This window comes from Gordonia sp. 852002-51296_SCH5728562-b, from assembly GCF_001665475.1.
Taxonomy (GTDB): Bacteria; Actinomycetota; Actinomycetes; order Mycobacteriales; family Mycobacteriaceae; genus Gordonia; species Gordonia sputi.
The window spans coordinates 1-46,389 of the sequence record NZ_LZMI01000075.1; the positions used below are offsets into that span (position 1 = coordinate 1).

Annotated in this window: 46 protein-coding genes, 2 tRNA genes and 1 other RNA gene; 32 read left to right on the forward strand and 17 right to left on the reverse strand. The window is 65.9% G+C overall.

Annotation, left to right across the window (positions count from 1 at the left end):
* Positions 1-204 precede the first annotated feature (204 nt).
* Positions 205-957, forward strand: coding sequence for a hypothetical protein (locus A5766_RS13455; protein WP_005208129.1), 753 nt, complete (start codon positions 205-207; stop codon positions 955-957).
* 151 nt (positions 958-1,108) lie between these two features.
* Positions 1,109-1,657, forward strand: a complete 549-nt coding sequence (locus A5766_RS13460; protein ID WP_005208128.1) for a putative glycolipid-binding domain-containing protein — start codon at positions 1,109-1,111, stop codon at positions 1,655-1,657.
* Positions 1,658-1,661: 4 nt separating this feature from the next.
* Here A5766_RS13460 and A5766_RS13465 read toward each other — a convergent pair whose 3' ends face one another.
* A complete protein-coding gene (locus A5766_RS13465; RefSeq protein ID WP_005208126.1) occupies positions 1,662-2,666 on the reverse strand; it encodes a prephenate dehydrogenase in 1,005 nt (334 codons plus the stop codon).
* 115 nt (positions 2,667-2,781) lie between these two features.
* On the opposite strand from A5766_RS13465, the gene A5766_RS13470 reads away from it, so the two are divergent.
* Together A5766_RS13470 and A5766_RS13475 are read left to right on the forward strand one after the other, a co-directional pair.
* Positions 2,782-3,324 carry a tRNA adenosine deaminase-associated protein gene (locus A5766_RS13470; RefSeq protein WP_005208124.1) on the forward strand — a complete coding sequence of 181 codons (543 nt, stop codon included), beginning with the start codon at positions 2,782-2,784 and terminating at the stop codon, positions 3,322-3,324.
* A 49-nt stretch (positions 3,325-3,373) separates the two neighbouring features.
* Positions 3,374-3,835 (forward strand): nucleoside deaminase, encoded by a 462-nt coding sequence (locus A5766_RS13475; RefSeq protein ID WP_039856708.1) that lies wholly within the window; start codon positions 3,374-3,376, stop codon positions 3,833-3,835.
* A gap of 72 nt (positions 3,836-3,907) precedes the next feature.
* Here A5766_RS13475 and A5766_RS13480 read toward each other — a convergent pair whose 3' ends face one another.
* Positions 3,908-4,855: an NAD-dependent epimerase/dehydratase family protein gene (locus tag A5766_RS13480; protein ID WP_005208120.1), complete on the reverse strand. Its 948-nt coding sequence runs from the start codon at positions 4,853-4,855 to the stop codon at positions 3,908-3,910.
* 70 nt (positions 4,856-4,925) lie between these two features.
* Here A5766_RS13480 and A5766_RS13485 point away from each other — a divergent pair, with 70 nt between their 5' ends.
* The 4 genes from A5766_RS13485 to A5766_RS13500 all read left to right on the forward strand — a co-directional run bounded on the left by A5766_RS13485 (position 4,926) and on the right by A5766_RS13500 (position 6,494).
* On the forward strand, positions 4,926-5,561 hold the full coding sequence (locus A5766_RS13485) for a TetR/AcrR family transcriptional regulator C-terminal domain-containing protein (RefSeq protein ID WP_005208118.1): 636 nt from the start codon (positions 4,926-4,928) through the stop codon (positions 5,559-5,561).
* Between the two features lie 121 nt (positions 5,562-5,682).
* Positions 5,683-5,949, forward strand: a complete 267-nt coding sequence (locus A5766_RS13490) for a hypothetical protein (protein WP_064905034.1) — start codon at positions 5,683-5,685, stop codon at positions 5,947-5,949.
* Positions 5,950-6,110: 161 nt separating this feature from the next.
* Complete coding sequence (locus tag A5766_RS13495; protein WP_005208107.1) at positions 6,111-6,320, forward strand: CsbD family protein; 210 nt, start codon at positions 6,111-6,113, stop codon at positions 6,318-6,320.
* 83 nt (positions 6,321-6,403) lie between these two features.
* Positions 6,404-6,494 (forward strand) — tRNA-Ser (locus tag A5766_RS13500).
* Between the two features lie 209 nt (positions 6,495-6,703).
* On the opposite strand, the gene A5766_RS13505 is transcribed toward A5766_RS13500, so the two are convergent.
* Complete coding sequence (locus tag A5766_RS13505) at positions 6,704-7,780, reverse strand: D-alanine--D-alanine ligase family protein (RefSeq protein ID WP_005208067.1); 1,077 nt, start codon at positions 7,778-7,780, stop codon at positions 6,704-6,706.
* 85 nt (positions 7,781-7,865) lie between these two features.
* Between A5766_RS13505 and A5766_RS13510 the strand changes: the two genes are divergently transcribed.
* Positions 7,866-9,176: a UDP-N-acetylmuramoyl-tripeptide--D-alanyl-D-alanine ligase gene (locus A5766_RS13510; RefSeq protein WP_039856685.1), complete on the forward strand. Its 1,311-nt coding sequence runs from the start codon at positions 7,866-7,868 to the stop codon at positions 9,174-9,176.
* Position 9,177: 1 nt separating this feature from the next.
* Here the strand turns inward: A5766_RS13510 and A5766_RS13515 are convergent, their stop codons facing one another.
* Positions 9,178-9,975, reverse strand: coding sequence for a MerR family transcriptional regulator (locus A5766_RS13515; RefSeq protein ID WP_005208064.1), 798 nt, complete (start codon positions 9,973-9,975; stop codon positions 9,178-9,180).
* A 51-nt stretch (positions 9,976-10,026) separates the two neighbouring features.
* Entirely contained in the window at positions 10,027-10,479 is a 453-nt protein-coding gene (locus A5766_RS13520) for a hypothetical protein (RefSeq protein ID WP_039856684.1), read from the reverse strand.
* A gap of 136 nt (positions 10,480-10,615) precedes the next feature.
* Here A5766_RS13520 and tgt point away from each other — a divergent pair, with 136 nt between their 5' ends.
* A complete protein-coding gene (gene tgt, locus A5766_RS13525) occupies positions 10,616-11,869 on the forward strand; it encodes a tRNA guanosine(34) transglycosylase Tgt (protein WP_039856704.1) in 1,254 nt (417 codons plus the stop codon).
* Between the two features lie 20 nt (positions 11,870-11,889).
* On the opposite strand, the gene A5766_RS13530 is transcribed toward tgt, so the two are convergent.
* Positions 11,890-12,762 (reverse strand): hypothetical protein, encoded by an 873-nt coding sequence (locus A5766_RS13530; RefSeq protein WP_064862152.1) that lies wholly within the window; start codon positions 12,760-12,762, stop codon positions 11,890-11,892.
* A gap of 67 nt (positions 12,763-12,829) precedes the next feature.
* Positions 12,830-13,033: a hypothetical protein gene (locus tag A5766_RS13535; RefSeq protein WP_005208060.1), complete on the reverse strand. Its 204-nt coding sequence runs from the start codon at positions 13,031-13,033 to the stop codon at positions 12,830-12,832.
* A gap of 417 nt (positions 13,034-13,450) precedes the next feature.
* Between A5766_RS13535 and A5766_RS13540 the strand changes: the two genes are divergently transcribed.
* Entirely contained in the window at positions 13,451-14,800 is a 1,350-nt protein-coding gene (locus A5766_RS13540) for a hemolysin family protein (RefSeq protein ID WP_005208059.1), read from the forward strand.
* Positions 14,793-15,818 carry a hemolysin family protein gene (locus tag A5766_RS13545; protein WP_005208057.1) on the forward strand — a complete coding sequence of 342 codons (1,026 nt, stop codon included), beginning with the start codon at positions 14,793-14,795 and terminating at the stop codon, positions 15,816-15,818. Before A5766_RS13540 ends, A5766_RS13545 begins: the two co-directional genes overlap by 8 nt.
* Positions 15,819-15,833: 15 nt before the next feature.
* Here A5766_RS13545 and gluQRS read toward each other — a convergent pair whose 3' ends face one another.
* On the reverse strand, positions 15,834-16,769 hold the full coding sequence (gluQRS, locus tag A5766_RS13550; protein WP_064905036.1) for a tRNA glutamyl-Q(34) synthetase GluQRS: 936 nt from the start codon (positions 16,767-16,769) through the stop codon (positions 15,834-15,836).
* Between the two features lie 376 nt (positions 16,770-17,145).
* On the opposite strand from gluQRS, the gene A5766_RS13555 reads away from it, so the two are divergent.
* Genes A5766_RS13555 through A5766_RS13565 form a run of 3 tightly spaced genes read left to right on the forward strand, consistent with a single transcriptional unit; the run spans position 17,146 to position 20,240 of the window.
* On the forward strand, positions 17,146-18,201 hold the full coding sequence (locus A5766_RS13555; RefSeq protein ID WP_039856682.1) for an ATP-dependent DNA ligase: 1,056 nt from the start codon (positions 17,146-17,148) through the stop codon (positions 18,199-18,201).
* Between the two features lies 1 nt (position 18,202).
* Positions 18,203-19,288 (forward strand): DNA polymerase domain-containing protein, encoded by a 1,086-nt coding sequence (locus A5766_RS13560; RefSeq protein ID WP_005208054.1) that lies wholly within the window; start codon positions 18,203-18,205, stop codon positions 19,286-19,288.
* Positions 19,289-19,346: 58 nt separating this feature from the next.
* The gene (locus tag A5766_RS13565) at positions 19,347-20,240 is read left to right on the forward strand and encodes a DUF5996 family protein (RefSeq protein WP_005208053.1); all 894 of its coding nucleotides are present in this window, start codon (positions 19,347-19,349) and stop codon (positions 20,238-20,240) included.
* A 76-nt stretch (positions 20,241-20,316) separates the two neighbouring features.
* Here the strand turns inward: A5766_RS13565 and A5766_RS13570 are convergent, their stop codons facing one another.
* On the reverse strand, positions 20,317-21,165 hold the full coding sequence (locus tag A5766_RS13570) for an NmrA family NAD(P)-binding protein (RefSeq protein ID WP_064905050.1): 849 nt from the start codon (positions 21,163-21,165) through the stop codon (positions 20,317-20,319).
* A gap of 112 nt (positions 21,166-21,277) precedes the next feature.
* Here A5766_RS13570 and A5766_RS13575 point away from each other — a divergent pair.
* The 8 genes from A5766_RS13575 to A5766_RS13610 all read left to right on the forward strand — a co-directional run bounded on the left by A5766_RS13575 (position 21,278) and on the right by A5766_RS13610 (position 29,921).
* A tRNA-Ser gene (locus A5766_RS13575) sits at positions 21,278-21,363 on the forward strand.
* A 187-nt stretch (positions 21,364-21,550) separates the two neighbouring features.
* Positions 21,551-22,273, forward strand: a complete 723-nt coding sequence (locus A5766_RS13580; RefSeq protein WP_231894643.1) for a hypothetical protein — start codon at positions 21,551-21,553, stop codon at positions 22,271-22,273.
* 66 nt (positions 22,274-22,339) lie between these two features.
* Positions 22,340-22,434, forward strand: an RNA gene (gene ffs / locus A5766_RS13585) — signal recognition particle sRNA small type.
* A gap of 70 nt (positions 22,435-22,504) precedes the next feature.
* The gene (locus A5766_RS13590) at positions 22,505-23,791 is read left to right on the forward strand and encodes an aminotransferase class I/II-fold pyridoxal phosphate-dependent enzyme (protein WP_039856680.1); all 1,287 of its coding nucleotides are present in this window, start codon (positions 22,505-22,507) and stop codon (positions 23,789-23,791) included.
* A gap of 29 nt (positions 23,792-23,820) precedes the next feature.
* The gene (locus A5766_RS13595) at positions 23,821-25,122 is read left to right on the forward strand and encodes a glycosyltransferase 87 family protein (RefSeq protein WP_174273072.1); all 1,302 of its coding nucleotides are present in this window, start codon (positions 23,821-23,823) and stop codon (positions 25,120-25,122) included.
* 85 nt (positions 25,123-25,207) lie between these two features.
* A complete protein-coding gene (locus tag A5766_RS13600) occupies positions 25,208-25,669 on the forward strand; it encodes a hypothetical protein (RefSeq protein ID WP_005208039.1) in 462 nt (153 codons plus the stop codon).
* Positions 25,670-25,780: 111 nt separating this feature from the next.
* A complete protein-coding gene (locus A5766_RS13605) occupies positions 25,781-27,349 on the forward strand; it encodes an acyl-CoA synthetase (protein ID WP_039856679.1) in 1,569 nt (522 codons plus the stop codon).
* Positions 27,350-27,425: 76 nt separating this feature from the next.
* Positions 27,426-29,921 carry a DNA polymerase III subunit gamma and tau gene (locus A5766_RS13610; RefSeq protein ID WP_005208037.1) on the forward strand — a complete coding sequence of 832 codons (2,496 nt, stop codon included), beginning with the start codon at positions 27,426-27,428 and terminating at the stop codon, positions 29,919-29,921.
* A gap of 39 nt (positions 29,922-29,960) precedes the next feature.
* Here the strand turns inward: A5766_RS13610 and A5766_RS13615 are convergent, their stop codons facing one another.
* A complete protein-coding gene (locus tag A5766_RS13615; RefSeq protein ID WP_005208036.1) occupies positions 29,961-31,286 on the reverse strand; it encodes a class I SAM-dependent methyltransferase in 1,326 nt (441 codons plus the stop codon).
* Entirely contained in the window at positions 31,283-32,674 is a 1,392-nt protein-coding gene (locus A5766_RS13620; protein ID WP_005208035.1) for an FAD-binding oxidoreductase, read from the reverse strand. Before A5766_RS13620 ends, A5766_RS13615 begins: the two co-directional genes overlap by 4 nt.
* Before the next feature lie 80 nt (positions 32,675-32,754).
* On the opposite strand from A5766_RS13620, the gene A5766_RS13625 reads away from it, so the two are divergent.
* The 6 genes from A5766_RS13625 (at position 32,755) to A5766_RS13650 (ending at position 36,243) form a co-directional block, all read left to right on the forward strand.
* The gene (locus A5766_RS13625; protein WP_064905052.1) at positions 32,755-33,195 is read left to right on the forward strand and encodes an SRPBCC family protein; all 441 of its coding nucleotides are present in this window, start codon (positions 32,755-32,757) and stop codon (positions 33,193-33,195) included.
* A 26-nt stretch (positions 33,196-33,221) separates the two neighbouring features.
* Positions 33,222-34,202 carry a pseudouridine synthase gene (locus A5766_RS13630; protein WP_085941963.1) on the forward strand — a complete coding sequence of 327 codons (981 nt, stop codon included), beginning with the start codon at positions 33,222-33,224 and terminating at the stop codon, positions 34,200-34,202.
* A 141-nt stretch (positions 34,203-34,343) separates the two neighbouring features.
* On the forward strand, positions 34,344-34,685 hold the full coding sequence (locus tag A5766_RS13635) for a hypothetical protein (RefSeq protein WP_039856678.1): 342 nt from the start codon (positions 34,344-34,346) through the stop codon (positions 34,683-34,685).
* Positions 34,686-34,708: 23 nt separating this feature from the next.
* Positions 34,709-35,077 (forward strand): YbaB/EbfC family nucleoid-associated protein, encoded by a 369-nt coding sequence (locus tag A5766_RS13640; RefSeq protein ID WP_039856699.1) that lies wholly within the window; start codon positions 34,709-34,711, stop codon positions 35,075-35,077.
* Positions 35,078-35,083: 6 nt separating this feature from the next.
* Positions 35,084-35,695 carry a recombination mediator RecR gene (recR, locus tag A5766_RS13645; RefSeq protein WP_005208030.1) on the forward strand — a complete coding sequence of 204 codons (612 nt, stop codon included), beginning with the start codon at positions 35,084-35,086 and terminating at the stop codon, positions 35,693-35,695.
* A 5-nt stretch (positions 35,696-35,700) separates the two neighbouring features.
* Positions 35,701-36,243, forward strand: a complete 543-nt coding sequence (locus A5766_RS13650) for a uridine kinase family protein (RefSeq protein WP_064905037.1) — start codon at positions 35,701-35,703, stop codon at positions 36,241-36,243.
* An 8-nt stretch (positions 36,244-36,251) separates the two neighbouring features.
* On the opposite strand, the gene A5766_RS13655 is transcribed toward A5766_RS13650, so the two are convergent.
* Together A5766_RS13655 and A5766_RS13660 are read right to left on the reverse strand one after the other, a co-directional pair.
* Positions 36,252-36,974 carry a hypothetical protein gene (locus tag A5766_RS13655; protein ID WP_064905039.1) on the reverse strand — a complete coding sequence of 241 codons (723 nt, stop codon included), beginning with the start codon at positions 36,972-36,974 and terminating at the stop codon, positions 36,252-36,254.
* A 26-nt stretch (positions 36,975-37,000) separates the two neighbouring features.
* Positions 37,001-37,774, reverse strand: a complete 774-nt coding sequence (locus tag A5766_RS13660; protein ID WP_156527459.1) for a hypothetical protein — start codon at positions 37,772-37,774, stop codon at positions 37,001-37,003.
* A 61-nt stretch (positions 37,775-37,835) separates the two neighbouring features.
* Between A5766_RS13660 and A5766_RS13665 the strand changes: the two genes are divergently transcribed.
* A complete protein-coding gene (locus A5766_RS13665; protein WP_064905044.1) occupies positions 37,836-38,561 on the forward strand; it encodes a uracil-DNA glycosylase in 726 nt (241 codons plus the stop codon).
* A gap of 459 nt (positions 38,562-39,020) precedes the next feature.
* Here the strand turns inward: A5766_RS13665 and A5766_RS13670 are convergent, their stop codons facing one another.
* Together A5766_RS13670 and A5766_RS13675 are read right to left on the reverse strand one after the other, a co-directional pair.
* Positions 39,021-39,743, reverse strand: coding sequence for a type 1 glutamine amidotransferase (locus tag A5766_RS13670; RefSeq protein ID WP_039856675.1), 723 nt, complete (start codon positions 39,741-39,743; stop codon positions 39,021-39,023).
* Positions 39,743-41,065 (reverse strand): MurT ligase domain-containing protein, encoded by a 1,323-nt coding sequence (locus A5766_RS13675; protein WP_064863319.1) that lies wholly within the window; start codon positions 41,063-41,065, stop codon positions 39,743-39,745. The genes A5766_RS13670 and A5766_RS13675 overlap by 1 nt, the downstream gene beginning before the upstream one ends.
* Positions 41,066-41,227: 162 nt before the next feature.
* On the opposite strand from A5766_RS13675, the gene A5766_RS13680 reads away from it, so the two are divergent.
* Both A5766_RS13680 and A5766_RS13685 read left to right on the forward strand, forming a co-directional pair.
* Positions 41,228-42,286 carry an alpha/beta hydrolase gene (locus A5766_RS13680; RefSeq protein ID WP_064905047.1) on the forward strand — a complete coding sequence of 353 codons (1,059 nt, stop codon included), beginning with the start codon at positions 41,228-41,230 and terminating at the stop codon, positions 42,284-42,286.
* 73 nt (positions 42,287-42,359) lie between these two features.
* A complete protein-coding gene (locus A5766_RS13685; protein ID WP_231894644.1) occupies positions 42,360-42,764 on the forward strand; it encodes a DUF732 domain-containing protein in 405 nt (134 codons plus the stop codon).
* 6 nt (positions 42,765-42,770) lie between these two features.
* On the opposite strand, the gene A5766_RS13690 is transcribed toward A5766_RS13685, so the two are convergent.
* Both A5766_RS13690 and A5766_RS13695 read right to left on the reverse strand, forming a co-directional pair.
* The gene (locus A5766_RS13690; RefSeq protein ID WP_231894645.1) at positions 42,771-44,633 is read right to left on the reverse strand and encodes a nucleotide-binding protein; all 1,863 of its coding nucleotides are present in this window, start codon (positions 44,631-44,633) and stop codon (positions 42,771-42,773) included.
* Between the two features lie 434 nt (positions 44,634-45,067).
* Positions 45,068-46,060: an EamA family transporter gene (locus tag A5766_RS13695; RefSeq protein WP_064863316.1), complete on the reverse strand. Its 993-nt coding sequence runs from the start codon at positions 46,058-46,060 to the stop codon at positions 45,068-45,070.
* Positions 46,061-46,389 lie beyond the last annotated feature (329 nt).

A 46,389-nucleotide genomic window follows, 5' to 3' on the forward strand; every position in this document is an offset into this window, starting at 1 on the left:
GCGCCCCCTCCAAAACCCCCTCTTGCGGGTTCCCCCCCCCACACCCCGGGCTCCCCCACCCCCCCCCCCCCCCCCGCCGGCCGGGCGGGGGGGGCCTGGCCGGGGGCGGGCCGTCGTGTTGTCGTAGCGGTCCGTATGGTCGGGATCAGGGATCGTCGGGATCAGGGATGGTCGGGATCACGATGTCGAGACGGGAGCGTCAGCATGGGACAGCAGGAGGCGGGGCCACGGCCCGAGGACCTCTATCGCGCGCCGTTGATGCCTGGCCTCTACCCGCCGCTCGGCTTCGCCCCCGACGGCACGCCGCGGTTCGTTCCCGGCCAGCAGCCCTCGCGTGCAGCCGCCGGACCCCAGGCTCCCGCAGGCGTCACACCGCAGTCGGGAGGCGCCGGAGCGCCCCCACCCGGCCCTACAGAACCCGGCCCATCAAGATTCGACGACGAGCGGCGTCAGCCGAAGTCGCCGGGCAGGTTCGGCACGGGGGTGGTGTTCGCGCTGGTCGCGGCCGTCGTTCTCGGTTTGGTGTTCTACGGTTTCTCGCTGATCCGACAATCCGACGCGCAGTCCCAGGACGCGCCTGCGACCCTGACGCTCGTCGATCCCACCACCCCCGACGTCCCGACCCAGCAACAGCAACCCAACAACCCGATGGTCCCGCCCGGTGCGACGCCTGCACCGCGCGACAGCGACACCGCGGGCCGATCCGTCACCTACGACGCGACCATCGAGGGCAGCGGAACCATCCTCTACGTCGACGACGTCGGCCTGCGCAGCGAGTTCACGCCACCTCCAACCTGGCACCTCGAGTTCACCGCGGGATCGGCGCCGCTACGACTGTTGGTCCTGGCCGGGCTGAACAGCTCGGCGTCGTGCGAGATCAAGGTCGACGGCCAGAGCGTCTCGATCGATCGGGTCGACGCCGGGTCGTCCCGACGCACCGCCACCTGCCGCGCCTGACCGTAACGAAGTGGTGGAGACCGCCATCCGATGTGTGTCGCGGCCTCTCGCTCGCTACCGTAGACGCGTGAGTACAACCCCAGCCCCTGATCACGACACCGCGGCGAGCGGCGGATCGGTCGATACCGCTCCGGTTCGGGAGTACAAGACGATGATCACCTGGCGTGGTGTCGGAGTCGACAGACTCGAGCAGGTGCGCCTGCACGTGTCCGGACTGCGCATCAAGGCATACGGTCGCATCATCTCGGCGGCAACCGCCGACAACGAGGCGTTCTCCGCGTCGTACGAGCTGATCACCAACGACGCGGGAATCACCAAGCGACTCTCCATCCACCTCCTCCGGGAGAGCGGCGAGAGCCAACTCGGACTCTCTCACGACGACGAGAACCTCTGGCTCGTGCGCACCAACGGCGACACCATTCGCAGCGACTTCGACGGCGCGCAGGACGTCGACCTGGCCATGTCGCCGATGTTCAACGCGCTGCCCATCCGTCGATTCGGCCTGACCACAGCTCCGACCGACGTCGAGATCCCGGTGGCGTACGTCTATCTGCCGACCGGCGACGTCAAGCCTGCGCGGATGCATTACACCTCCGGGCCCGACGGCATCGACGTCGTCTCGCCGGTGGCGACCGCGAAGATCACCGTCGACGACAACGGATTCGTCGTCAACTACTCGGGACTGGCCGAGCGCGTCTGAGGGGTCACCCCAGCCAGACCCGACCCTCGTGGGCCTGTTTGCGCATGTCCGACGCCCAGCCGGGTGCGCCGACGCTGACCCCGACAATGGGCTCCCGACCCCGCGCGGCCATTTCCTCGTAGGCCATGCGTGCGCGATGCCCGTCGTCGATCAGCGCGGCAACGCTGCCCGAGTCGCGCAGTTCGTCGCGTGCCTGCACGAGACGGTCGATCGCCTCGCTGAGCGCGTTCAGCACGGCGATGTCGTTGGCCTCGATCATGGCGCGCTGCAGTGCGGGTTCGGTCGCGGCCACGCGCGTCCCGTCCCGGAAACTGCCGGCTGCCAGACGAAGTGCGAGGTTGCTCTCTCCTGCGCCCACAGCAGCCGTGTCGGCGGCAAGCAGGTGCGGAACGTGCGAGATCGCCGCGACGGCCCTGTCGTGTGCGTCGGGCGCCGCGGGTACGACAATCGCTGACACCTGCAGCGCGAGCTCTGCCACCGCGGTCCAATCGTCGGCGTCGGTGTCGTCGGACGTGGTGACCATCCACATCGCATTGGTGAACAGCGTCGGATCGCATGCGTCCCATCCGGACCGGCTGGTCCCGGCCATCGGATGCCCGCCGACGTACCGCGCATGCGGATGAAGCCTGGAAACCTTCTCTGCCACAGCCTGTTTCACGCTGATGACATCGGTGAGCAGACATTGCGGTGCCGTCTCGGCGATTGCACTCAGCAGCGGCTCGATCGTCGTGACCGGGGTGGCCAGCACGATGATCGCGTCGTCGGCTGCCGCGCGTCGCAGCGTCGCAACCAGATCCGACGAGGCGTCGTATCCAGAATTCGACGCCGCGTCGACGGTCGCCTCGGAGCGGTTGTAGCCGAACACGTCGCGCCCGGCCGCCGTGAGGGCCTGCATGAACGACCCGCCGATCAGCCCGAGGCCGAGGATGCAGACCGGTCGTCGAGTCGTCGACGTCGCCTGTGATTCCTGCGCGGTCTGCGGTTGGCTGCCCTGCTTGTCTCCGGTCACAAGGACCAGATTCGCACATCGGTCGCGGGTCCCGGAGCGTGTGCCGACGGAGTGTGGACGGCCAGAGTCGGAAGGGGATTGGGGCGGGCGTCGATTCTCGACTACCGTGAGCGTCATGGCAGGTGCCGGCGCTGGGGTTTCGGACTCCAACAAGCAGCAAGCGATCGACGATATCGAGGGTTTCGCGGTAGCCGTGGTCCGCGAGGATGCCGCTTGGAAGGTGAAGGCGCTCGACGAGTCCGCCCTGACCGACCTGTCCGCCGCCGAGACGCAATTGCGTGAGCTGCGGGCAGCGGGTGCCGTGTTCGGACTCCTCGACATCGACGACGAATTCTTCATCGTCGTCCGCCCGGCCCCCGGCGGTGCACGACTGCTGATCTCCGACGCGACCGCCGCGATCGACTACGACATCGCCGCCGACGTCCTCGACGCCATCAACGTCGACGTCCCCGATCTCGACGACGACGAGCTCGACGACATCGACCCGTGGGAGGAAGGCGACCTCGGCGTGCTCTCCGACCTCGGACTTCCCGACGCGGTGATGGGCGTCATCGTCGGCGACACCGACCTCTACGCCGACGAGCAGATCGGCATGATCGCCGCGCGACTCGGATTCGCCGACGAACTGTCGAAGGTGCTCGACTCGCTCGGACACTGAGGGCCCGCGTGTGAACGGCGGGCATGACGCGTCGCGCGTTCCGGATCAGATGAGCCTGTGGGATCAGATGATCGGTGAGGCGCTGTCCGCGGCCGTCGACTCCTCCGGACCCGACGATGTCCCCATCGGGGCCGTGGTCTTCGACCCCGCGGGCGTCGAACTCGCGCGCGCAGGCAACCGTCGTGAACTCGACGCGGATCCGACCGCCCACGCCGAGATCCTCGCGCTCCGAGCCGCCGCGCACGCCTTCGGTGACGGGTGGCGCCTACCCGGGTGCACCATCGCGGTCACCGTCGAGCCGTGCACGATGTGCGCTGGCGCGATCACGCTCTCACGCGTCGACGCACTGGTCTTCGGCGCGTGGGAACCCAAGACCGGCGCCGTCGGGTCGCTGTGGGACGTCGTCCGCGACCCGCGCCTTGCCCACCGCCCGCAGGTCCGCGGCGGGGTGCGGGAGGCGGAGTGTCGGGAGCTGATGGTCGGCTTCTTCGACACGCGCCGCGAGGGCTGAGCCGTCGACGGTGCGCTCGAGACGGCCGACTGGGCGCTCAAGACTGTCGACCGTGCGCCCCTGACCGCTCCGTCACGGCGTGACGACGGCGCGCTCCGGTCCGTCGTAGCTCCACGCCTTCTCGACGTCGTCGATCCCGAACGCCGCGTAGGGCACCTGCAGGGCGCCCGATGCGATCGCGTCGATGACCGCGGGAATCGAGCGCATCTGCTGCTCGGCAGACACCGAACCCGCCCCGCTGCCGGAGATCGTGATGTTCCGTGATCGCAGGAGCGTCGACGGTACGGCGGCGTGCGTCCCGGCGAGCGACCCGATCTGCACGTACGAGATCTGAGCGTCGTCTTCGTGCAATCCCTGCCGCCCCAGCGCGGTGAACGTGGCCTCGGCGACCGGACCCCAGACGTAGTCGAGGACAAGGTCGGGGGTCGACGTGGCAACGGCCTCGGCTAGCGCGCCTGCTGGATCGTCGACATCGAGTTCGACGACGTCGACGTTGGGCGCGCGCAGGCTGCGTAGTACCGCCTGGTTCCGGCCGGCGGCGATGATGCGGTCGGCACCAAGGACCCGTGCGCTCTGAACTGCCAGCCGACCCGACATTCCTGTCGCACCCAGGATCAGCACGGTCCCGAGCCTGCCGCGCGCGTCCCGGTGGGCGTGCAGCGGAAGCCATCCGGAGCCTGCGGGATTGACCCCCGCGGCCACTGCGAGCGGGTCGGCGTCGTCGGGGACCGGAAATCCGCCCTGTGCTGCCATGCGCTCGGCCATCGTGCCCCAGGGAGGTGCGATGCGGCCCGTGTAGCGCAGTGAACCGTCTGCTGCGCGCACCACAGCGTCGATGCCTGGCACCTGCGGGTAGATGCCGGAACTGCCGTAGTGGCGGCCCGCCGCCAACGACCTGACGATCTGGTGCAGACCTGCGCCCACGAGCTCGAAGAGCTGTGTTCCCGCGACGACCTCCGGTTCGTCGAAGGTTCCGGGCACCGGGTTGTGTCCGGCTTCGGTGATGATTGCTGCCTTCATGAGGAGTCTCCTTAACTTAGTTAAATCGGGACTGCCACCAGGTTCCCTTAACTTTGTTAATCTGTCAACCGTGCCGACAGGACGATCCAAAGGACTGACCCGCGCCGACATCGTGCAAGCGGCGTTGGATCTGCTCGACGAAAAGGGCATCGACGCCGTCACGGTCCGCGCTGTGGCGACCCGACTCGGAGTCAAGGCGCCGGCCCTGTACTGGCACGTCGAGAACAAGCAGGCGCTGCTCGACGAGATGGGCACCGAGATTCAACGTCGGGTGATCACCGAACTCCGTGCGCAACCAATGGACGTCTGGCCCGACTCGGTCGCGACCTACGCGCGCGTGCTGCGTCGCGAATACCTCGCCCACCGCGACGGCGCACGCACGTTCAGCGGAACGCGACTGACCGACCCAGAGGTGCTGCGTGCGCAGGAACCGTGGCTCGAGCAGCTCGTCGCGTCGGGCGTTGATCTCGAAAGGGCGGTGCGCGCAGTCGAATTCGTGACAGCTTTTGTCGTCGGATTCGTCATCGAAGAACAGGAGCGTGCGCAGTCGGGCGAGCCGCGTTACTCGCTGTCGGATCGGACCGAGATGCTCGGCGACGACGTTCCGCTGGTCGCGGAGGCCGGTCGGATTCTTTTTGGCGATCGAGAGCAGCGATTCGAGCGCAACCTCGACGCCATCGTCGACGTGCTGCGCGCTACCACCTGATCGCAGGGGTGTCGAGGTATGCACAAACCAGGGTTCTCACCCAAAGACACAGGCGCCCCGTTGTGGCAGGTTGGTAATCGAGCGCGGAGCATCGGGCTCCGCATGGCGAGGAGTCGACACCATGAGTGAATCCAGCGACAAGATCAACGAGGCCGTGGAATCGGTCAAAGGCAAGATCACCGAGTTCACGGAGAACGAGGTGCAGGACGCCGTGGGCACGGCGAAGGAGAAGTTCACCGAGTTCACGGAGAACGAGAAGGTGCAGGACGCCGTGGGCACGGCGAAGGAGAAGATCACCGAGTTCACCGAGAACGAGAAGGTGCAGGACGCCGTGGGTACGGCCAAGGAGAAGTTCGGCGAGATCAAGGACAAGCTCCTCGGGAAGTGAGACCGGTCCCGCGTGACCGCAGGCAAGGTGCGCACGACTGACCCGCCAAGGCTTCGACCCGGCCAGATTTCGATATAACAGCGCCACTTCGACGATGTGTACGGTGGATTTCAGGAGACGCGAAAACCGCGCTCTGGTTCGCACACGCGAAGGAGAGTTCTATGGCAACCACTGATGATGCACAGAACAAGGCAGAAGAGCTCAAGGGTCGGGGCAAGGAAGCTGTCGGAAGCCTGACCAACAACGACGACCTCAAGAATGAGGGCAAGGGCGACCAGGCTGTAGCCGAAGGCAAGCAGAAGGTCTCCGAGGTTGCCGACAAGGTCAAAGAAGGCGTCGACAGCATCAAGGACAAGCTCACCGGCCACTGAGCCATACGGCGTGGCGAGCTCGCCATGCACCTCGCTGACCTGCTGATTTAGTGTCAGACGCCAGCTGCGGTACAGTCTTCCGCGGTGGCGTGTCCGAGCGGCCGAAGGTGCAGCACTCGAAATGCTGTGTGCGGTAACCCCGTACCGAGGGTTCAAATCCCTCCGCCACCGCCAGAAACACCCCCTCATCTACGCAGATGAGGGGGTGTTTCGCTGTCTGGGGGTTAGTTGGCTCTCCCGTTTTCAGTCATTTCTGAAGGGTCCCGACGAGCCGACCTGGGCTTTTGCCGCCGGGCATCTCTGAAATTGACTGAAAACGGGAGCGGCCCGGAACGTCTTCGGACGGAGCACGTCCACCTGCCGTGCCAGGCGGGGCGACGGCGTCAGTGCTCCGTCGAGAACCCCGCGCGCCGACGGTGCGCTTCCAGCGCAAGCGTGACGAGGCGGTCGATCAGGTCGGGGTAGGCGATGCCGGTGGCGCCCCACAGCTTCGGGTACATCGAGCCGGGGGTGAATCCGGGGATCGTGTTGACCTCGTTGAGCAGCCAGCCGCGGCCCGGCTCCTCGTAGAAGAAGTCGACGCGCGCCATGCCCGCGCACCGCATCGCGAGGAATGTCTTCGCCGCGAGCTCGCGGACCTCGCGTACCGCCTCATCGCTCAGCGGTGCCGGGATCACCAGCTGGGCTGCGCCGGTGATGTATTTGTCCTCGTAGTCGTAGAACTCGCTCCCGGAGATGATCTCGCCTGGCACCGACGTCTCGGGGTTCTCGTTGCCGAGCACCGCAATCTCGACCTCGCGCCCGGACACGAACTCCTCGATCACCACGACGTCGTCGTAGCGCAGTGCCAGGTTGATCGCGTCGTCGAGTTCGGTTGCGTTGTGCGCCTTGGTGATTCCCACCGACGACCCGAGGTTGGCCGGCTTGACGAACAGCGGCAGGCCCAGCTCCTCGATGGCGCGGAACGCGACGGTGCGCGGGTCGTCGACGCCGTCGCGGTATTCGATCCACCGGCACTGCGGGATTCCCGCCTGCGCGGCGATGACCTTGGCCATGCCCTTGTCCATACACGCTGCGGAGCTGAGCACACCGGCGCCGACGTAGGGCAGCTTGAACAGCTCGAGCATTCCCTGGATCGTGCCGTCCTCGCCGTGCGGGCCGTGCAGCAGCGGCAGCACAACGGTGATCGCTCCGTCGGAATCGGCCTGTAGCTCGCGCAGCGGGTCGACGACGGTGCCCGCGATGTCGAGTGCATCGGGCAGCGGTGTCTTGTCGGCCAGTGAGGCGATCACCTTGTCGTTGCGGACCCAGGTCCCGTTCTTCGCGATACCGATCGGGACGACGCTGTACTTGGCCGGATCGGCTGCTGCCAGCACGTGCGCCGCGGTCACGCGCGACACATCGTGCTCGGCGGACACGCCGCCGTAGAGAACAACCAGGCGAAGCAGGGGAGTCGACATGGGTCACACGATACGTCGACGCCTCGCCGCGCTCTCCCCGGCGTGCGGGGCGTTTTGCTCCTTCCTCTAGCGTTGAGTCGTGCACATGCAGGCAAATGAGGTGGCGGACGCGGTTGGCGGTCAACTCGTCGGAAACGACGTGACGGTCGACGGCGCGACGATCGACTCGCGCGCGGTGCGGTCCGGACAGCTGTTTGTCCCGGTCGTCGCTGCTCGCGACGGACACGACTTCATCGAGGGCGCGGTGTCGGCGGGAGCGGGCGCCTACCTCACCTCGACCGGCCCTGTCGAGGGCGTCGAGGCCCCGGCCATCACCGTCGTCGACACCGCGCTCGCACTCGCCGACCTCGGCCGTGCAGCGCGGCGTCGACTTCCCGAACGGGTGGTTGGGATCACCGGGTCGGTGGGCAAGACGTCGACCAAGGATCTGCTGGCCGGACTGCTCTCCACGACGTTCCGCACGGCCGCGAGCGAGAAGTCGTTCAACAACGAACTCGGCCTACCGCTCACCCTGTTCAACGCCCCCGACGACACCGAGGCCGCGGTCGTCGAGATGGGTGCGCGCGGGGTCGGGCATATCGAGTTGCTGTGTTCGATCGCCCACCCGACCGTCGGCATCATCACCCGGGTCGAGGGCGTGCACCTCGAACTCTTCGGCAGCATCGAGGCCGTCGCGCGTGCGAAAGGTGAACTGGTCGAGGCACTTCCGGCCGACGGCATCGCCGTGCTCAACGCCGACCACGAGCGCGTCGCGGCAATGGCATCCCGCACGTCCGCGCAGGTGCTGACCTACGGCCTCACCCCCTCGGCAGACGTCGTGGCCACCGACATCGTCGTCGACGATCAGCTCCGTGCATCGTTCCGCCTGCACACGCCGTGGGGCAGCACGCAGGTGTCGCTCGCGGCGCGCGGCGAGCATCAGGTGTCCAACGCGCTCGCCGCCGCGGCGGCAGCGGGCGGGCTCGGCGTACCCGTCGAGTCGATGCCCGCCGGGTTCCTCGACGCCGCGCTGTCGGGTCTGCGCATGGAGCTCTCCACCACGGCCGACGGCGTCGTCGTGCTCAACGACGCCTACAACGCCAACCCGACGTCGATGTCGGCCGCGCTGCGCTCCCTGGCGGCCCTCGATGCTCGACGACGCTTCGCCGTGCTGGGAACGATGGCAGAACTCGGACACGATTCAGCCGCCGAGCACGAGGCGATCGCGACCCAGGCCGACTCACTCGGCGTCACGGTGATCGCCGTCGACGAGCCCAGCTACGGCTCGACGGCCACCCACGTCGCCGACATCGACGCCGCCGTCGCAGCACTCGACGGACTCGAGCGCGGCGACGCGGTCCTGGTCAAGGGCAGCCGCGTCGCAGCGCTCGAGCGGGTCGCCGAAAAGCTGGGCTGACTCACTTCCCGTCTGTGTCCTTACCTTCTGCGTTGGCGCGGATCACGTCGCGCAGGAACACCGCGAGGCCGGGCGCGACGGCGTCGTAGTGCTTGGCGAATCGCGGATCGGCGACGTACATGTCGCCGAGACAGACCTGCATCTCGTAGCCGCAGTCGTAGAACTTCTCGATGCTCGCCCGATGTTGCTCGGCGAGATCGTTTGCCTCGGCAGAACTCGGTTCGACGCCGCGCCGCAACGCGTCGGCGAGTCGTGCCTCGAAGGCGTCGGCGTCGGCTTTGATCTGGCGCCAGTCGTCCTTGCTGAACTGGGCCGTTCGCTGCTGGCTCTGCTTCCACTCGTCGGTGTCACCCCAGCGCTGCTGCGCCTCGGCTGAGTACTCCTCGGGTAGCCACTCGTCGCCGAAGATCTCGCTCTGCTCGGCGGCCGACAACTGAATTCCTGACTTCTTCGCGTCCATCATGTCCTCCACTGCTGCGACCATCCGGTGCAAGCGAGCGATCCGCTCATTGAGCAGATCGCGCTGGGTGGTCAAGTGGCCCAGCGCATCTGCGTGCGGATCGTCGAGCAGGGTCGCGATCTGCTCGAGCGGAAAGCCCAACTCCCGGTAGGTCAGCACCTGGTGGAGGCGCTCGACGTCGGCGTCGTCGTACACGCGGTATCCCGCGGGTGTTCGGCCCGTCGGGATGACCACACCGATCTGGTCGTAATGGTGCAGCGTCCGCACACTGACGCCGACGAGGCCAGCGACCGCACCGACGGTGAGGTCGCCCGACGACGGGGCATTTCCTTCGCTCACACCGATGACCTTGCTGCCTGACGTCGCGTGAGGGTCAAGTCGGCGAATGCACTACGGCGCGAAGCCAACTCTGTCCGAGCCCTTCTCGCACGCCGCGAGCAGGCCGTGTCCGGTGGCCGGGGCGCACGACCAGCCGTCGACATCCTGCGGCTCACCACTCGAGATCTTCGGTCCGTACGACTTCGCCAGTGTCATGGCGTCGGCACAACTCACGTCGCCGGCCAGAATCTGTACGGTCAGCGCGCCGTCGGGCCCGGAGATCTGGTCGCACGACTTGGTGCCCGCGGCGGTCTCGGGCGGTACCGAGGTGGTCGGTGTTCCCGGTCGGGGGCCGCCGACCACGGCGGGGCTCGTCGAATCGCTCACCTGCGTCGTCGCAGAGCTCGACGTGTCTGATTGCTGGTCGGAGCCACAGCCGGTCAGCGCCAGGGACGTGGCCGCGAGGGCTCCGCAGCAGGCCAGCACGATCCGGGTGGGTACCTTGAGGTTCGTTCCGCGCGTCATGGACTCACCGTAGCGAATCGACGCTTCGGGTCCGCGGACCTCGTCGGGAGCTGGTTTGAGCTCAGGGCGCTCGACCTGCGAAGATCGGTCGGTGACCCCGCCCGACATCGACGCTCCCGACACCAACCCGACCGGTCTGCACCTGCATCCCGAACATTCGTACGCGGTGGGCACGCGGCTCGACGGTTCGCTCGGCCGCACAGGGGTCATCACGACGCCGCACGGCGAGATCCACACACCCGCCTTCGTTCCGGTCGGAACCAAGGCGACGGTCAAGACGGTCCTGCCCGAGGCGGTCGCCGCGCTCGGCGCGCAGGCCGTGCTCGCCAACGCCTATCACCTGTATCTGCAGCCGGGACCCGAGATCGTCGACGCCGCGGGCGGCCTCGGCGCCTTCATGAACTGGTCGGGTCCGACCTACACCGACAGCGGCGGGTTTCAGGTCATGTCGCTCGGCACGGGTTTCAAGAAGGTCATCTCGATGGACGTGACCGGCGAGCAGGACGACGAGAAGATTGCCGAAGGGCGCGAACGACTTTCCCGTGTCGACGACGACGGCGTCACCTTCAAATCGCATCTCGACGGGTCGTCGCATCGGTTCACGCCCGAGCTGTCGATGCAGATCCAGCACCAACTCGGCGCCGACATCATCTTCGCGTTCGACGAGCTGACCACGCTGATGAACACCCGTGGCTACCAGGAGAATTCGCTCGAACGCACCCGGCAGTGGGCGATTCGCTGTCTGGCAGAACACAATCGGCTTTCCGTCGAGCGTGGACATCGACCCCAGCAGTCGCTGTGGGGAGTCCTGCAGGGCGCGCAGTACGAGGATCTACGACGCAAAGCTGCCCGTGACCTGACCGAGCTCTCGCGTCGCGACCAGGATTCCGGTGGAAAGGGCTTCGGCGGCTTCGGAATCGGCGGCGCCCTGGAGAAGGCCAACCTCGGCACGATCGTCGGCTGGGTGAATTCCGAACTGCCAGAAGACAAGCCGAAACATCTGTTGGGTATCAGCGAGCCCGACGACATCTTCACCGCGATCGAGAACGGCGCAGACACCTTCGACTGCGTCTCGCCGACCCGCGTCGCGCGCAATGGCGCCATCTACTCGCTCGACGGCCGCTACAACATCACCAACGCGCGATACCGCACCGACTTCCGCTCACTTGATCCCGAGATCACCAACTACACCTCGCAGTACTCGCGCGCCTACCTGCATCACCTGTTCAAGGCGAAGGAAGGACTCGGTGCGACGCTGGCAACACTGCACAACGTCGCCTTCGTCGTGCAGATGGTCGACGGCGCGCGCAGAGCCATCGAGTCCGGCGACTACTACGCCTACCGCGAAGAGTTCCTCGGCCGGTACTACGCGGGCAATCGCAACGACTGAGCCACGCAATGGCCGGGTGATCAGGCCGTTTGCGACTCGAGAACCGTGTGTTCCGGCGTGATGCGTTCCCAGAAGACTGCGCCGACGCAGGCGATGACCACCCATCCGACGCCGATCACCCCGCACCACAGGATCAGCGTCATGGCCACCCCGATCGGCCCGAACCCGTTCCAGCCGGAAAGCAGCGCCGGAAATGCTACTCGCGAGGCGAGTGGCAGGACGACACCATCGACCGCGACCCCGGCCAAGCCGGCCAGAAGAAGATAGCGCAGACCTCGACCGCCGTCGCGGACCAAGAGCGGTGGGGTCAGTGACCAGAAGATCCACACCGGTATCAGCCCGACGACGAACATCAGCGCGTGTGTGGTCGAGGTGGCGCCGACGGTGTAGGTCAGCCATTCTCGCGTAGCCAGCATCACGAGGTACAGCAGGAACCAGATGGCGCCGCGGAGGAGACGTTGGCCGAGCCCGAACTGTTCCCGACGCCACGCCTTTCCGAAGATGGCGGCGATGGTGATCGACATGGGGATTCCCCAGACTAGGAAGCCCGCAACGCCGAATATGGTCCAGCTCGATCGCAATCCTGCGGAGTTGCCGAAGGCCTCGCGTACCTGGTCGTCGAGCGGGTGGTGGAGCCCGGTTTCCCGGATGAACACCGTTCCCGGGCTCGCGTTGGAGGCGAACCCGGAAAAGTATCCGAATCCGAGGATGATCAACGGAATCACCGTGGTGAACAGCTCGACTGACACGAGAGTGCCCGCGGTGCCGCCGTCGATCTCGGTGAACCGATCAGCGATCGCGGTCGTGATCCGACCCGACCGGGCCTCATGCAGTCGACGACGACGCTCCGCGAATCGACTCTCCGGATCGATACGCTCGCGCTGTTCACTCATTGGTGCATATCGAAATCACTCCGAACGCAGTCGCTACTTCTCGTTGGTCGCTACTACTCGTTGGTCGCTACTTCTTATCGTCGAGCTTTGTCTTCTCGTCGGCGGCCAGCCGGGCGATCACTGCTGCTCGCGACACCGGGTCGAGCGCGCCGATGGCGTTCTCGACCTCGGCAGTGGTCGCATCAACTGTGCGTCGCTTGCTGTTGAAAACTACCGCGGCGACCACGAGTGCGATACCCACAGCAGCGATGACAATTCGATTCGGACTCATGATGTCCTTCTTGGATTCGCTGGGATGCCTTCAGAGTTGAAGCTACCCTCGTCGCACCTCTTTGTGGTGAGCCAATGGTCCTGAAATCATCGGATTCGACTGTCCGCCAATGCAAATCACCAAGCCATGTCACCGATCGTGGACCAAACGGGCATACTGCCTGCGCCACCAGGTAGGCCGACGAGGATCCGCCCCTACTGCGGTCCGCACTCTCCGGGAACCAACGCAATGTCCGTTTCGTTGACTTTCACGTATCCTGGAGTCCGATATTCCACATCCCCACCCGCGACAGAAAGACACGATGAACCGCGCTCGGCGCAAAAAACGGAAACCTCGACGATCCGGCCCCCACTCGGGGGCATTCACAACTTCTGACCCGTCGGCATTTGTTCCGACGGTCCGCGACGAGGTGATCGCATGATGATGCTCCTCGGAATCGTGATCGGAATCCTCGTCGTCTTCGCCATCACCGCGTTGACCGGCTACTTCGTAGCGCAGGAGTTCGCGTTCATGGCCGTCGACCGGTCGCGACTCAAAGCCCGCGCAGCCGACGGTGATGCCGCGGCTGCCCGCGCACTCTCGGTGACACGCAGAACGTCGTTCATGCTCTCGGGCGCCCAGCTCGGCATCACCGTGACCGGCCTGCTCGTCGGCTACGTCGCCGAGCCATTGATCGGCAGTGGCGTCGGCGAACTGTTGGGCGACGTCGGCATCCCCGTCGCCGTCGGCGTGGCCATCGGCACCGTGCTGGCCGTCTTGTTCTCGACGGTCGTCCAGATGGTGTTCGGCGAACTGTTTCCCAAGAACCTCTCGATCGCACGCCCCGAGCCCGTCGCGCGTCGACTCGCGCTCTCGACGTCGATCTACCTCAAGGTGTTCGGTCCGGTCATCTCGCTGTTCGACGCCGCGTCGAACCTTCTGCTCAAAGCGCTGCGGATCGAGCCGGTGCACGACGTCGAGCACTCCGCGTCACCGCGCGACCTCGAACACATCGTCGCCGAGTCGCGGGAGGTCGGGGAGTTGCCCGCCGAACTGTCGACGCTTCTCGATCGTGTCCTCGACTTTCCCACTCGTACAGCAGAGCACGCGATGGTGCCCCGGCCACTCGTCGACTTCGTCGCAGCCGATACGTCGCTGTCGGAGGTTCGCGACCTGATGGCCGTGGGGCATACGCGATATCCCGTGGTCGGAGCCAACCCCGACGACGTCGTCGGGATCGTGCATCTGCACGATCTGCTCGAACGTCTCGACGAAACCAGCCTCACCGCAGCTGATCTCGCGCGACCCGCCGCGATCGTGCCCACCACGCTGCCGCTTCCGGCGGTACTCGAACGACTCGACACCACCTCTGACGACGAGATGGCTGTCGTGATCGACGAATACGGCGGAATCGCAGGCATCATCACCGTCGAAGACATCGCCGAGGAGATCACCGGCGAGATCGACGACGAGCACGATACGACATCGTCCGAACCGATCGAACTGACCGACGACGGCTGGCTCGCCCGCGGCGACACACACCTCGACGAAGTGTCACGCGTCATCGGGCACGACGTGGCCGAAGGCGACTACGAAACCCTGAGCGGACTTGTGATTTCGACGTCGGGCGGACTGCCCCAGGTCGGAGACAGCGTCGAATTGCCGCTTGCCGACGGCGCTTTCGGCGTCGCCGCTCCAACGGTGACCGCAACGGTGACGCAGGTCAGACGCCGCGTGCCCGCAACCGTCCATCTCGTCATCACCGAGTCGGGAGACGCCGATGAGTAACCCGTGGGTTGTGCTCGCGGTCACGGTCGTGTTGATCGCGGCGAGCGCGTTTTTCGTCGCCGTCGAATTCGCGTTGATCGCGGCTCGTCGCCACCGTATCGAGGATGCCGCACAGACCAGTCGTGCCGCGCGGGCCGCGCTACGCAGTTCGTCGGAACTGTCTGTGCTGCTTGCCGGTTCGCAGTTGGGTATCACCGTGTGCACGCTTGCGCTCGGCGCGGTGACCAAACCCGCTGTGCATCACTGGATCACGCCGGGAATCGAAGCACTCGGCGCGCCGCTGTGGATCGCCGACGTCGTGGGATTCATACTCGCGCTGATCATCGTGACATTCCTTCACCTGGTGGTCGGCGAGATGGCACCCAAGTCGTGGGCGATAGCCCACCCGGAGAGATCGGCTGTGCTGCTGGCGATTCCGATGCGCGCCTTCATGTGGGTGGTGCGCCCGGTGCTCGTCGTGCTCAACCAACTCGCCAACTGGTGCCTGCGTCGCGTTGGTGTGCAACCCGTCGATCAGGTGTCGTCCGGGCAGGATTCGGCGACGTTGCGACAGTTGGTCGACCACTCCGCCGAGACCGGAGTGCTCGACGACGAGTATCACCACAGGCTCAGCGCGGCGTTGGCCACGGAGGCGCTCGCGGTGGGCGACGTCGTCGGCGACGGCGCACTCGACGGTGTTCCCGCGGATGCTTCTCCCGCTGGGATTCAAGAGGTTTCGCGTCAGACGGGGCACTCTCGGTTGCTCGTCGTGCGCGGTGGGGCTGATGAGAACCTCACCCGCGACTCGGTGATCGGCGTGGTGCACGTCCGCGACAGTCTCAATGCCGCAGCCGATGTCACGGCTGCCGACCTTGCCCGAGATGTGTTGATCCTGCCTGCCGAACTACCCGCGTACGAAGGTATGGCGCGCATGCGAGACCAGCGTGCACATATCGCGCTGGTCTCCGCCGGTGATGAGATTCTCGGCGTGCTGACGCTCGACGATCTGCTCGACAGACTGCTGACCACCGCGTCCTGAGCGGATGCGACTGCCTCAGATCCATTCGTCGTCGGTGAGAATCCACGGCTGCGTCGGGAGCTTCGTCGGATCGAATCGTTGAGCGAGGTCGGCGAGGGTGACATGTTCGCCGGGCTCGGCCAGCCGTAACGACGCCGCGATGTGGTCGAGAACGGTCGCGGTGTCGACGCCGCGGGCGGCGAGGTCGGCGAGTGTGACTGCTCCGTCGCGCTTCGACAAACGAATCTGCTTGTCGTTGAGCACCATCGGGACATGCGCGTAGACCGGCGGTGTGTGTCCGAGCAGCGTCGTCAGATATGACTGGCGTGGCGCCGACGGCAGGAGGTCGTCGCCACGGACCACCTGGTCGGTACCCTGCTCGGCGTCGTCGATGACCACCGCGAGGTTGTAGGCGGGCGTGCCGTCGCCGCGTTGGATGACGAAATCGTCGACGGCTCCGGTGTATTCGCCGTGCAGGACGTCGACGACGCTGAACTCGTCGACGTCCGACACGATCCGGATCGCGGGAGGACGCCCGGCTGCGCGCTTACTCTCGCGCTCCTCTGCGGTGAGGTGTCGGCACGTCCCGGGGTACGCGCCCGGTGGGGAGTGCGGCGCCGACGGGGCTTCGAGGATCTCGCGTCTGGTGCAGAAGCACTCGAAGGTGCGGCCGCGCCTGGTCAGGTCGTCGATCAGCGCGCGGTACCGATCGAGCCGGTCGGTCTGGTACACGACCGGCGGCTCCCAGTCGATCCCGAGGGCGTGCAGGTCGTCGATCTGTCGCTGATCGGATCCCACCGCGGTGCGGTCGAGGTTCTCCATGCGCAGCAGAAACCGGCGGCCCGAGGTGCGGGCGAAGAGCCACGCCAGCACGGCCGTGCGCAGGTTGCCGACGTGCAGGTCGCCCGACGGCGACGGCGCGTACCGCCCGGCAGGAAGCGCCGACTGCGCAGCGGGTTCGTGTGCGGACATCGGTCACGACACTACCGCCGCCGGTGGTCTCGACAAGCTCGACCAGCGGGGGAGGCTCGCCAAGCGGGTGGGCCCTTTCCGCTGATTGAGCGGCCGCGAGCGCAGCGAGCTGCCGAACCCTACCGCTGATTGAGCCGGCCGCGAGCGGAGCGAGTTGCCGAGTCGAAATCACTTGGGGTGGTCTCGACAGGCTCGACCAGCGGTGGGCGCTTGACCAGCGGGGGGAGGCTCGACCAGGGGTGGCGCCTTTTCCGCTGATTGAGCCGGCCGCGAGCGCAGCGAGCTGCCGAGTCGAAATCACCAGCGGGGGACGCTCGACCAGCGGCCGACCGCGCGGCTCATTGCGGGATCGTCGTGCAATGGGGAGTATGGGGTGGTGGACCTACCGGTCATGCCTCCCGTCGCGCCGATGCTCGCCAAGGCTGTCTCAGCGGTGCCGGAACAACCAGACGGCGAGCCGTCGTGGTCCTACGAACCCAAGTGGGATGGCTTTCGTGCGTTGGTCTTTCGCGACGGCGACGAGGTCTACATCGGTTCTCGCGGAGGCAAAGACCTGGCGCGCTACTTCCCCGAAATCGTCGACGCCGCGCGCGCCGAACTCCCCGACAAGGTGGTCCTCGACGGCGAGATCGGCGTCCCGTCCGTCATCGACGGCGTGCACCGCCTCGACTGGGACTCGCTCGCGCAGCGGATTCACCCCGCCGACTCACGCGTGCGGATGCTCGCCGAGAAGACGCCCGCGATCTTCATCGGATTCGACGCGCTCGCACTCGGCGACCTCAGCGTCGTCGACGAACCCTTCGCCGTACGTCGCGACACGCTCGTGAAGGCGGTGGGCCCACACGAGACCGGCAGGCGGTTCAACGTCAGTCGCGTCACCGCCGACGCCGACACCGCGCGCACCTGGTTCTCCGCATTCGAGGGCGCGGGCCTCGACGGCGTGGTCGCCAAGCGGATCGGCTCGCCGTACGTCGAGGGCAAGCGCGAGATGCTGAAGGTCAAACACAAGCGCACGGCCGACTGTGTGGTCATCGGCTACCGAGTGCACAAGAGCGGAACCGGTCTGGGTTCGATGTTGTTGGGCCTCTACACCGATTCGGGAGATCTCCACATGGTCGGCGGCGCAGGAGCATTCACCGACAAGAAGCGAATCGAACTCGAAGAGATGTTTGCGCCGATGCGCACCGATCCCGACAAGCCCGCACCGGGCGAGCCGACGCGGTGGCGATCGGAGAAGTCGGGGGAGTGGATTCCGATCAGGCCGGAACTGGTCGCCGAGGTCGCCTACGACCAGATGGAGAATCACCGATTCCGGCACACCGTCAAGTTCCTACGGTGGCGTCCCGACCGCGATCCCGAGAGCTGCGGCTACGACCAACTCGACGTCCCGCTGACCTACGACCTCCACGATGTGCTGGAAGGGGAAGGCTGACATGGCATCCCGCTCGCCTGCTGAGGAACTCGACGTCGAGGGTGTTGCCGTCCGAATGAGCAACCCCGACAAGATCTATTTCCCCGAGCTCGGTGAAAACGGTGGTCGCAAAAGAGATCTCGTCGGCTACTACCAGCGCATGGCGCAGGCGCGCGACGACGGCGCCGACGGCCCGTTCCTCGTCGCCCTCCGCGATCGCCCGACATTCCTGCAGCGCTTCCCCGACGGCATCGACGGCGACGAGATCTACCAGAAGCACCTACCGAAGAAGCGACCCGACTTCATCGACTCGACGCGCATCACGTTCCCCTCGGGCAGAACCGGGGATGCACTCCGTCCGACGAGCCCGGCGTCGATCGTCTGGGCGGCCAACCTCGGGACCGTCACCTTCCATACCTGGCCGACGGTCGCGGCCGACAACGAGCATCCCGATCAACTGCGCATCGATCTCGACCCACAGCCCGGCACCGACTTCGACGACGTTCGACGCGTCGCCGTCGACCTCCTCGCGCCGCTCCTCGACGAGCTCGGCTACGTCGGATATCTAAAGACGTCCGGCGGCAGGGGGATTCACGTGTTCATTCCCATCGAGCCGCGGTGGGACTTCATCGCGACCCGACGCTGTGGCATCGCGCTCGCCCGCGAATTGGAGCGTCGAGACCCTGACGCCGTGACCACCTCGTGGTGGAAAGAGGATCGCGGCGAGCGGATCTTCATCGACTTCAACCAGAATGCGCGTGACCGGACCATGGCTGCGCCGTATTCGGTGCGACGCAACGCAATCGCGCGTGTGTCGACTCCCGTGACCTGGGCCGAGCTCGCCGACGTCGATCCCGACGACTGCACCATGCGTAGCGTTCCGGAACTCGTTGCGCAACGGGGTGATCCGATGGCCGACATCTCGACGCATCGTCGTGGCCTCGAACCACTGCTGGAGATGGTCGAGCGCGACGACGCGCAAGGTCTCGGCGACATGCCCTACCCGCCGAGCTACCCGAAGATGCCGGGTGAGCCTCCGCGCGTGCAGCCGAGCAAGAAGGTGGGTGCCCACTGGGATGAGGAAGGAAACAGGATCGGTCCGAACTGAGCGTCGAATCGGCGTCGTGCAGTCGAAACACGTCGTCGCACAAGGGAATGAGTAGCGAATGACCACAACCGCAACGTTCGAATCATGGCCGGAGCTCCGTGTGTCCGACTGGGAGCAGACCCGCGACACGGTGCACATGTGGAGTCAGATCGTCGGAAAGACCCGAATGGCGTTGGCCCCGAATGAGAATCATTGGTGGCAGGTCGCGCTGTATGTGAACTCGGTGGGCCTCACGACCTCGTTGATGCCCTACGACGGCTACGGCGTCGAGATCGTCTTCGACTTCGCCGACCACGTCCTCGACATCACCACGACGAAAGGCGAACGGCGACAGGTGCGTCTCGAGCCACGCACCACCGCCGACTTCTACGCGGATTATCTGGCACAGCTGGAATCGCTCGGCATCAGCGTGCCCATCTACGACCGCCCCGTCGAAGTGGCCGAGTCGATCCCGTTCGCGCAGGACACGACGCACGCCTCGTACGACGCCGACGCCGTGAAGCTCTTCTGGCACCAATTGGTCAGCGCGCAGCGCGTTTTCGCGGAGTTCCGTGGAAAGTGGCGCGGCAAGTGCAGCCCCGTTCACTTCTTCTGGGGCTCATTCGATCTCGCGGTCACCAGATTCTCCGGCCGTCCCGCTCCGCTGTTCTCCGGCGTCGTGCCGAACTGTCCGGAGCGAGTGATGGTCGAATCCTATTGCGAGGAGGTCTCCAGCGCCGGGTTCTGGCCCGGTGGCGCCGACGAGGGGGCCTTCTACTCCTATTCGTATCCCGTCTACGAGGGCTACCCCGACGCGAAGGTGCACCCGGCGGCGGCGTCGTACGACACGACGCTCGGCGAATTCCTGCTGCCCTACACCGCCGTTCGAACCGCCGACGACTCAGACGCAAGCCTTCGGGAGTTCCTGCAGTCGACGTTCGACGTCGAATCCAGTCTGGGGGAGTGGCCGTAGAAAGTGAATGTGTGTCGTATCGAAGGATGTGTGTGTTGCAGCGCCCACATCCTTCGATACGACACACATTCTCCGGTCAGCCGAGAGCGTGCTGCGCCCAGTCCGCGAACGACTCCCACTCGATCTGCGGGTAGGCCGCGTGCAGCGCTGCGACGTCGACGCTGTACCCCTTGGTCGCCAGGAACGTGAACATCGCCTGCATATCCGGCGACGAAATACGTTCGGGGTCATACGATTCCGCGTGCACCTCCTGGCCGGTCGCGGCAGTCAGCGCGGCGGCGATCGCGTTCGGGGTGATCTCGTCTGAGGCCAGGTCGATGCGTCGGCCCGTGAAGTCGGCAGGGGCATCGAACAGCATCGCGACGAATCGGCCGAAGTCCCGACGCGAGAGTTGTTGCAGCGCCTTCTCCGCGGGCAGGGCGAGCGGCATCACGCCGGCTTTGAGTGCGTCGAGGCTGCCGAGCAGGTTGTCGTAGAAGTAGGTCGGGCCGACGATCGTGTGCGGGATGCTCGACGCCGCGAGCTTCTTCTCCACCTCGTACTTCGAATCGAAGTGCGGGATACCGGTGTTGTGATCGGCATCGGCGACCGACGAGAACACCAGATACGGCACGGATGCGGCTTCGGCCGCCGCGATGATGTTCTCGCCCTGCCCGACCTCGGCGTCGGCTCCCGACTCGAACGGCGTCGTCAGCGCGAAGACCCCGGCGGCCCCGGCGAAGGCGTCGGCAAGGCCATTTCCGGTCGCGATGTCGGCGACGGCCAGCGGGATGCTGCGGTCCGCGAGCTCCAGCGACCTGTCCGAATCGAGAAACCGTACGACGCCGCGCACGGGTTTTCCAGCGTCACGCAGCGCGTGCAACACCACGCCGCCCTGATTACCGGTCGCGCCGAGAACGACGTAGGGAGATTCGGATGTGGGCATGGCGTCGACCTTTCCGTGGCGGGGGAGCACCTTCGACGCTACCGATCGACGCCCGGTGCCGACCGCACGAATTTGGGTCTGGGGTGGATTGGCCGTTATTATCGCCAAGCCTGGAGGATTCGCCTAGTGGCCTATGGCGCTCGCCTGGAACGCGGGTTGGGTTAATAGCCCTCAGGAGTTCGAATCTCCTATCCTCCGCAGCAGAAACGAGCCCGACGCGTATGTGAGCGTCGGGCTCGTTTCGTTTCCGCAGGTCACTGCCCTGAACCGGCTGTCGTTCACTCCGAGGACACCTGCGCCTGGGATGGTTACGCGCGTTCAGCCGGAACGCTGCTCGCGGCGGAGGTCGAACGTACCCCACCCCGTCCACGGCAGGAGCGACACGATGGCAGCGTGCAGAGCGACCAACCGTCCTCATCCGCATCGTCCGCGGCCGGCACGCCCGCTGCAGCCGAGTCGCCGGTTGGCCCTCGCGGCGTCGACGATCGCACTGGCCCTGATGGCGTCGTTGGCCGCTTTCGCCCCAGCGCATGCGTCGCCGCAGCGCGGAGTTGACCCCGTGCACATTCCGACGCGTGCCGCGAAGGACTTCAGTCTGCTCATCGCATATAGCTTCGGGAACCGCATCGCGCCCGGCGTCGACGCCACCCGCACGGTCGGCGAACCGGGTCCGGTCAACGAAGCGCTGGCCGAGTCCGCAATCCGCACGCGCGGCAACCGCACCATCCCGATCTACGCCCAGACCGAGATCGCCCGCGTATTGCATGCGAAGTTCCATGCCGCGGGCGTCGTCGAGATCCCGCCGAATCGCAAGCCCGACGGCACGCTCGTCTACCTCTCCACCGACGGTGTCGCCGCCAAGGTCGCACAACTACGCGGACCGTCGGCACGCGTCGACGTCGCCGGGATCATCGCGTTCTCCGACCATCAATGGCGCGCGGTCTACACGACGCGCGCCAACGGACTCGACGCCTATGCGCCCGCGGGCATCGCGATGCCGTCGACCTACGACCCACTCTCCGGGCAGGACTGGACCCGCAGCCGCTCCGCCTACCTGCCACGCGACTACGCGGCCCGACTCGCTCTGCTCCCGCGACTCCTGCGCTGATCGACCTCCGGGCGACAACCACGCCGACCCCCTGACGCATCGCGACAAAGGCTCGCTACAATTGACGACGGATCCCGCGCGGCGTGCATCCTGTGAACTCCCCCAGGGCCGGAAGGCAGCAAGGGTCAACGGGCTCTCTCGGGTGCGCGGGGTCCTCTAACTTTTGTTCAGATCCGCAAGCGTGCCGAAAGCCGCCATCGAGCCTGGCGCCGGTTCGGCGAGAGGTTTCCGTTGAACTACCACTCGATGAGTGCAGACGAACTTCGCGCCACCCAAGACGACCTGCGAAAACTCTACGAGGGTTTGCTGTCCGCTGGGCTGAAGCTGGATCTCACCCGCGGTAAGCCCGCGCCGGAACAACTCGACCTCTCCAACGAGCTGCTGTCGTTGCCCGGCCTCGGCGACTACCGTGACGCCTCCGGCACCGACTGCCGCAACTACGGCGGCGTCAGTGGGCTGCCGGAGCTGCGCGCGATCTTCGCCGAGCTGCTCGCCGTCGACGCCGACAACCTGATCGCCTTCGGCAATGCCAGCCTCGACCTGATGCACCAGGTGGTGGTGTCCTCACTGCTCAAGGGCACTCCCGACTCTCCGGAGTCTTGGTCGTCGACCGGCGAGACCGTCAAGTTCCTGTGCCCGTCGCCCGGCTATGACCGCCACTTCGCGATCACCGAGCACTACGGCATCGAGATGATCCCGGTGCCGATGCTCCCGAACGGCCCCGACGTCGACGTCTGCGCGCAGTTGGTTGCCGACGATCCGTCGATCAAGGGTCTGTGGGCCGTGCCCACCTACTCCAACCCCACGGGCGCCACCTACAGCGAAGACGTCGCACGCGCCCTGATGGCGATGCCCGCGGCGCCGGACTTCCGTGTCTTCTGGGACAACGCCTACGCCGTCCACACGCTTGTCGACGCCCCGCCCACCCCGCTGCCGATCGTCGACATCGCCGCGCAGGAGGGCCACCCCAACCGCGTCTACGTGTTCGGCTCGACGTCGAAGATCACCTTCGCGGGAGCGGGTGTTGCCTTCTTCGGGTCGTCGGCGACCAACGTCAAGTGGCTGACCGACAACCTCGCGTTCACGACGATCGGTCCGGACAAGATCAACCAGCTTCGTCACCTGAGGTTCTTCGGTGATGCCGACGGCGTGCGCGCGCACATGGCCAAGCACCGCGAGATCCTCGCCCCCAAGTTCCGCCTGGTGCTCGAGATCCTCCAAGACCGGCTCGCCGACTCCAAGGTCGCGGCTTGGTCGGAGCCCGAGGGCGGCTACTTCATCAGCCTCGACGTCCTCGACGGCGCCGCCAAGCGGACCATCGCGCTCGCGAAGGAGGCCGGGATCGCGCTGACGGCCGCCGGGTCAACCTACCCGTACAAGCACGATCCGTACGACCGCAACATCCGGCTCGCACCGACCTTCCCCAGCACCGACGACCTGCGCGTCGCGATGGACGGCGTTGCGACCTGTGCACTTCTTGCCGCGACGGAGAAGCTCCTCGCCGACGTCGAATCCTGACGAGACGGCACACGTGTGACAGTCCGGCAATGGTGAGGGCCTCACGACGTTGGGTCGTGGCTGTCGGCTTCCTGCTCGTCGCCGCCGTGGCCGTGTGGTTGCAGGATGTGATCGTTCCCTTCACGACGCCGTTCTGGGGACTCTTCGACAACCAACTCGACCTCGACGTGTACCGCGCCGGAACGCAAACCGTGCTCGACGGTGGCAGCCTGTACGACGCCAAACTACTCGGCCAGATGGACTACACGTACGCGCCCATCTCGGCGATCATCTTCATCCCGTTCGCGCTGATGTCGTTCGAAGTGGCCCGAATCGTCTGGACCGCAGGCATTTTCATCGCGCTGTACCTGGTGATCATGTTGTGCTTCCGCTCGCTCGGCAGACAGGCGACGTGGCCGCTGCGGATCATCGCGCTCTCGCTGATTGCCGTCGCGCTGCTGCTCGAACCGGTCCGCACGACGGTCTGGTACGGCCAGATCAACGTTTTTCTGTTGCTCATCATCCTGGCCGACCTGCTGCGTGTCGACAGACCCAAGGGCGACAACAGCCGCGGTATGGGCATCGGCACCGGAATCGCCGCGGGTATCAAACTGACCCCGTTGATCTTCATCCTGTACCTGGCAATTCTGCGGCGCTGGCGCGCGATGTTCGGGGTCATCGCTGGCTTCGTCGGCACCATCGTCGTCGGATTCATCGTGCTGCCAAGCGAATCCTGGGCCTACTGGACCGACAAGCTCTTCGACTCCAACCGAGTCGGCGCACCGCAAACCGTTGGTAACCAGTCGATCCGCGGGTGGTTGGCCAACCTCATCCACACCGACGCGCCGAACTCGTTGCTATGGGGTGTCCTTGCCCTCGCGGCGCTCGCGTTGGGTATGTACGCGGCCGTACTCGCGCACCGCCACGGTCAGGAACTGCTGGCGCTGAGCCTCGTCGGCATGACGGCATGCGCGATCTCGCCCATGTCGTGGGGACATCACTGGGTGTGGTTCGTGCCGATCCTGGTGATCTGCGTGAATCTGGTGTTGCGCGTTGATCTGTCGCCGCTGCGTCGAACATTGGCGGGCGTGGCCTGCGTAAGTCTGATTCTGGTGTCGTTCTCGTGGCGCACCTATCTCGCGCATCCGATCTGGTTTGTCAACAAGACAGTTCCCGACGCCTATCTCATCGGACTGTTTTTCAAACATGGAATCAGTTGGCTCGAATGGTTCACGGTATATCCCTACAACGCGGTGTTCCTCGGCACGGCAATCGCGACAATCGTCGTCTATCGGACATCGAATGCCGCGGCTGTGACCGGCGCCGATAACGTTCGCGACACGGTCGGCTAGTCGCGCTAACGAGTTGTCGCTGCAATTCGACGTGAATCATGACGGGGCCGACGTCCACGGCCCCGCATTCTCGAGGAGGCGCACCATGATTCGACGTTCGATGGCACGCAAAATGACCACAGGGCTCGTCGGTGCCTGCGCGGTAGCCGCAGCCACGATCGGAGCCGGTCACGCAGCGGCTGATCAATCGGTCTACGGCGAGGTCGGTATGGGGTGTTCCAGCCTCAACCCCAACATCATCGATATTCCCTCGTATGCGGGCATACACGTCCAGCGGCGAGAGGGCGACAACACATTCACCTTGTGGGGCGACAGCAAGAGCTTCTTTCGCTATTACTCCGACACGAGAGTCGTCGTAACCCAACTCTCCAATGGAGCGACGCACACCTACAACACGCACTGGGTCCACACGATCGCCGACGACAGCGGCTATCGGATCGACGACATCCCGGGCCGCGGCAAGGTGAAGATCACGATCAATGCCGTCAACCGCGGACTGCTGACGCTGCGCGCACCCGAATGCTCCGGCGTCACCGATCTGCAGTAGCACTACTCGGTTATTGACAATTCACTGAACTCGGACACGGGTGGGCAATAAGCTGTCGCCAACTTCGGCGGAGTCTCGAGCATGCTCCGCCCTCGATGGCGGGAGTCAGTGATGGCAGGACGAGTGGTGGTACCCGATTCGATGGATCTCGGTTCGTGGATTGCGCGGCGTGCAGCGATCATCCCGGATCACCCGGCACTGACCTTCGACGGCGAGACGCTGACGTTCGCCGAGCTCCAGCGTCGAATTGACCTGCTGGCCGAGCGACTGGTCGACGGCGGAGTCGCGCAGGGCGATCGCGTTGCCTATCTCGGACCGAATCACTCGGCATTCCTGGTCGCGCTGTTCGCCTGCGCGCGAGCGGGCGCGACATTCGTCCCGCTCAACTTCCGGCTCACCGGACCAGAGCTCGCGTACATCCTCGGTGACTGCGGCGCAACAACTCTCATCGCCGACGCCACGCTGACCGGTGTCGTCGACGACGTGCGCGCAGACATCGACGTGCAACGGTTCATCGCGGTCGGCGGCGCCGACGGTTGGGAGAACTTCGACGACGTGCTGGCCGCCGGTGAGCCGATCGCCGGTCCGGTGTTCGCCGACGCCGAGGACGTCGCGGTCATCATGTACACCTCGGGGACCACCGGTCGTCCCAAAGGCGCCATGCTCACGCACGGAAACCTGTTCTGGAACAACATCAATGCGCTGCTCAGCTTCGACACCGTCTCCACCGACATCACCTACACCGCGGCGCCGCTGTTCCACATCGGCGGCCTCAACGTCACCACTCTCGTCACGCTCCAGAAGGGTGGCCACGTGATCCTGTCGGGTGCGTTCGATCCGACACAGACACTGGCCGACATCGAAAAATACCGTGTCACAACGATGTTCGGCGTCCCCGCGATGTTTCTGTTCATGAGCCAGGTTCCTGCTTTCGCCACCGCAGACCTCTCTTCGCTGCGATACCTCATCTGCGGCGGCGCCCCAGTGCCCGAGCCGTTGATGCGCACCTACGCCGACCGCGGAGTCACGTTCGCGCAGGGCTACGGCCTCACCGAAACAGCTCCGCTCGCACTCGTCATGGGCATCGACGAGTCGGAGAAGAAGATCGGAGCCGCGGGGAACAGGGTGTTGCCGCTCTCGGACGTGCGACTCGTCGACGCCACCAACGCCGAGGTGGCGCCGGGGCAGCCGGGCGAGATCTGTGTGCGTGGACCCCAGGTGATGGTGGGCTACTGGGACAATCCCGGCGCCACCGACGCCGCGATCGACGACGACGGGTGGTTCCACACCGGCGACGTCGGACGTGAGGACGACGAGGGATATGTCTACGTCATCGACCGCGTGAAGGACATGGTCATCAGCGGCGGCGAGAACGTCTATCCCGCCGAGGTCGAGAGCGTGCTCTACAGCCACCCCGCGGTCGCCGAGGTCGCGATCGTCGGACTCCCCGATGCGAAGTGGGGAGAGGCCGTCACGGCGGTCGTCGCGACGGCGCCCGGCGAGACCGTGACCCTGAAAGAACTGCGCGAATTCGCGGCCGACCGCCTTGCCCGCTACAAGCTCCCGCTGCGTCTGGAGTTCATTGACGCGCTGCCGCGCAATCCGTCCGGCAAGGTGCTCAAGTTCGCGCTGCGCGACCGGTTCGGTGCGGAAGCTCCCGCCGCGAGCCCGGCGGTCTGACCTGCCGGGGAAGGTCGCTGTGCACAGCCGTAGGGCAGGCGGCTGCGCTGTCGGTGTCCGCCGGTACTCTCGACGCGTGGCTCTGTATCGCACCTATCGTCCGGCAACCTTCGCCGAAGTCGTCGGTCAGGAGCACGTCACCGATCCGCTGAGCCGTGCTCTCGACGGAAACCGCATCAATCACGCGTACCTGTTCTCCGGGCCACGTGGGTGTGGCAAGACGTCGTCGGCTCGCATCCTGGCGCGCTCGCTCAACTGCGAGCAGGGCCCGACGTCGACGCCGTGTGGTGTCTGCTCCTCGTGCGTGGCCCTCGCGCCGGGCGGGCCGGGCAACCTCGACGTGATCGAACTCGACGCCGCCAGCCACGGTGGCGTCGACGACACGCGTGAACTGCGCGACCGCGCCTTCTACGCCCCGTCGGAGTCGCGGTATCGCGTGTTCATCGTCGACGAGGCGCACATGGTCACCAACGCGGGGTTCAATGCGTTGCTGAAGATCGTCGAGGAGCCGCCGGAGCACCTCATCTTCGTCTTCGCCACCACCGAGCCCGAGAAGGTCTTGCCCACCATCCGCTCGCGCACGCACCACTACCCGTTCCGCCTCCTCGCGCCGCCGGTCATGCGCGGGCTGCTCGAGAACATCTGCGCCAAAGAGGGCGTCGTCGTGGCGCCGGATGTCTATCCGTTGGTCATCCGCGCTGGAGGCGGCTCACCGCGCGACTCACTGTCGATCCTCGACCAGCTACTCGCAGGTGCGTCCGACGAGGGCGTCACCTACGACCGTGCCCTCGCCCTGCTCGGTGTCACCGACATCGCACTCATCGACGACGCCATCGACGCCCTCGCCGCCTCCGATGGCGCAGCGCTGTTCGCGACGGTCGAGAAGGTCGTCGACGCCGGGCATGATCCTCGACGTTTCGCCGTCGACCTTCTCGAGCGGTTGCGCGATCTCATTCTGCTGCAAGCAGTTCCGGACGCTGCCGAACGTGGACTCGTCGAAGCGCCTGGCGATCAACTCGCGCGCATGCAAGGTCAGATCGAGCATCTCGGACCGGGCGGACTCACCCGCTTCGCCGAGATCGTGCACGAAGCGCTCGGCGAGATGCGCGGCACCACGTCGCCGCGCCTGCTGCTCGAGGTGATGTGCGCGCGGATGCTGCTGCCATCGGTCTCCGCCGCCGACGCCGCGCTGCTCCAGCGTCTCGAACGACTCGAGTCAGGCGTCGCTCCGGCCGGAGGGAACGCCGGCGGTGCAACGCCCTCGCCTTCCGCGCGCGCCGAGGGTGCTCCCACCGCGGCCCCCGCCCCGCCGCCCGTCGACCCGCCCAAGTACGTCCGCCCCTCGCAGCGCAAGACGGACGAGCCGCCAGCCGTCGCCTCGGCGGCCAGCGCCGGCGATTCCTCCGCTGGTCGAGCAGACCGGAGCGCTAGCGCCGGCGATCCCCCCGCTGGTCGAGCAGACCGGAGCGCCAGCGGAGGTGAGTCTTCCGCTGGTCGAGCAGACCGGAGCGCCAGCGGAGGCGATCCCACCGCTGGTCGAGCAGACCGGAGCGCCAGCGGAGGTCGTGTCGAGACCACCCCGCCCGATCCCACGCGCGGCGATGCTCCTGCTGCCGCGCCTGCGGGCGATTCCTCCGCTGCCGCGCCCGCAGGCGATCCCTCCGCTGGTCGAGCAGACCGGAGCGCTAGCGCAGGCGATCCCACCGCTGGTCGAGCAGACCGGAGCGCTAGCGGAGGTCGTGTCGAGACCACCCCCGCCGAGACCACCACGCCCGCCGAGCCCACGCGCCCGATGCCGGTGGCGCCTGCGAAGCCCGCCGCACCACCGACGCCCGAACCTGCCCCGACACCGGAACCGGCCGCAGTAGTTGCCGCAGACGACGACATCCCGCTACCCGACGAGCCCGTCGACGACTACGACGCGCCCGTCCCCGACGACGGCAGACCGTCCACGCCACGCAGCGTCGAACCCGAACCGCAACCAGAACCAGAACCCGAACCGCAGGCCGGCCTCGACGTCGAGACCGCGCGCAAGCGCTTCCAGGAAGTCCGCGCCGCGGTCCGTGAGCGGTCGAAGAGTCTCGAACCGATGCTGTCGAACGCCGTCGTCGACGAGATCCGCGACAACGTCGTGATCCTGGCGCATCCCGTTGAAGTGTTGGTCGGCAGATTGTCGGCGCCGCATGCGGTCAACATCATGCGCGAGGCGCTGCACGAGGTCTTCGGAACCGAACTCGACGTGCAGACCATCCATAAGGTCGTCGACGTGACCGCGCCTACGAAAAACGCAGCGGGACAACCAGATCGGCAGCAGCGTCGTGCTCAGACCTTCTCGCGGCCGAGCCGCGCTCGAGGCACCTCGGGCGAGCAATCCGACGCCGCCGCAGCACCGGAGGCTCCCGCCGAGCCCGAGGAGCCTGAACCGCCGCGCCAAGACGACGACATCCCCGACGCTGAGCGTGCGGAGATGGTCGCCGAGGTGCAGAACGCGGCTCCCGAGGGTCGCTTCGACCCGAACAAGGTCGCGATGGAACTGCTACAGACCGAGCTGGGCGCCCGGCCGCTGGAGTAGCGCGCACCGCGCGCCGCTACCAGCGGGTCCGAGTCGCCGCTATGCGTCCCACCACGGGCGTAGTGGGAGATCGCTCTGGCCGTAGTCGTCGAGCTTGGTCGCCAGGACGTGGTGAAGCTGAACGATGTTGCGCTCGAAGCCGATTCGGCATCCGGCCATGTACAGGCCCCACAGCCTCGCGGTGCCCTCGGTGACCTCTTCGACGGCCTCGTCCCAATGCTCGACGAGGTTGCGGTTCCAGTCACGCAGCGTCATGGCGTAGTGCGGACGGAAGTTCTCCTCGTGCAGCACCTCGAGTCCGCCGATGTCCTGGATCTTCGAGATGATCTTGCCGGAGCCGGTGAGCTCCCCGTCGGGGAAGACGTAGCGGTCGATGAACGATCCGGCGCGTGCGTTCTTGAAGTTGTCAGGTCGAGTGATGCAGTGGTTCAACATCATTCCGCCGCCCCGCAGCTTGTCGCGGATGAACGAGAAGTACGCCGGATAGTTGTGGACGCCGATGTGCTCGGTCAGTCCGATCGACGAGACGGCGTCGAAGTCGCTCTCGGTCACGTCGCGGTAGTCGCTGAAGCGCACCTCGGCGAGGTCGCTGAGCCCCTCGTCGACGATCTTCTTCTGCGCCCACTCGGCCTGCTCCGCGGAGAGCGTGACACCGAGTACCTTGACTCCGCGAGACGCTGCGTAGCGCACCATTCCGCCCCAGCCGCAACCGATGTCGAGGAGACGATCGCCAGGCTTGAGTCGCAGCTTGTCGAAGATCAGGCGGTACTTGTTCTCCTGGGCCGTCTCCAGCGACGCCTCGAGGTCGGGGTAGACGGCGCAGGTGTAGGTCATCGACGGTCCGAGAACCCACTCGTAGAAGGTGTTCGACACGTCGTAGTGATGATGAATCACCTCGGCGTCGCGGGTTTTGCTGTGCCGCAATCCTTCTGCGAAGCGACGCCAGCGTGGCAGCGCTTCCTGGGGCGGCGGCGCGATCGGCTTGAAATGCTCGATGCCCAGCGAGCGGGCCACATTCGCCAACGTCAAGGGAGACGGACGCTTGAATTCGAGGTCGGCGGCAAGAGCGCGCAGCGCCTCGTAGGGGTCGCCGGGGTGGGCCCCGATCAACTCGAGGTCGCCAGACACGTACGCGCGCGCCAGTCCGAGGTCGCCGGGTGCGGTGACGAGATACGTTGTGCCACGAGAGTTCTTGAGGTTCAGCCCATACTCGGCGTCGGCGGGGCCTGCCGAGCTGCCGTCGTACGCGGTGATCCTGATGCTGAGATTGCCGCCGACGAGCGACTCGAAGATCTGCGCCAGCGTCATCTTACCCGGCGAGGCTTCCGGGGGAGATGCGGGTCCGTTGTCCTGGAACGTCGTCATTGCCGTTTCACCGCTTTCGCATAGAGGTCGAGAAGCCGGCCGCGAGGGTCGTACCGCTTCTTCAGGAGTCGATAGTGTTCGCCACCGTAGAGTTCGTCGAACTCTTCGGGGGAGTAGAAGGATTCCGAATACAGGGACTTGTGGCCGTCGAGATCGGCCACCTCGCGCTCGATGAGCTTGTTGGCGTGGCCGGGATCGCCGGGAGTCACCGGCACTGCCGACCAGAACCCGACGTTGACGTAGGTGCGCTTGGGCTCGAGCGGGTAGAGCGGCCACGGCCGCGCGGCGTCGGCAACTGGTAGTGCCGGCTCACGTAAACGCAACGGGCACAACCACACCGGCTCGATCGGAATGTTCTCGAGGAACCACTCGAGGTACGCGGTGGTGTTCTCGATCGGAACCTCGATGTCTTGCACCACCCGCTCATTGGCGGGCAAACCCTTGCGCTTGTTGAGCCTGTCGGCGATGTCGAAGCGCTGGTCGTAGCCGATCAACTTCCAGTAGAAGCTGCTGCGCAGCAACTTCTTTGGCCAGAGGCGTCGAATCTTCGGGTTCTGGGCACCGAAGGCTCGTGAACACCAGAACCAGTCGGTGTCCCAGCGCCAGAGGTAGTCGTGGATGGTCAGGCGGTCGCGCTTGATTCCGGAATCGTGCTGGATGGACCGGTAGTAGATGTCCATCCCGGTGTAGTCGCTGACCGGACCGGCGTCGTCGGTTTGGCGGCCGACGGTCAGGTACGCCTCGTCGGCGGTGAAGACCACACCGTCGAGGTAGTCGACGCGCTCGCCGTCGTAGGTACGCTCGTCGGCGATGGTGTTCATCGTCGACTGCAGTGTCGCAAGATCGTGAAAACGTATGTGGCGCAACGCAACGTACGGCTGCACTGATTCGAGTTCGATCTTCAGTCTGACCGAATATCCCAGCGTCCCATACGAATTGGGGAAACCGAAGAAGAGGTCGGAGTTCTCGTTGGTCGGCGTCGCGGTGACGATGGAGCCGTCGCCGGTCAGAATGTCGATCTCGAGCACCGACTCGTGCGGCAGGCCGTTACGGAACGAGGTGCTCTCGATACCAAGGCCAGTCACCGCACCGCCGAGGGTGATGGTCTTGAGCTGCGGCACCACCAGCGGCGCCAGTCCGTAGGGCAGCGTTGCGGCGACCAGATTCTCGTAGGTGCACATTCCCGCGACGTCGGCGGTCTTGGCAACAGGATCGACGGAGATCACCCGATCGAGACCCGATACATCGAGGCCGGGATGCGGATTCTTGGCGCGCGCACGAAACAGGTTCGACGTCTTTTTCGCGAGACGGACCGTTGCTCCTGGCGGAATCGCCCGATAGCTGGCCAGAAGGGTGGCAACCCCGTCGTCGAAAGCCTGTGCCCCCATCTCCAACCGTCCAGAAGTCACTTGGCTAGCCTAGGACCTGATCAGCACGCCCGCCAATCTGCCATGAAGGAGTGCCCGTCGTGGGTGAGATTTCCGCCAGTCAAACGATCGACATCGCCGCAAGTCCCGACCAGGTGATCGGGGTGCTCGCCGACTACGTCGACGCACGTCCGGCGATCCTTTCCGAGCAGTACCGCGACTACAAGGTCATCAGCGGCGGCCAGGGCGACGGAACGGTGGTGCACTGGATTCTGCAGGCGACCTCCAAGCGTCAGCGCGACGTGAAGGCGACAGTCAGCGTCGTGCCGGACACCATCACCGAACGCGATGAGAACTCGTCGATGGTGACCACCTACAAGGTCACCCCGGCCGGTAGCGGTTCCAAGGTCACCACGACCACCACGTGGAACTCCAACGCCAGCGGCATCGGCGGCTTCTTCGAGAAGACGTTCGCGCCCAAGGGTCTCGCGAAGATCCAGGCTCAGCTGCTCGCGAATCTCAAGGCGCGGGTCGAGAAGTAGCCCACTTCTGCGGACCGGTTCGCACTATGAGTCCGCAGGACGATACCCGGACACCTCGACGTCGCGGCCGCGCTCGGCCCTCGCCACTGCCGGTGCGTGACGGCGTCGACGCGACGCGCGTCGTGGTGCGCCACGGCGAGGAGCTGACGGTCGGGGAGTCGCTGCTGGCCAGCCCGTCACTGGCCGACCTGACCCTCGACGACCTGCGGGAGCGGACAGCCGCCGGTGACGTCGTCGACGCAGACGGCAACCGCGCCGACCTCGACGCTCCTGCCCGGGCCAATACGTCGTATTACCTGTATCGGGATCTGCCCGACGAGATCGAGATCCCCTTCGACCTGCCGATCCTGTACCGCGACGAGAACATCGTCGTCGTCGACAAACCGCCGTTTTTCGCGACCATGCCGCGCGGGCGGCACGTCACCCAGACCGCGTTGGTGCGGCTGCGGCGTGAACTCGGCAACGACGCACTTGCACCCGCTCACCGGCTCGACCGCCTGACGTCGGGGGTGCTTTTGTTCACTGCCCGCCCGCAGGTCCGCGCGGCGTATCAGGGTCTGTTCGCCCGACGACTCGCACGCAAGGAATACCGTGCGCTGGCACCGCTCGACGACGCGCTGCGCACCCCGGCAACCGTGCGCAATCGCATCGAGAAGACGGCCGGTGACCTGCGGGCGTTGGTCGTCGACGGCGAGGTCAACGCGGTCAGCGAGATCACTCTGATCGAGGAAGCCGGGCCTGGCCACGGCCTCTACCGCTTGCGCCCGCACACCGGACGCACCCACCAACTCCGCCTGCATATGGCGTTGCTCGGGGTGCCCATCGTGGACGATCCGCTGTACCCCGACGTACGCCCCGACCTCGCCGAACTGCCCGATCGAGGCGACTTCACCCGGCCGCTGCGCTTACTCGCACACAGCCTGGAGTTCGATGACCCGCTCACCGGCGAACCGCGCAGATTCGTCAGCGGTCGGCAGCCGGAACACTCGCCCGTTCCGAGCGAGTGAGCGAGTGCGTACACAATCGTGACGTCAGCGAGGAGCCATCGAAATTATTGTCGCGGCCCCTCGCTCAGGTACGAGTTGTGTACGTAGCGGCGGTCGGACTTGGGCTCGATCGGCCGCGAATGCATCGCTAGGCTGAGATTTGTGACCATCCACGCCTCCTACGAGCGACACCCCGATCTCGGGTGCGAGGCCGTCGTCTTCATCGACGACGAATCGATGGGTTGCTTCCAGATTCAGCGCGACCTGGTCAGTGACGCCAAAGCGGGTGGCCGTGAAGGCTATTGCGTCACCACGGGAGCCAGCGCGCCCGTCTACGGCGGGGTGGTCGAGTGGCGGCGCGTCGACGACGACAGGATCGAGTTCGCGCTCACACCGAAGGCAGGCAGGCTTTTCGGCGACAACGTGCTCTCGTTCCAGATCACGCCGGTCGGTGACGAGAGCGTCGACGAGATCATCGAGCATGTCGAGCGACTGCTGCGGTGAGCGCACCGACTACCCTGGTGAACGTGACTCAACCTTTTGACCCTAGTTCCCTGTTCGGCGGCGGTGACGGCGGCGAGAATCCGATGGCGGGCCTGCTCGCCCAGGCGCAGCAGATGCAGGAGAAGTTGCTCGCGGCGCAGGAGGAGATTGCGGCAACCGAGGTCACCGGTTCGGCGGGCAACGGGCTGGTCACCGTGACCGGAACGGGTACCGGCGAGGTCACCGCGGTGACCATCGATCCCAAGGTCGTCGACGCAGACGACGTCGAGACGCTGCAAGATCTGGTCCTCGGTGCGCTGTCGGATCTCGCGTCCAAGCGTGACGAGCTGACGAGCGCGAAGATGGGACCGCTCGCCGGCGGACTCGGCGGCGGACTTCCCGGCCTCGGCTGACACTTCATGTACGAGGGCCCCATCCAGGATCTGATCGACGAGCTGGCCAAACAGCCAGGGCTCGGCCCCAAGGGTGCGCAGCGGATCGCCTTCCACCTGCTCGCCGGTGAGAAGTCCGACATCGACCGACTCATCGCTGCCCTCGGCCACGTCCGCGACGATGTCACCTTCTGCGCGGAGTGCGGAAATGTCTCCGCGGATCGGCTCTGCCGTATCTGCTCCGACGCGCGTCGCGACGCCACCAAGATCTGCGTCGTCGAAGAACCCAAGGACGTCCACGCGATCGAGCGGACCAAGGAGTTCCACGGCCGCTATCACGTGCTCGGCGGTGCGCTCGATCCGCTGTCGGGGATCGGACCCGATCAACTGCGCATCCGTGAGCTGCTTCGACGCCTCGCCAATCAGCCCGACGGGGTCGACGTCAGCGAGATCATCGTCGCAACCGACCCCAACACCGAGGGTGAGGCCACCGCGACCTACCTCCTGCGCATGCTCAAAGACTTCCCGGGGCTGTCGGTGACTCGCCTGGCGTCGGGCCTCCCGATGGGTGGCGACCTTGAATTCGCCGACGAACTCACACTCGGCCGGGCGTTGTCGGGGCGGCGGGTGCTGGCCTGACCGCCATGACACCTGAACTCGATACCCAGCTCGACGAACTCGCCTCAGAAATGGTGTCAGGCATCGTCGCCATCGACGGGCCATCCGGCTCCGGAAAGACCACCGTCGCCGACGCACTCGTCGAGAAGTTGCGCGCCCGCGGCACCGGCGTGGTCCTCGTCCGCACCGACGATTTCGCCACCTGGGACGACCCGGTGGCGTGGTGGCCGGAGATGGAATCCGATGTGCTGCATGCCTTTGTCCGACGCCGCGACTACCGATATTGCCCACGCGAATGGGTCGACGGCCAGCCACGCGTCGGCAAGCGGGTCTGGTATCGCTGGGAGCCGCTACTCATCATCGAAGGGGTGTCGGCGGCGCGACGTCGTATCGCCGATCGGTTGACGTACTCGCTGTGGCTCGACGGTGGGTCGCCGCAGGAGCGACTCGAACGCGCGGTTGCGCGCGACGGCGAGTCGTCGCGGGCCCACCTCGAGAAGTGGCAGCAGTTCGAGCGCGGCTGGTTCGCCGTCGACCGGACCCGCGAGCGGTGCCGGGTGTTGGATTAGCGCCGGCGTCAGCGAGAAGCCTTCTTGACGGCTTTGGCGAACAGATCGTTGAACTGGTTGATGTCGACGCTATTGCCGCGACCGTCGGCCTCTGCGCTGAGGTATGCGACAGAACCCGTTGGTAGCCAAGCGAATCCGTTGATCACCTCGTAGTGATCGGCGTAGTTCGCGGGCGCGTTGGTGATGTCGGTGACGTACTTGACGAGTAGCGTGTGGACGCCTTCTGGCATAGCAGGGGAGGCCAGTTCAGAGGTCTGCATCGTGTAGATGCCCGTCTTGTGCGTATCAATTGTGACGGTTAGGCATTGAGGGTCGAGCAGTGTTGCGCGCATCTGCTCGAGGTCGTCGTTGTTGTGGATCAGATACTGACCGTAGGTCGGTGTTGCAGCCGTGGGACCCTTGGCGACGAACCCGGTCCGTGTCGTACGCGCTGTCTGTTCCGCGCGAGCGTTGAAAGCGCGTCTGCAGGCATCCGGCCGGTAGCCATCCCAGGGTTCAGCCTGCTGCTGGTTTGCAGCCTCCGACGAGGAAACCGGGATGTCCTCGGTGTATCCCTCGGGAAAGTCGTTGAGAGTCAACAGGAGTGGTTGGTCGGGATTCGTCGGTGTGCTGGAGGTGGCTGCCCGATCGGTGGCGCTACCGGGCTTGAAGGTGATAGCGATGACCACGATGACCGCCACGACGACGACGAGTGCGATGGCGGCACTGATGTAGATGCGAGGCCGATTCATTGTCGTTCCTTGTGTGTGGAGTGCCTTCAGCGGGAGGCCTTTTCGGTGGCTTTGGCCAGTAGATCGTTGAACTGGTTGATGTCGACGCTATTGCCGCGACCGTCGGCCTCTGCGTTGAGGGAAACGAGTAAACCTGTTGGTAGCCAGGCATATCCGTTGACATTCTCGCGGTGGTCGGTTGTGTCCGCGGGCGAGTTGGCGATGTCGACGATGGATTTGACGATCAGGGTTTCGGTTCCGGACGGTGAACTGGGCGTCGGGAGTTCAGTGGTTCGAATTGTGTAGAACCCGTCCCTGTGAGCATCGATGGTGCGTGTCAGGCACTGTGGGTAGAGGATGGCATCACGCATCTGCTGTGGGTTGTAGTCGTTGCGGACCAGATACTGGGTGTAGGCAGTGTTCGCGTTGGGTTCTTGAGCGGCAAAACCGACGCGTGTCGTGTGATCGGTCCGGTCAGCCCGGGCGTCGAGGACCGGGGTGCATGCCTTTGGTTCGTAGGTGTACCAGACCTCGGTGCGTTGGGCTTTCGCGAGCTCAGCTGACGTGCCCGCACTGCCCTCGACGTATCCGTCGGGAAAGTCGTTGAGGGTCAATAGGAGTGGTTGATCGGGGTTGGCCGGTGTGCTGGAGGAGGCCGCTTGGCTGGCTGCGTGCCCGGGCTTGAAGGTGATAGCGATGACCACGATGATCGCCACGACGATGATGAGTGCGACGGCTGCGCCGATGTAGGTTCGGGTGCGGTTCGTCGCTTGGGTGCCGCTGGGGGCCAACTGCACTCCTCTGTCCGGTATCTCGAGCATCGACAGTCTTTCGGGAGGGTAACAGAATGGGGTTGACGGCATTTCGGCGTACCGTGAGCTCATGGCCTACCGCAGCATCACGACACTCGACGCGGCGCTGATCCAGTGTCGTGCGTGCCCGCGGCTTGTTGCGTGGCGTGAATTGGTCGCCCGTGAGAAGCGTGCGGCCTTCGCCGACCAAAGCTATTGGGGCAGGCCGATTCCCGGCTTCGGTCCGGCCGACGCAGCGATGCTGATCCTCGGGCTGGCGCCTGCGGCGCACGGCGCCAATCGGACCGGCCGAATGTTCACCGGCGACCAGAGCGGCGACGTGCTCTACCGTGCGCTCTACGACGTCGGGCTGGCCAACAAACCCACTGCGGTCTCGATCGACGACGGCCTGGAGCTGACCGGCGTGCGGATCACCGCGCCCGTCCACTGCGCGCCACCGCAGAACAAGCCGACTCCGGCTGAGCGCGACCAGTGCGCGCACTGGCTGCACAACGAAATCGACCTTCTCGCACCGACTTTGCGATCGGTTTTCGTCCTTGGCGCATTCGGTTGGCAGGCGGCGCTGACCGGATTCGCCGGTCTCGGATGGGAGGTTTCGCGGCCCAGACCGAAGTTCGGCCACGGTGCGCAGACCGTGATCCGACGCGGCGACCGCGAACTCACGCTTTTCGCGAGTTATCACGTGAGCCAACACAATACGTTCACCGGACGCCTGACGCCCGCGATGCTGCGCGAGGTCTTGCGCGGCGCCGGCCGCCACGCGGGGTTACCTGTGGTCGACGACGCGGGCGCGTGACTGGTCGAGCTGCTGAGGCGAGCCTTCGTATCGTTTTCGGTGGCCGAGTGGATACGATCTGCGTGAACAACGGTGTCCGCGTCGAAGCGGTGTGCAGCAGAACGGAAGTGACGGCGTCCATGAGCGAGAAGATGCGACGGCTCGCGGGGCGCGATCCCGACTCGACGTGCCGCTGCGGTCATCCCCGCACAGCGCACGAGCACTTCCGATCGGGCACCGACTGCGCCATCTGCGGGCCGGAGAAGTGCTCGCGCTTCCGGCGGGCGTGGTGGTCTCGACAAGCTCGACCAGCGGAGTAGGCGCTCGACCGGCGGTGGTCTCGACGGGCTCGACCAGCGGGGTAGGCGCTCGACCGGCGGGTGGTCTCGACGGGCTCGACCAGCGGGGTGGGCGCTCGGCCGGCGGTGGTCTCGACAAGCTCGACCAGCGGAGTAGACGCTCGACCGGCGAAGGTAGAGCTCAGCCTCGACGCCCGGCGGCGAGCCGTTCGCGGCGCAGCCGGTCCACTTCGGGCAGGTCCAGCGGCGCGAGCGATTCGACGCCCATCGCGCGCGCCAGGAGCAGGTCGGCGAGCTGCGGATTCCTAGCCAGCGCCGGACCGTGCATGTACGTCCCGAGCACCGAGCCCTGCACCACGCCCTCGGTTCCGTCGCCGACACCGTTGCCGACGCCGTGGCGCACCTTCGCGAGCGGCGCGGCGTCGGACCCCAGCGTTGTACCCCCGCGGTGGTTCTCGAATCCGGTGAGCTGATCGGTCAGTCCGGGCATCACCGGGTCGGTGACCACCTCGCCGATACTGCGTGTGGCCTGCGGGGATGTGGTGAGGTCGAAGAGTGAGATGCCGTCGACGCGTTCGCCTGCCGATGTCTCGTACCAGTGGCCGAGTACCTGGATTGCGGCGCAGATGGCGAGCACGGGACGTCCGGCGGCTGCGGCCCGCTGCAGACCGGGGTACCGCGTGAGATGCCGTGTGGCGAGCCGCTGTGCATAGTCTTCAGCGCCGCCGAGGGTGTAGACGTCGAGCGAGTCGGGCACCTCGTCGTCGAGAGTGATCTGCACGATCTCGGCGTCGACACCGCGCATGCGCGCCCGCTGTCGCAGGATCAATGCGTTGCCGCCGTCGCCATAGGTGCCCATGACGTCGGGCAGGACGAGGCCGATGCGCAGCGTCGAAGTACTCATTACTGTCCCTTCCGTGCGCGCTCGGCGCGTTCGATTGCGACGCCGAGGTCGCGGAACGCCGTGTAATTGGCCAGCACCTCGACGCGTCCGGGCGGGCACGAGGCGATGGCTTTCATGGTGTCGGGGATGGTGGTGTGCTCGGCGCCGGCGTAGAGCAGTCGGACCGACAGGTCGGCGGCGCGTTCGCCAGCCGCGACCACCTGCATCGTCTCGAAGGCCTCGAACCGCACGTCCCACAGCCAGGAGAGGTCCTCGCCGTCGGGGACCTGACCGTTGACGGCGATGACCAGGCCGTCGGCGTCCTGATCGATCATCGAAAGCGCTTCCTGCCACCCCGCGGGGTTCTTTGCGAGCAGCGTGCGCACGGAATGGTTGCCCACCTGGTGGATGCCGTAGCGTCCGGCCACCTCACCGACGGTGCTGACGGCGGCAACGGCCTTCGCGGGATCGGCACCCATCGCGACGGCAGCGGCAACGGCCTGCGCGGCGTTGCCACGGTTGGCGCGACCGGGCACGCTCAACGTCATGGGGGCCTCGAATCCGTCAGGGCCATAGATCTTTTCGTCGTCGACCCACCACTGGGGTGTCGGACGACGGAACGTCGGATCGCCCGTCGAGTACCAGTCGACGCCGCTCTGGATCGACGGGTCGGTGGGGTCGCCCGAGGTGCGCGCGATCGGCTCGCCGGTGCGCGGGCAGCTCACCGAGTCGCCGACCCAGCTCGCGCCCGCAGCAACCCAGACGACCTTCGGAGCGTCGAACGCGGCCGAGGTGATCAGGACGTCGTCGCAATTGGCGATCACCGTCGTATCGGGGTGTCGCGCGAGGCCCTCGCGGAGCCGTCGTTCGATCATGTTGATCTCTCCGACGCGGTCGAGCTGGTCGCGTGAGAGGTTGAGCATCACCACGACTTCGGGGTCGACGGCGTCGCTCACATGAGGAACGTGCAACTCGTCGACCTCGAGTGCCGCGACCGGCGCCGACCGCTGCAAGCTGAGCGTCGCGATGATGCCCGCGTCCATGTTGGCGCCGTCGGCCTGGGTGGCGACCTCGCCGAGTTCGGCCAGGGCCGCGGCGGTCATGCGCGTGGTCGTCGACTTTCCGTTTGTCCCGGTGATCAGCGCGGTCCGTTTTCCGGCGGCGAGACGGCCCATGATGTTCGGGTCGATCTTCTCGGCGACCAGGCCGCCGATCATCGATCCCTTGCCGCGCCCCGCGGTGCGCGACGCCCAGCGGGCAGCCGACGCAGCTCCGAGGGCTAGCGACGTACGAACGGGGACACGGGTGGTCGAGCCACCCGGAGCGGGGACGCGGTCGGGCATGGGGAGAGTCTGTCACAGCGCCCCACGGCCTGCCGTCGGGGCGCAGCGCGCGGCCGGGGTCGCGCTGTGCCCTCGCTGGTCGAGCTGCGCCCCGCTGGTCGAGCCGCCCTCGCTGGTCGAGCTTGTCGAGACCACGCCCCTGCGCGGGGTAGTCTCGCGGCCGTGAGCCGCGCCACCAACCCCACGCTGTCCCCGCCGCTACGACCCGTCCGTTCGCTGTTGCGAGTCATCGGCCACGTGCCACCGCAGGTGTTCGGTGCGGTGTCGCGGTGGTGTCCGGTCAACGCAGACGGCGACCACGTCAGCGTCGAGATGCTGGCCGCCGCGGCTGCAACAGCAGTCCTCCCGAACGCCGACATGGGCGGGCCGACGATCGGCAAGGCCCGCAGCGGACTGGCGCGGATCACCGCGCTCACCGCAGAGAAGCTCCCGGTGCTGGCCGTCGAGGAGGACCTCGAGTTCGACGGCCCGGCAGGCCCGATTCCGGTGACGCGCTATCGCGCGGGCGTCGAGAGCCGCGGGTTGATCCTGTTCTTCCACGGCGGCGGGTTCACCACGGGCAGTCGCAGGAGTCACGACCCGCTGGCGCGCAGGCTGGCCGTCGACACCGGCGCCGACGTCGTCTCCGTCGAGTATCGGCTCGCGCCGGAGAACCCCTTCCCCGCAGCGGTCGACGACGCTCTCGCCGCCTGGCGTGGTGTGGTCGACGCCGCCCCGGGCTGGGGTATCCCGAGCGACCGGATCGTCGTGGCAGGCGACAGTGCTGGCGGCAATCTCGCAGCGGTCGTCGCGCAGGAGGTCCGCGGTGAGCCGATCACTCCGATGCTGCAGCTCTTGATTTATCCCAAGACTGATTCCGTCGGCGAATACGGTTCGGCCCGCGAGTTCGCGAAGGGCTACTTCTTGACCGGCGAACGCATCGCTGATTTCACAGACGCTTACGTGCCCGATCCTGCCCAGCGATCCGATCCGCGCGTCTCTCCGCTACTCGCACAAGACCTTTCAGGCCTACCTCCCGCACACGTCGTGGTCGCCGGCTTCGATCCCCTGCGTGACGAAGGGATCGCATACGCCGATGCCCTCGGTGCCGCTGGAGTGCCTGTCACGTTGCAGCGAGAGGGGCCGCTGATCCACGGTTTCGCCAGCATGGCGGCATTCAGTTCCGTTGCGGATCAAGCTATCTCGCGGTTCACCGACGTGGTGTCCGACGCCCTGCGCTGATCGGCGTCGCGCATCAGTAGAGTGGTCGACGGTTCGGGGCTTGATCAGACCTTTCTACACATGGGGGAGTGGCATGACGATGCCGAAAAGTGGACGCTCGATCATCAGGGCGATGATGGTCCCGGCGATGGCCATGGTGGTTGTCGGGCTTGCTGGATGTGGCGGTGGCGACAGCGATTCGGCGCAGCCGACGTCGACTTCCTCGACACCTGACGCCGCGAAAGCGCTACCGCAGCAAGGTGATCAGTTCTATCTGCAAGGGCTCAAACAACTCAACATCCACTTTCCCGACGACGCGGCCGCGGTGACGGCGGGCAAGCAGGTGTGCGCGAATCTCAAGGCGGGCGACGGACTTCTCGACGCCATCCACAAGGTGGGGAACGGACTCAACGAGGCCGAGTCCGGTCAGGTCCTCGGCCTCGCGGCGCAGAGCTACTGCCCCGAAGAGCTCGGAAAGCTCAGCGGCACCCAGCCGTAGAGTCGCTCAGAAGCGTTCGTCGGCTGGGGGGATCGATTCCTGTGCCGCTGGTTCGTAATGGCTTTGCGGCGCAGCAGGATACGGCTGCGGCGGGGTGTCGGACTGCCCGGTCGGATACCCCTGTACTCCCGTCGGAGTGCCCTGGTACCCCGGCGGCGGCCCCTGATACCCGACCGGAGGCGCTTCGTGCCCCGCAGAAGGTGCCTGGTACTCGGGCGGCGGACCTTGGTATCCGGCCGGCGGCCCCTGGTAGCCGGGCGTAGGTGCTTGGTACTCGGGCGATGGCCCCTGGAACCCAGATTGGGGTCCCTGGAACCCGGGTTGAGGTCCTTGGTACCCGGGTGGCGGACCCTGGAATCCGGGCGGAGGTCCTTGGAACCCGGGCGGAGGTCCTTGGAACCCGGGCGGCGGGCCCTGGTATCCGGGCGGAGGTCCTTGGAACCCGGGTGCGCCGAGCGGCCCTTGGAATCCCTGGATGCCGGCACCAGCGTCGGGCATTCCCGGATTGAATGAATCCGACACTGTCGCAGCAAGTTCCAGGAATGCATTGCGGGTGTCGCGGTTCATGTGATCGAGGTCGATCTGCGCACCGGTCGCGAGATGGTCATCGAACGGGATGATCTGCACCGCTCGTGTCCGACCGAGGAAATGCTGGGTCAGCATGTCCAGATCGATCGGCGCACCTCCCGGCTTCGACGCTGAGATCACCACGACGGCCTGTTGTACCAGTCGCTGATAGCCGTGAGCGTTGAGCCAATCCAGTGTGGCTGCGGCACTTTCGGCGCCGTCGACGGCCGGTGACGTGACGAGGACGATAGCGGTTGCCGAACTCAGGACGCCCTCCATCGCCGAATGCAAGAGACCGGTACCGCAGTCGGTCATGATGATGTTGTAGTAGTTCTCCAGGATTCCGATGACGTCGAGGTAGTCGTCGGCGCTGAAGGATTCCGATATCGCCGGATCGCGTTCGGATGCAAGCACTTCCAGATGACTCGCGGATTGGGACGTGTGGCGCCGAACGTCGGCGTACCGCGTGACGTTCGGGTCGTTCAGCAGGGAGCGCACCGTCGAACCGGTTTGCTGAGGGACACGTCGGCCGAGTGTTCCGAAGTCTGGGTTTGCATCGACCGCGATCACCCGGTCACCGCGCAGCGATGCGAACGCGGAGCCGAGTCCGATTGTCGTCGTGGTCTTTCCGACGCCACCCTTGAGGGAGAGCACTGCCAGACGGAAATCGCCGGCGATCGGCCGACGGATGCGTGCGATCATCTCGTCGAGTTGTTGTTGCGACTTGCTCTCGCCCAGATTGATCAGACCGCCTGACACGGTGCGCAGTGCTCGCCGCCATCCGGCTCCGCGCGCCGAGAATGGTGTCGCCGGTTGCTGATTCGGATTCGCGGCACCGGGAGCTCCGGCGAACTGGGCACCTGGTTGCATTCCCGGCTGTTGCGGTCCCCCCTCGTAGGGGCCGCCGTAGTAATTGGGGTCGGGGAAGTTCGGCTCGGGGTAGTGAGGCCAGGGAGGTCCTGGTTGCTGCATAGGCGCAGGCGGGTAGGCCGCGCCGGGAACTGCCTGGTGGGGATCGGCCGGATAGCCAGCTGGCGGCTGCGGTGCGGGATGCTGATCGTTCGGGAGGTACTGAGCGACCGGGATCTCCGGTGTCTGCGGCGCCTCGCCCGACCTGCCCGTGTACCAGTTGACCTGCGCCACGGGCGGCGGGGTGAACTGTGCGTGCGAGGGTTGCGGCGGTTGGGGAGCGTCCGATGAGGGCTGGCCCGCACCGAACGACGTGTCGATCCGGCCCTCGTCGTCCTCGTGACCATCCACTTTCGGCCACGATGACGGCTGCGAACCTTCGGCGTGCGACATCTCGTTGATCATCCCCTCGTGCGTCCCCAGGTGGGCCTATCGCGCCCAACCCTGCTGCTGGTTCGACCCCTGAATACTAGGGCGTCTAACAGTAGAGGTCGTGGCGGCGCCCTCCGACGACTCCGTGAACAGTAGAAATGGTCAATCGATGGCGACTCATCGACCGCGACGAGCGTTTCCGATGGGCGGCTTGGTGTTGTAACCCGTTTTCAGTCATTTTCGGCGGCGCTGCTGGCGCCGACCTGGGCTTTTGCGGTGGGTTCGATGCTCGGATGACTGAAATCGGGAGAGGGTGTGGTGCGGGCCCGCGAGCGTGGGGCGGCGAGTACTCCTGCTGCGCATCCGGCGATGACCAGCGCGGCTCCGCCGATCTCGACGTAAGTCGAGGTCGGGACGAGCTTTTCGGGTGGGGATCTTGGTGCCGTAACCCGTTTTCAGTCATTTTCGGCGGCGCTGCCGGCGCCGACCTGGGCTTTTGCGGTGGGTTCGATGCTCGGATGACTGAAAACGGGAGAGGGTGTGGTGCGGGCCCGCGATCGTGGCGCGGCGAGTACTCCTGCTGCGCATCCGGCGATCACCAGCGCGGCTCCGCCGATCTCGACATAGGTCGGTTGCTCGCCGAGGAAGAGCCAGGCAGCGGTAATCCCGACGACGGGAACCAAGAGCGACATCGGCGCGACTCGGCTGGCCGGATAGCGCTGCATCAGCGACGTCCACAGACCCGACCCTGCGATGGTTCCGAGCAGCACCACATACGCCAACCCGGCCAGCGCGATCAGGCCTGAGGTCGAGCCGAGCGTGGCCATGGCGTGAAAACCTGCCGACGGTCCGTCGACAGCGAGGCTCAGCAGGTACAGCGGGATCGGCGGCACCACCGACATCCACAGCGTCATCCGCAGTGCGTCACCGGAGTTCGGGGGCAAGGCGAGGCGGTTGCCGATGTTGCCGAATGCCCAGGACAGTCCCGCCAGAACGGTGAGCAGGATCGGAACGACGATGCCGATGCCGAGCGAACTGTGGCCCGCGCGGTCGACCCCGATCAGAACGATTCCGCCCACTGCGACTGCGATTCCGACGACTTGAGCCGGCACGAGTCGCTCCCGCAGGAACACGACTCCGAGCAGCACAGTGAACGGGGCCGACGTCTGTAGCACCAGCGACGCGAGGCCTGTCGGCATCCCGATGTTCATCGCGAGGAAGAGAAAGGCGAACTGTCCGACACCGAATCCGAACGCGTACAACAGAAACCACTTGATCTGCATCCGTGGGAAGCGCACGAACAACACCACCGGTACGGCCATGACCGCGAACCGCAGTGCGGCGAAGAAGAACGGAGGGAAGTGGTCGAGGCCCAGACGAATCGCGATGAAGTTCAAACCCCACAGCACGACGACGGTCAGTGCCAGCATGCGGTCGCGCGTTGTCATGTACTCATGGTCGGGGCTCCGGTAGTGAAGCACAATCGAAATAAAGTGCATAGAAGATGTAGGAATGCTTCACGAAAGCCATGTGGGCGGCGCCCAGACGGCCAGCGGCGCCAGACGAATTGCCTAGGGCACAGAGCAACCCCACCGACCCGATACCCCACCGACACGACAACGCCGACCGCACCGGAAGTCGGTGCCGTCGGCGTTGGGCTAGTGTCCTGAGTCATTAATTGTCATTCGGTTGATAGACTGGGGAATGGCAACCCGGGGTCCGCGAGCAGTGGATATTGTTCTGACCGATGACGAGCGCCGTGAGCTCGAAGGGTGGG

Bases quoted from the DNA above. Each gene is read 5' to 3' on its own strand.
- A5766_RS13580 (WP_231894643.1), top strand. From the start codon at position 21,551: ATGGCAGCGTGCAGAGCGACCAACCGTCCTCATCCGCATCGTCCGCGG.
- A5766_RS13535 (WP_005208060.1), bottom strand. From the start codon at position 13,033: ATGAGTCCGAATCGAATTGTCATCGCTGCTGTGGGTATCGCACTCGTG.
- A5766_RS13620 (WP_005208035.1), bottom strand. From the start codon at position 32,674: ATGGGGGCACAGGCTTTCGACGACGGGGTTGCCACCCTTCTGGCCAGC.
- A5766_RS13630 (WP_085941963.1), top strand. From the start codon at position 33,222: ATGAGTCCGCAGGACGATACCCGGACACCTCGACGTCGCGGCCGCGCT.
- A5766_RS13660 (WP_156527459.1), bottom strand. From the start codon at position 37,774: ATGCTCGAGATACCGGACAGAGGAGTGCAGTTGGCCCCCAGCGGCACC.
- A5766_RS13505 (WP_005208067.1), bottom strand. From the start codon at position 7,780: ATGTCGACTCCCCTGCTTCGCCTGGTTGTTCTCTACGGCGGCGTGTCC.
- A5766_RS13570 (WP_064905050.1), bottom strand. From the start codon at position 21,165: ATGCCCACATCCGAATCTCCCTACGTCGTTCTCGGCGCGACCGGTAAT.
- A5766_RS13605 (WP_039856679.1), top strand. From the start codon at position 25,781: ATGGCAGGACGAGTGGTGGTACCCGATTCGATGGATCTCGGTTCGTGG.
- A5766_RS13600 (WP_005208039.1), top strand. From the start codon at position 25,208: ATGATTCGACGTTCGATGGCACGCAAAATGACCACAGGGCTCGTCGGT.
- A5766_RS13530 (WP_064862152.1), bottom strand. From the start codon at position 12,762: ATGAGTGAACAGCGCGAGCGTATCGATCCGGAGAGTCGATTCGCGGAG.
- A5766_RS13690 (WP_231894645.1), bottom strand. From the start codon at position 44,633: ATGTCGCACGCCGAAGGTTCGCAGCCGTCATCGTGGCCGAAAGTGGAT.
- A5766_RS13560 (WP_005208054.1), top strand. From the start codon at position 18,203: ATGGCATCCCGCTCGCCTGCTGAGGAACTCGACGTCGAGGGTGTTGCC.
- A5766_RS13520 (WP_039856684.1), bottom strand. From the start codon at position 10,479: ATGACGCGCGGAACGAACCTCAAGGTACCCACCCGGATCGTGCTGGCC.
- A5766_RS13665 (WP_064905044.1), top strand. From the start codon at position 37,836: ATGGCCTACCGCAGCATCACGACACTCGACGCGGCGCTGATCCAGTGT.
- A5766_RS13475 (WP_039856708.1), top strand. From the start codon at position 3,374: ATGAGCCTGTGGGATCAGATGATCGGTGAGGCGCTGTCCGCGGCCGTC.
- A5766_RS13670 (WP_039856675.1), bottom strand. From the start codon at position 39,743: ATGAGTACTTCGACGCTGCGCATCGGCCTCGTCCTGCCCGACGTCATG.
- A5766_RS13675 (WP_064863319.1), bottom strand. From the start codon at position 41,065: ATGCCCGACCGCGTCCCCGCTCCGGGTGGCTCGACCACCCGTGTCCCC.
- A5766_RS13495 (WP_005208107.1), top strand. From the start codon at position 6,111: ATGGCAACCACTGATGATGCACAGAACAAGGCAGAAGAGCTCAAGGGT.
- A5766_RS13470 (WP_005208124.1), top strand. From the start codon at position 2,782: ATGGCAGGTGCCGGCGCTGGGGTTTCGGACTCCAACAAGCAGCAAGCG.
- A5766_RS13545 (WP_005208057.1), top strand. From the start codon at position 14,793: ATGAGTAACCCGTGGGTTGTGCTCGCGGTCACGGTCGTGTTGATCGCG.
- A5766_RS13455 (WP_005208129.1), top strand. From the start codon at position 205: ATGGGACAGCAGGAGGCGGGGCCACGGCCCGAGGACCTCTATCGCGCG.
- A5766_RS13615 (WP_005208036.1), bottom strand. From the start codon at position 31,286: ATGACGACGTTCCAGGACAACGGACCCGCATCTCCCCCGGAAGCCTCG.
- A5766_RS13595 (WP_174273072.1), top strand. From the start codon at position 23,821: ATGGTGAGGGCCTCACGACGTTGGGTCGTGGCTGTCGGCTTCCTGCTC.
- A5766_RS13565 (WP_005208053.1), top strand. From the start codon at position 19,347: ATGACCACAACCGCAACGTTCGAATCATGGCCGGAGCTCCGTGTGTCC.
- A5766_RS13460 (WP_005208128.1), top strand. From the start codon at position 1,109: ATGATCACCTGGCGTGGTGTCGGAGTCGACAGACTCGAGCAGGTGCGC.
- A5766_RS13655 (WP_064905039.1), bottom strand. From the start codon at position 36,974: ATGAATCGGCCTCGCATCTACATCAGTGCCGCCATCGCACTCGTCGTC.
- A5766_RS13490 (WP_064905034.1), top strand. From the start codon at position 5,683: ATGAGTGAATCCAGCGACAAGATCAACGAGGCCGTGGAATCGGTCAAA.
- A5766_RS13695 (WP_064863316.1), bottom strand. From the start codon at position 46,060: ATGACAACGCGCGACCGCATGCTGGCACTGACCGTCGTCGTGCTGTGG.
- A5766_RS13540 (WP_005208059.1), top strand. From the start codon at position 13,451: ATGATGATGCTCCTCGGAATCGTGATCGGAATCCTCGTCGTCTTCGCC.
- A5766_RS13480 (WP_005208120.1), bottom strand. From the start codon at position 4,855: ATGAAGGCAGCAATCATCACCGAAGCCGGACACAACCCGGTGCCCGGA.
- recR (WP_005208030.1), top strand. From the start codon at position 35,084: ATGTACGAGGGCCCCATCCAGGATCTGATCGACGAGCTGGCCAAACAG.
- gluQRS (WP_064905036.1), bottom strand. From the start codon at position 16,769: ATGTCCGCACACGAACCCGCTGCGCAGTCGGCGCTTCCTGCCGGGCGG.
- A5766_RS13650 (WP_064905037.1), top strand. From the start codon at position 35,701: ATGACACCTGAACTCGATACCCAGCTCGACGAACTCGCCTCAGAAATG.
- A5766_RS13685 (WP_231894644.1), top strand. From the start codon at position 42,360: ATGACGATGCCGAAAAGTGGACGCTCGATCATCAGGGCGATGATGGTC.
- A5766_RS13510 (WP_039856685.1), top strand. From the start codon at position 7,866: ATGCAGGCAAATGAGGTGGCGGACGCGGTTGGCGGTCAACTCGTCGGA.